Consider the following 57,474-nt stretch of genomic DNA (forward strand, 5'->3'; position numbering starts at 1 on the left):
CCTCAGATCGACCGGTCCAGGACACACGCGGCCAAGGCCGCGCTGCGCATCGTGGAGACGCGCGAGGACGGCATCGTGGTCAATGGCGTCAAGGCCGTGAGCACCGGTACGCCGTTCGCCGACTACATCCACATCGGCGTCTTCTACCGCCCGGGAATCGAGGCCGAACAGGTCCTCTACGGCGTCTGCCCGGCGAACGCCCCGGGCGTCGCGATGGTCTCGCGCGAGGCGACGGTCACCGACGACCCCGCGAACCACCCGATCTCCTCGACCGGTGACGAGCTCGAATGCACCGTCATCTTCGACAACGTGTTCATCCCGTGGGAGCACGTCTTCCACATGGGCAACACCGAGCACGCCTCCCTGTATCCGCAGCGCATCTTCGACTGGCTGCACTACGAGGCGCTGATCCGGACGATGGTCCGGGCCGAGCTCATGGCCGGCCTCGCGATGCTGATCACCGAGCACCTCGGCACCTATCAGCTGCCGCCGGTCCAGGCGCGCCTGGCGCGTCTCATCGAGTTCTACACGACGATCCGCGCACACGTGATCGCGTCCGAGGCGGAGGGATTCATCTCGCCGTCGGGCCTCTACAAGCCGAACGTCCTGCTCTTCGACTTCGGCCGGTCCTACTACCTGGAGCGGTACCACGAGATGCGGCACGAGGTCATCGACCTCGCCGGACGTGCCTCGCTGCTGTTCCCCACCGAGGAGCAGTGGAACGACCCCGAGCTCCACAAGTGGCTCGCACCGCTGCAGGCCGGCGCGACCGGCGAGCCCTACGACCGCCTGCGCATCTCGCGCGTCATCCGTGACCTGTTCCTCACCGACTTCGGTGACCGGGTGAGCACCTTCGAGCAGTTCAACGGGACCCCGATGCTCGCCACCCGGATGCTCACGATGAAGCGCTCGGAGCTGTCGCCCTCCGGACCGATCACACAGCTGGCCCGCAAGGTCTGTGGCCTTCAGCCCGCCGACGCCCCCGAGGTCACGGCCTACACCGAGCAGGCCGAGTACGCCCGGCGCCTCGACGGCGCACGGGCCGAGGGCTCAGTGGTCCGCTGACCCGGCCACTGTGCGGAGGGTGGTTCGTGGCCGACGGCGGCCACGAACCACCCGTCCCCCGCGCCCCCCGGGCCGAGTCCCGACAGCCATCAGCATCAACCAGGGCGAGGGATGCCCGCGGGCACCCTCGCGCGTGGACGGAGAGGTCGACATGGCTTACTACATCTCGCGGGCGTCGGAGCGGAAGTTCTCCGACGTCGAAGGCGTCCCAGGCCTTCAGCAGGCACTCCTGGTCGGGCACGAGCACGGCGCGTCCCACCTGGAGGTGAGCCTGTACGAACTGGCTCCCGGAGCGACCACGGGCTGGACCCGCTGCCCGTTCGAGGAGTCGTTCTTCATCACCGGCGGATCCGGCGAGGCCGCCTATGCCGGACTGCGCTACGAGCTCGGCTCCGGGGACTACGGAGTGGCGCCGGTCGGCGTCGCCCACTCGCTGTCGGCCGGCGAGGAGGGACTGACGTGGATCGGGGTGCGCGCCCCGAAGCCGCCCACCTTCGACGGCGCCCGCAGCCGCATCGCCGCCAAGGCCTCGCCCGGAGAGAACCTGGGCCGTCCGTCCGAGACGGACCCCCGGCACCGCTACGTCGGCCACTTCGACGACTCCGACATGGCCCCCTACGCGCAGCTGTCGATGCCCGGCTACCACGGCCCCAACATCAAGAACATCAGTCTTCGGATGATGGTGGACCAACTTCTGGGGGCACAGCATCACACCGTCTTCGTGTGCGAGATCGCGCCGAAGTCCGGGCCGGGACGGGCGGCCAAGGTCCACTACCACCCGTTCGAGGAGATCTACTACTTCACTTCCGGCGGGATGCGAGGCACCCTGGACGGCAAGGACGAGGTGATCGAGACCGGTGACCTCGTGTGGGTGGGGACCGACGGCACCCATGGCTTCGTCAACGAACGTGCGGAACCAGCTCGTTGGGTCGAGGTGCAGTCGCCGATCCCGCCCACCTCCGATGCGTTCTTCTTCCCTGACGACTGGCGAAAGCTCCCGGAGGAGCACTGAGGATCGCGGAGGCGCGACGTTCGATGGGCGGCGACTCCACTCCTGGTCGGCCGAGCGGCTCCACCGCGCCGGGTCGACAGCATCGCGCGATCATCCGGCGGAAGCTGGCCGTTCCGGCGCCGGCCAAGGACATCGTCGAGCGCGACAGGCTCAGCCGGCGGCTGCGGACCCTGCTCGACCGGCACACCGTGGTGAATGTGTTCGCGACGGCCGGGGCCGGCAAGACCACGGCGGTGGCACTCGCCGTCCGTGACCTCGACAGGCCGGTCGCCTGGCTGTCGCTCGACGGTACCGAGCAGGCGGCGGGCCGCCTGCTCGTCTACCTCGAAGCGGCCGTCGAGGGTGCCGTACCGAGCGCGGCCGATGTGGCCTCCGACGCCCTCAGCAGCAGTCTCCACATCGGTGAGGCGGCCGGACTGCTGGCCGAGAGCCTTCAGGGAAGCCGGCTCATCCTCGTGTGCGACAACGTGGAACGCGTCGCCCCGGACGAGACCTGTACGGCGGTGCTGTCCTCGTTCGCCCGTTATCTGCCGTCCGGCGTGAACCTCGTGCTGATCTCGCGCGTCGACGTCCGGCTCGACCCGGGTTCGACGAGCGAGCGTGACCGGGTCGGTGAGCTGGTCGAGAGCGACCTCTCCTTCGACGCCCAGGAAGCCGCCGAGGCGCTGCGCAACATCGGTCGCGCCGACGTGCACCCGGCGCAGGCGGTGGCGGCGACGGGAGGCTGGGTCACCGGGGTCCTGTTCGAGGGCTGGCGTCATGGACGCTCCCGCCAGCCCGATCCCGAGATGCTGCGGTCCTATGTCGCGGCGAACGTCTTCAACTCGCTCACCCAGGCGGAGAGGACGTTCCTCCTCCATACGAGTCTGCTGGCCGAGGTGTCGGCCGAGGGCGCCCGGGCGCTGGGCCAGGAGAACGCGGCGCAGCTCATGGCGGGCCTGCGCGCCCGGCACCTGCCGGTGACGTGGTCCTCGGACGGTTCCCGTATGACGCCGCACCCCGTGTTCCGCGACTTTCTCGTCGAGACCCTGGGCCGGGAGGACGTGAGGACGCGCGACGCGGTTCGCCGCAGGCATGCCGACGTCCTGATCGCCGGGGGCGCGCACGAGGAGGCGGTCGACGAGTTGCTCCGGCTCGGGGACCTGGAGGCGGCCGGGAGACTGGCCGCCGTGGCCCTCCCCGACCTGGTGGCGCGGATGGACTTCGCGCCGGCGGCACGGTGGCTGGACGCGCTCGGAGCCTCGGTGCGGACGCCGACCCCGGAGATCGGCTCTGTCATCCTGCGTGTCGCCTTCGCGCTCGAACAGTGTGATCGCGGAGTGGAGCTCGTCGACCGCCACGGATACGACTGGCTTCCGGAGCCGGGGTCCCCCGACTTCGAGGAGGCGCACGTCCTGGCCTGCTGGTGCCTGTGGCACCGTGGGCGGCTGGAGGAGGCGCGCTCGCTGGCGGACCGGCTGCCACCGGGCCGCAACCAGCGCATCGCCCAGACCCTGATCGCGCTGGCCACGGGCGAGGAACCGCCACCCTTCCCGGAGTACTCGACCACGCCGTCCGGGCCGCTCGACGGTCTGCTGATGCGGCTGGCCTTCCTGCGCGGCCGCCTCGAAGGGCTCGACGAACCGGGGTCGTTCGATCCCTGGCGCACGATACTCGGCGGTCCGTGGGTCGTCGCCGCGCTGCGCGTCACCGGGCGACTCGACGCCGCGATGTCGATGTTCGAGCCGCGCCGTGCCTCCTCGCAGCCGGTCTGGCTGCACGCCGTCGACGCCGTCGACCTGATGCTCGACCTCGGCCGTGGGGAGGAGGCCTGCGCGTCCATCGCGCGAGGAAGGGACCTCATCGCGGCCACCGGCTCGACCGTGTACAAGAACCTGAGCCTGGTCGGCGAGGCCAAGCTGTGGCTGCGCCTCGGGGGTGACACCAGGCGCGCCGACCGTGTGCTGGCGGAGGCGGCCGCGTGCGGCGCGTCGGAGTACCGCCTCACCCGGGACATGTGGCAGTTGTGGTCGGGCCTGTCGATGCTCCTGCAGAACCGGGACGCCGAGGGCCACGAGCACCTCGCGGCATGTCTGCGGAGCATGCGCGACGGAGACCGGCACCTCGAACTCCCCACGGCCGCCGTGTACCTGGCCGAGGCGCAGTGGCGGCTGGGCATGGAGAACGAGTCCGACGCCACCGCCGACCTCGCGATGGACTCCGCCTCGACGCACGGCACCCAGCACCTGCTGCTGACGGCGCTCTCGGACGTGCCGCAGGTCGCGGCGAGGGCCGCGGACACCAGGTCGAGCCGCATGTCGCCCTGGCACGAGATCCTCGCCGCCCTCTCCGGCCAGCATCCGATACGCGTCAACGTGAGCAGGCCCCGGCTGGTGCTGGAGGAGTTCGGCGAGCCCGTCCTCACGGTCGACGGACACGTGACCCAGCCCCGGCTGACCAAGAGCCTGGAACTCCTCAGCTACCTGCTCTGGGCACCCGATCGCAGGGCGACGCGCGAGGAACTGCTCGGGGCGCTCTTCGGGGGCCGTAACGACGCCGCCGGCCGCAGCTATCTGCGGCAGGCGCTCTATCGGCTGCGCGAGGCGCTGCCCGAAGGCCTCGGCCCGGCGCAGGACGGCGACGTCTTCCACCTGGTCGGCCCCGCCCTCGCCACGGGGTCGGCGCAACGGGCGGTCGATCTCGTCGCCCAGGCGGCGCGACAGGACGGCGAGATCCGGCTGCGGACGCTCTCGCGCGCCCTCGACAGCGCCGAGCGGGGTCCCTACCTGGCGACGATCTCCGGTGAGTGGGTCGCCGAGCGCCGGCTGGTGCTGGGGGAGACCTTCCTGGCGGCCCGCATCGACACGGCCAAGCTCGCCTACCGCATGAACCGCTACCGCGAGGCCAGGGGACTGGTCGACGCCGTGCTGCGCGAAGACCCGTACCGCGAGCAGGCATGGCAGCTCGCCATCAGGCTCGCGCACGCCAGCGGCACCGACGACGGCGTGCTGGCGCTCTACCAGCGCTACGTCGCGCGGATGCGGGACCTCGGAGTGCCACCGTCGGACGAGGTCCGACGCCTCGTCATGCAGCTCCGCCGCTGACGCCCCCCGATTTCGCATCGGTAAACGGGGCGTCGGCCACACTCGGGCCATCGGCTCACAGGCAACGCTCAGCCATCTCGTTAACGGCAACGGAGGGCATCATGGGTGCATCCACCGCGCAGGACATGCGCGACACCTTTCGCGGAGCGATGGCGCGGTTCACGACCGGCGTCACGATCGTGACCACCGAAACTCCGCAAGGGCCGGCGGGAATGACCGCCAGTGCCGTCGCCTCGGTCTCGCTGGACCCGCTCATGCTGCTGGTGTGCGTGGGCAACACCCTCGCGACGAGGGACGCGATCTCCGACTCCGGGGTCTTCGCGGTGAGCGTCCTCGCCCAGGGCCAGGAGCGCCACGCCCTGCGGTTCGCGAGCCGGTGCGACGACAAGTTCGCCGGTGTCGGGCTGCGAAGCGACCACGATCTGCCCGTCGTCGAGGGCGCGGTCGCCCACTTCGCCTGCCGTGTGCGGGAGGAGTTCGCCGGGGGCGACCACACCATCTTCGTCGGTGAGGTCCTCAGCTGCGGCTACGCCGTCGACACCGACCCCCTCGTGTACTTCGGTGGGAAGTTCGGCAGCCTCTGCGACCTCGGTTCCCACGCGCAGCTCGCCTTCGACTGGCAGCTCGCCGCGTCGATGTAGCGCCGCCTCGCCGCCGTCACCAATCCCTTTGCGCATGCCGCGCACCGCATCCCCAGGAGATGAACGTGGACGTATCCGTGCTGGGTCTCGGTCAGATGGGATCCGCGATCGCCGGACGACTCATCGGCGCGGGCCACAAGGTCGGCGTCTGGAACCGGTCGAAGGGCAAGGCCGACGAGCTGTTGGAGAAGGGCGCCTTCGAACTGGACTCTCCCCGCGAGGCCTGGGACCGGTCGGACGTCTGCATCACGATGCTCGCCGACTCCCGGGCCCTGGCCGACGTCGCACTCGCACCCCACGGAGGGCTCGTGCACGCCGCGGCGGCCCGGGGGAAGACGCTCATCGACATGAGCACGGTCTCGGCGGAGGTCTCCGCCCACGTGGCCGCCGCGGCCGCCGCCGGCGGCGTCGGGTACCTGCGCGCTCCGGTGAGCGGAAACCCGGGAGTCGTGAAGGCCGGGAACCTCACGATCATCGCCTCCGGCGACGAGGACGTCTTCACGTCCGTCGACTCCCTCCTGCGCGACATCGGCCCCCACCTGTTCCACGTCGGCGAGGGGGAGGCCGCCCGCGTCATCAAGCTGGCCCTCAACCTCATGGTCGCCGGGACGGCCGAACTGCTCGCCGAGTGCGTCGCACTGGCGGAGGCCCATGCCGTACGACGGGACAAGCTGCTGGAGGTCGTCGGCGCGTCGGCGATCGCGTCGCCGCTGGTGAAGTACAAGATCGGGCCCCTCCTGGCGGACGACTACACCCCGACGTTCAGCTCGCGGCTCATGCGCAAGGACCTGGACCTCGCCCTCGACGCGGCAGCGGCCGGCGGAGTCCCGCTGCCGGTGACCGGTGTCGTGCAGCAGTTGCTCCAGGCGTGCATGTCGACCGGCCTGGGCGAGCTGGACTTCATGGCCCTGCTGGTCCGGCTGCAGCGCGAGGCCGGTCAGACCGCGCACGCCTGACAGGCCCGGCCGCCGGCCCGCCCCGGGCCGGCGGCTGCCTCGCGCACGCGGTGAGCAGGGGGCGAAGGAGCGGGCGGTGGGACGGTGACGGTACGGACGTACGAGCTCACCGAGGGCCGTCACCAGCACGTACGCGAACGCGACGGCCCCGCGCGAGGCGGCCTGCCGGGCGGGCGCCGCGACCCTCCGATTTGCCCACGGGGCACACGGGGGCGAACCTGCTGTCAGAGGCGGGCCACGAACAGCCTCACCTGTCTCGACCACCGATGACGCCGATCCGGAAGGCACAACGGTGACACAGCGGACGACACCCACGCGCGAAGCCTGGCCGCGGCTCCCGGTGGCCGACTGGGCCGACACCCGCGACACCCTGCACATGTGGACCCAGATCGTCGGCAAGGTGCGTCTGGCGCACGCACCGCTGATCAACCACTGGTGGCAGGTCACGCTGTACGTGAGCCCCCGAGGACTGACCACGTCCGCCGTCCCGTACGGGTCCGGGGCCTTCGACATCGAGTTCGACTTCGTCGACCACCGGCTGTGCATCCGCAGCAGCGAGGGCGCCGTGCGCACGGTGGCACTGGCACCCAAGCCGGTGGCCCAGTTCTACGACGAGACGATGGGCGCGCTCGACGAGCTCGGGATCCAGGTGCCGATCCAGGACCAGCCCAACGAGGTCGAGCATGCGATCCCGTTCTCCGAGGACCACCACCACTCGTCCTACGACGCCGACGCGGCGCACCTCTTCTGGCGTCAACTGCTGCAGGCGCAGCGGGTCATGGGCGCCTTCCGCGCACGGTTCGCCGGCAAGGTCAGTCCGGTGCACTACTTCTGGGGAGCCATGGACCTGGCCTGCACGAGGTTCTCCGGCCGCGGCGCCCCGCAGCACCCGGGCGGCGCACCCAACTGCGGTGACTGGGTCATGGTGGAGGGCTACTCCCGCGAGCTGAGCAGCTGCGGTTTCTGGCCCGGCGGCGGGCGGGAGGGCGCCTTCTACGCCTACGCCTACCCGGAGCCCGACGGCTTCGCCGACCACCCGGTCACCCCGGCAGAGGCCTTCTACAGCAGGGAGAACGGCCAGTTCCTGTTGCCGTACGAGGACGTGCGCACCGCGAGCGACCCGGACGCCGCGCTCCTCGGATTCCTTCAGACCACCTACGAGGCGGCGGCGGAACGCGGACGGTGGGACCGCTCCGCGCTCGAATGCGACCCTGAGCGCTGGCAACACTTCCAGTGACGCCGCAAAAACCCCCGGTACGCGTGCTGATGAGATGGCTCACAGAAAAAGTGTGGCCCGCGGGGGCAACTGTCTGAGTTCATGCCCTTTGTTCGTACGATGTGGCAGCTGTTCCGTAAGGAGCGCGCCAAGCGGTCCGCGGCCTTGGTCGGGCGGGTCGTACGATCTCGTGGGCGTCGCGCCGCGTGAGTACTCCGCCGGCGCGACCCCGCTCCACTTTCCCGCAGTCCGACCAGGGGTTTCTTCGTGAACTTTCGCTGTGTCCTCGCGACCGCCGTCGCCGCTGCCGTGACCACCCCGGTGGTCGTCCTCGCCGCCACGCCCGCCGTGGCCGACGACGGGCCGGCCGCGCAGACGCAGCGGGCGCAGCGGACCGTCGAGGAACTCGAGCAGGCGGTCGCCGTCGCGCAGAAGGAGTACGACGCGGCCGTCGTCGCGGCGGACAATGCCGTCAAGTTCCTCACCGAGGACATGCAGGCGGACACCTACCCCGCCAAGGCCGCGATGATCGAGGCCGACAGCGCCGCGGCAGCCGCCGCCCAGGTCGAGGCCACCGCCGACCAGGCCGTCGTGGACGCCCAGGCCGTGCTGGACGCCGCGAGCACCGACGAGGACAGGGCCGCGGCGCGGGCGGCGCTGGACGAGGCCGAGAAGGCGGCGCAGGAGGCCGCAGCGGCCAAGACGGCCGCCGACACCAGGGCCACCGAGGCGCGCACCGCCTACGACGACGCCCGTGTCGCCCAGGCCCGGAAGATCTATCTCCTCCAGAAGGCCAGGGACGAAGCCGGAGCGAAGCTGGACGCCGCGAAGAAGGCGCTGGCGGACGCCGAGGCCGAGCAGGGCGAAGAGTGCGTCGCCGAGCCCCGGCTCACGGCGGTCGTGGCGGGGCTGCCGGACAAGGTCGTGGGCGGCAGCACGGCGCACTTCACCCTCCGCGTCACCAACGGCACCGACAGGACGATGGACGAGGTGTTCCCGTACGCCGCCGTCCACGCCTTCGACGCCAAGGGCATCAAGCCGCTCGACTCCCACCTCGACCTGGAGTGGTCGACCGCCGCCAACCCCACGTGGCGTGACACCGACGCGACGGAGGGGCTGTCGGTCGGCACCCTCAAGGCCAGGGCCTCGGTCGACGTGAAGCTGCGGCTGAAGGTCGACGCCGGTGTTCCGGCGGGCCAGGGCGCCGCGTTCGTCTCGGCCGACTACGTCAACGAGGACGAGTCCTGCGGCGGGTTCCCGGGCGTCGACGACCACGAGTTCCGGATCCTGCCCAAGGGCAGCGACCCGGGCAAGGCCGACGACGCGGACGGCAAGCCCGGCGACACCCACGACACCACCCCGCAGGGCGGCGCCTCCACCACCCCGGTGAGCGGGTCCGGCGGAAGCGGCGGCAACGGCTCGCTCGCCGCGACGGGTTCCCACGACGCGCTCGCGCAGGTCGCCCTCGCCGCCGGTGCGGCGCTGGTGCTCGGCGCCGGCACGACGGTCGTCGCCCGCCGCCGCGGGGCCGGCTCCGACGCCTGACTCCCAGGAAGCGCCGCCCCGCATGCGGCCGTCTCGCGCACGCCGGAGAATGGGCGTGGCGGAAGGCGGGAGGCGGCCATGGGGCGGCTCGACGGCAGGACCGCGGTGGTGACCGGCGCGACCAGCGGGATCGGGCGCGCCGCCGCCGTGCGCCTCGCCGCGGAGGGTGCCCATGTGTTCGTCACCGGCCGCCGCGAGCCCGAGCTGCGGGACCTCGTGGCGGAGATCGGTGAGGCGCGCGCGACCGGGGTGGTCGGCGACGTCGCCGTGCCGGCCGACCTGGATCGCCTCTACGGCGTCGTGAGCGAGCGGCGTCGTCGTCTCGACGTGCTGTTCGCCAATGCCGGGGGCGGTGAGGTCAAGCGTCTGGAGGACGTGACCGAGCGGCATGTCGACTTCACGTTCGGTGTGAACGTGAAGGGGCTGCTGTTCACCGTGCAGAAGGCGCTGCCCCTGCTGAACGACGGTGCCTCGGTGATCCTCACCGGCTCCACGGCGGGCAGCGGCGGAAACGAGGGCTTCGGTGTCTACAGCGCGTCGAAGGCCGCGGTGCGCTCCCTGTCCCGCACCTGGGCCAATGAACTCAAGGCGCGGAACATCCGCGTGAACACCCTGAGCCCGGGCCCGGTCGACACCCCGGGTCTCACCGGGCTCGCCCCGGACGCGGAGCGGGCGCGGGCCCTGAAGGACGCGCTGGTGGCCGGGGTGCCGCTCGGACGGATGGGGCGGACGGAGGAGGTCGCGGACGTGGTGGTCTTCCTCGCCTCCGACCAGAGCTCCTTCGTCACCGGCATCGAACTGTTCGTGGACGGCGGTCAGATGCAGGTCTGACGACCGCACCGGGCGTCCGACCCCCTCGGGCCCGTGGCCGGCAGGCCCCGGGCCCGAGGGCACCCCCGGCTACCGGTACCGGATGTGCAGATGGTTGTCGTGGTTCGGGTAGCTCGTCGTCAGGCCCTCCGAGATGAGCTGCGGGTCGTTGAAGAAGATCAGCTCGACATGGCCGGGGGCCTTGGCCCGGATCTCCTGGACGAGCTGCCGGGTGGCCGCGCGGTCGTACGTCGACGACTGCCAGGTGATGCGTCCGGCGGTGCACTGTCCCGAGTCCGTACGGATCGGCCACACGTCGATGTCCATGCCGACCTCATGGCTGGCGTGGCCGGGGATGTCCCCGCCGTGCTCGAACCCCGCGTCACCGACCGGGAGTCGGCCGTTGCCGGTGCCGGCGAACGCGGCGGCCGCGGCTTCGAGCTGGCCTACGGCACCCGCGGTCGCCCAGTGGGCGCCGGCGTTGCCGTCCGGGCTCTGTGCGCACATCGTGCCCGGACCGAAGTCGATGTTCTCGTAGTGCCAGAGCAGGTTCTTCCACGTGGTCGGTCCGACCACGCCGTCCACGCCGATGCCCGCGTGGGACTGGAAGGTGCGCACCGCCGTCTGGGTGGCGGGCCCGAAGGCTCCGTCCGTCGCGAGTCCGGCCCCCCGCTTGGCGTTGAGCAGGGACTGGACCGCCTTCACGGCCGGCCCGTCGTCGCCCTGCCGCACGGTGACGGCCAGCGCGCCCCAGGTGGCGGCCCCGACGATGCCGTCCGCCGCCAGGCCCTTGGACTGCTGGAAGCCGACGACGGCGCTGCGCGTGCCGGAGCCGAAGACGCCGTCCGCGGCCACCGTCCGGCCGTGCGCGGTCAGCAGGTGCTGAAGCGCGACGACATCGGTGCCCCGGCTGCCGTTGCTCGTCAGCGGGAACGCGGCCTGGGGGAAGGCCTGCGCGGGGACGCCCGCTCCGAGGAGCAGGCCTGCCACCGCGGCGAACAGCGCGATGATGCGTCCGAGTTGTCTCATGACCCCTGTGTCACCTTCCTGACTGGAGTGCGCCCCAGGTGCCGGGGCCGACGATGCCGTCGACGCCCAGTCCCCGCGAGGACTGGTAGTCGCGTACGGCCTGTGCGGTGCCCGAGCCGAAGATGCCGTCGATGCCGACGGTCCGGCCGAGCGCGGCGGTCAGGGCGCGCTGCAGACGGGAGACGGCCTCGCCCGTCGAGCCGTTCTGGACGGTCGGGGTGGATCCCCGGGACAGCAGCGCGGTCCAGGTCCTCGGCCCGACCACGCCGTCGGCCGTGAGCCCCTTGGCGGCCTGGAATCCGGCGACGGCGGAGGCGGTGTCGGGTCCGAAGATCCCGTCCGGGGTGCCCGGGTCGTGACCGGCGGCCTGGAGCAGGCACTGGGCGGCCTTGACCAGGTCTCCGGTCGAACCGCTGCGGACGGTCGGGTACGCGGTGAAGTCGAGGTTCGCTCCCGTGCAGCCCGGCTGGGGCGGGGTGCCGCTGCCCACGTCCAGGTAGTCGCGGTCGATGTTGATCGAGTAGCCGCCGTAGGACTCGGTGACCTCGCCCGCGTACTGGTGGATGCGCTGGTGGCCGGACCAGTAGGTGGACGGCACGTAGGAGCCGGTGTTGGTGTCGGCGGCGCCGTTCCACCACGCGTAGAAGATGTGGTCGACGCGCGTGTAGGCGCCGTTGTTGTACTCGCTCGCCGCGTCCCTGATGCCGGAGGCGGCGCTGGAGTAGAAGCCCGACAGGTAGCCGCTGCTGTGCAGCCGCTCGGTCCAGCCGGACAGGTACGACAGCACGGCCGCCTTGCACGAGGCCGTCGAGGTGTACGCCTCGATGTCGCTGTAGAGGGCGCTGCCCGCCGGGATGCCGAGGCCGGCCGCGGCGGAGACGGCGCCCGCGGCGGCGGTGACGCCCTGGGACTTTGCCGTGGCCGGGTCGGAGGACATCCGCAGCGAGTAGCTGGTGCACGGCGCCTGCCGGCCGACGTCGATGGGGATCAGACGCCAGCCGTTGCCGGTCTGGTTGGTCACCCAGCTCGCGGTGAGGTTCGGCTGGGCGCAGCCGCGGAAGGAGCCGCTGATGTAGACGCCGACCGCGCTGTAGGGCGAACTGGACTGCCAGGCGTTCATGGCGGCCTGCGAGGGTGCCGTGCAGGCATCGAAGCCCTTGCCGAGGTACGAGCCCGGCTGTGGGCCGGCGGCGGCCAGGGGAGCGGCGTCGGACCGCCCGCCCGCGCGCGGCAGTTCGGTGCGCTCGGCACCCGCGGTGAGCTCGGCCGAGCCGAGGACGTCACGCACCAGGCTCTCGGTGGCGGGGGTGTGGGCGGCGGTGACGAGGACTCCGGCGTCCTCGACGGCGACCTGGATGGTGCCGTTGCTGGAGGCGGCGGCCGGGGCGGTGGCCTTGCCCCGTGAGGTCCGCGCGGTGGCGGCCGTCGACTGGCCGGCGGAGCGGGCGGTGATGGGCTGGACGACGATGCCCGCCGTCCGGCCGACGACCCGGGCGGGGCAGTCGTTCTGCTCGGCGGGCTCGCCCACGTAGACGGCGGGCCTGTCGAAGCGGAGGCAGGCGCGGGGGTTCTCGGTCAGGTCGACCACCTGCCAGTCGGCGGGCACCTCGATGCGGTAGCCCTGGTAGGTGACGGTCTGCGGGGTGTCGGGCGGGGAGTCGGCGAGGGCGGGGCCGGGGACCGAGAACGCTCCGACACCGGCGAGCAGCGCCAGTACGGCCGTTCCGGCGCGGACCCGCCAGAGCTTGCGGGACGACATCAGGGCACTCCAACTCGGTGCGGGGGAGAGTGGGGGAGTACGGCACGGGCGGGCCCGTGCCGTGCCGGGACGAGTGGAGTGCGTCCCGGCACGGCGGCCGGCTCGGTGCCGGGTCGGGCGGTGCGTCGTGATGCGCCCCTCAGATGCCGCAACTGGGCGCGGACCAGGAGCGGCTGGTGCGTCCGTCCAGGTGGGTGTGGTCGTCGTGACCGGGGTAGCCGGGGCCGAAGATGCCGCCGAAGCCGTGGTAGCGGCCGCGCTGCGCGAGCTGGCAGAAGGACGGGTTGCCGACCACGTCGGCGGCGTCGCCGTACAGGTGCCGGCTGTTGGCGGCACCGCCCACCGCGTTGTTGCAGGCGTGCGAACGGAAGCCGCTGGTCACGACGATCGGGACGTCACCCATCGCGCGCCGCATGGCCTCCAGCTTCCACATCGTGCGCAGCCCGTTGGACTTGGCCGTCGCCGCGCTGACCGCTCCGCCGGACCAGTCGGAGTTGCACTTGTTCAGCTCGGCGTAGGTGAAGTGGATCGGCGTGCAGTCCGGGTCCTGGAGGGCGTAGATCTTGCTGAAGGTCTGGGAACCCGCTACCCCGTCCGCCCCCAGCCCGTACGCCTGCTGGAACTTGACGACCGCGGCCTTGGTGCGGGGCCCGAAGTTGCCGTCGACGGACAGGATCTCGCCGAAGTCGACATGTCCGGCCACCCGGATCTGCAACTGGGTGACGTCGGCGCCCGTCATGCCCTCCGACAGGGTGCGATTCCAGGTGTAGCACTCGTCGGCCTGGGCCGGGCCGGCCGTGACCAGCATGCCACCCGTGAGGGCAGCCATGGTCATGACAACCGAGAGAAGCAGTCGGACCGTACGTCTCAGCATCGTGCCTCCGTCTGAGTCCTGATGAGCCACAGGGAACTGAGCCCCGAGTCTGGCGCCGGGAGCCCGGGCGTGTCCACACTGTCACCAGCTGCCACAGGACCAGACCTTCGGCACAACTCGACGACGTCCAGGGGCTGTTGTGCCCTCCGGGCAAGGGTCCTCGGGTCAAGGGGCGCCGCCACCTCCGCCCCTTGGGGCGCGGGCCTTGCGCGCCGCTAGCCGAGCACCGCGAAAGCGGCGGTGGCGATCAGCGCGGAGCTGAGCACGGTCATGCCGGTCAGCCGTCGCGCGAGCCGGTCGTCCCAGTGCTCCCCGTCGCCGGAGAGCCGGCGCAGGGCCGGGGTGAGGGCCCGGCCCGCGCCGAAGCCGGCTCCCGCGGCCAGCGCGGGCGCGGCGGAGCCACCGGACAGCAGCACCGCGACCGCGATCGCGTACGGCGCGCTCGCCGAGACGTAGGTACGCACACCCGTACCGAGTTCGAAGCCGAACTGCAGGGCCCCGCGCGCCAGATGACGGCGCAGCACGTCCTGCGGTATCTGCCGGGCGTTCTGCGGCAGCCGGAGCCGCAGCCGGCCCGCGTCGCGCAGCGCGGCCAGCACGGCGGCGGTCACGACCAGTCCCTGCCGCACGCCGGCCGGCAGCGGGGTGAACAGGCCGGACAGCAGCCACAGCACACCGGCCGTCAGCACCCCGCCGGTGAGCAGCCCGAGGGTGAACACGCCGAGGACGACTGCCTGGCGGTACGTCGCTCGCCAACCTGGCGAGGCCAGCGCGAACGCGCTGTTACGCGTTCAAACGGAGCCGGACAGCGAGTAGCCGGCCAGCCCGCCGGTGATCGCCCAGGTCAGCAAGGGGGCGTGCAGGACCGCGGCGACGGCCGCGATCCCCAGGACCGCGACGGGCACGGCGGGGTCGGTGAGCCACACCCGTACGGCGGCGACGCCGTGCGGCCGGGCCGCGCGAGCGCCCGTCCCGCTCATCTAGACCGTTCCTCTCATCTAGACCGTCCCGGTCAGCGTGCGCCAGGTGTTCTGGCCGACCACGCCGTCGGCACTCAGGCCGTGCAGGGACTGGAAGGCGACGACGGCCTGCCGGGTGAGCGTGCCGAAGTTGCCGTCGACGTTCAGCGCGTACCCGTGCTTGTTGAGCTGCCGCTGGGCGCCCCGGACGGCGTCGTTGACGTCACCCTGACGCACGGTGGCGACGAGCAGGGGCCAGGTGGCCGGGCCGACGCTGCCCGTGGGGCTCAGCCCGTTCGCCGTCTGGAACTCCTCCACCCGGGCCTCGGTGTCCGGCCCGAACACGCCGTCCACGCCGGTCGGGTGGCCCCGGAAGGTGAGCAGGTGCTGGACGGCGTGAACGTCGGGTCCGGTGGCGCCGCGACTCGTGGTGGGCCAGTTGACGGAGCCGGGGCAGCCGCACTCGGTGGTCCAGCGGCAGATGGACTTCACCCAGCCGGAGCCGGTGTTGCGGTACCCGTCGTGGCAGCGCCGCTCGATGCCGCAGCCGCAGTTGCCGCAGGCCGCGCTGTACGCCCACAGCCAGCCGTCGTAGGTTCCGGCGTAGCACTGGTTGGGCCGCAGCGTCCAGGTCACGCCGTCCGACCGGTGGAAGCCGGTGTTCGTCCCCGACGTCACGCAGGCGTCGGCGTAGACGGTGCTGGGCCCGCAGCCCGGCGAGCAGTTGTGGTCCGCCGCGTAGCTCGGGCACGCCCCCGTCCAGATGTCGTAGCCGTCGGCGTACGCCTGCCGGGCGGCGGAGAACACCCCGAGCGCGGCGAAGCCCACGGCGGTGGCCGCCTGCAGGACCGTGCGCCGGCGCGGCGCGAAGGACGGCACGTCCGCGCGCCAGGCCCGGGAACGGCCGGCGCTCGCCGACCGGCGCAGTGTGGGTACGTCGTCCAGGGACGTCATGGCAGGCTCCTCGGCGTCGCGGGGTGGAGGTCGTCGAGCAGTCGCAGCAGGGCGGTGGCCGAACCGAGCGGCTCCGCACGCGTGACGCGGCCCGCCGTGTCCACGGCCACCGCGTACGGGGTCGCGGGGATGTCGTACGCCGTGAACAGCTCCGGGCGGTCGCCCAGGACCGTGACGGCGTTCCCGGCGTCGCCCGGCACGGGGCCCGCGTACAGTCCGAGCACCTGGGGGGCCGCGTCGCCCTGGTGCACGGTCCAGGCGCGGGCCTCGGCGAGCACCTCGCCGCACGTGCCGCAGTCCGCGTCGAGGAACAGCAGCAGCGAGGCGCGGTCCGTCCGCAGCAGGCCGTCGAGACCCGGGGCGGTGAGCCCGGGCGCCGCCGCGCCGGGCGCGAGCCCGGTGCGCCCGGGAAGGTGCGGCTGTGCGCGCGACAGTTGGTGCACCTGTCTGACCAGACCCGAGACGACCAGCGCGAGCAGCGCGATCGCCGCCCACGAGACGATCACCGCGCTGGTGGTGAAGTCCATCGCGTCGACACTCCTTCGGCAGTTCGGTGCACGGTGGCTTCGGTCGGCGGGTGAGCGGGGCTGGTGTCCCTCCGGGGCGCGAGGGCCGCGGTCGTCCCGAGCGGGGTGGTCGTGTCCAGGCCGTGTGCGGAGATCGTGCCCGGCGGGTGTGTGGTGGTCGTTGTCGGCCCGTGTGTGGTGGTCGTGTCGGGCCGGTGTGTGGTGGTCGTTGTCAGCTTGTGAGTGGTGGTCGTGTCGGGCCGGTGTGTAGTGGTCGTTGTCGGCCCGTGAGTGGTCGTCGTCGTCGGCCCGTGAGCCGTGGTCGTCGTCGGCCCGTGTGTGGTCGTCGTCGGCCCGTGAGCCGTGGTCGTGTCCGGCCGGTGTGCTGCGGGCGTGCCCAGCTGGTGTGCTGTGGGCGTCGTCGACCCATCCGCGGTGGGCCGGTCGGGCCGGTGTGCGGCGGTCATGGTCGCTGGGTGCGTGCTGGTCCCGGCCCGGCCCTGTGCGGCGGGCTCGTGCATCGCGGCCGGCAGGGACCACAGCAGGACGGTGCAGGCGAGGGCGGCGAGCAGGAGCGTGACCAGCTCCGCCGCCGACAGCCGCAGCGGCCCTGCCCCCGCGAGCACCGCGCCGGCCGTCGCGAGACAGGCGAGGGCGGCGGCCCGCCGCGTCACCCAGCGGCTCAGGGGCACGTCCCGGCGTGAACAACCGCACGGGCCCCCACGGCCGAGGGCGAGAACGTGCCGGGTGTAGCCGGCGTAGACCCCGAAGAGCGCGGCCGCCGCGGCGAGCACGGCCTGCAGTGCCCGTACCTGCCCCCCGAGCAGCGCGGCCGCGCCGGCCGCCCCGAGGACGCCCTCCGCGAGCGGCAGGGCGACGGAGGCGGCCCGCCGAAGCCGCGCCCCCAGCACCCCGTGGACCCGCAGCGCCTCGCCCAGGGCAGCAGGACCGGCGGCATGGGAGCCGGCGCCCACGAGAAGGGTCAGCGTCACGATCATGGCGGTCAGCCCGCCCCAGAAGGAGGTCACCGCCGGATCACCCGGTGCGCCGCAACGCGAGCCGCCCGACGAGCTCGGGCACCCGCTCGACGGAGGTCGACGCCAACGGCACCACGGTGGCCCAGAGTTCGCTGGAGGCGATCACGAAGAACGGGCTGCCGTCCGAGAGCGTGTCGCGGAACAGCTCACCGGAGGCCACCGACACCCCTTTCCAGGGCGGAAGCTGGGCGGTGTGCTCCTTCGTCCGCCGGGACAGCTCCAGCAGCCCGAGGCCGGGCACTTCCTTGATCACCGTCGCGGGCCGCGCGAAGGCACTTCCCGCCGACGGATCGGGCCCGAGGCTCAGTCCGTGCTCGTTCTCGGTGATGCGCACCGACCTGAGCAGCCCGAGCACTTCGGCCGTGCCGAGGCCGTAGAGCCGGGTCACGAGCGAGTGGCGCTCCCCGCGCCACACGACGAGCGACGGGCGCTCCACGAGCCCGGAGCGCGCTTCCCGCTCGACCGACTCATGGATGCGCAACGTGCCCTTCTGGAAGGTGAGTTCGGAGTCGGGCGCGCCGATGCCGAGCGAGTCGGCGACGTCGGCTCCCAACGCGGCGGGCCCCGCGGTGAACTCGACCAGCCGGCCGCCGGCCACCACCTCGACGGCGGAGGTGCAGGGCGCCCGGAGGTCGAGTTCGCCCTCCAGACGATATGTCGCGCCGTCGAGGGCGCGGTGAGTGACGAACGGTGCGACCATGTTCATCCTCCCGGGGGTGCGGGCCTGAGCGACGCCGCGACCGCAGAGGAAACTAGGCAAGAGACATGAACCTGTCAATCTCTTCCGTCAGGTCGTAGGGAAAGGTCGACGGGGCAACAGGACAGGGAGCCGCCGTACGACAAGGAGCGTCCATGGGAACCGCCGTCCACGTCCCGCAGACCAGGGACATGATCGGGGAGGAGCTCTCGGGAGACGAGGCCTTCGCCGCCCTGCGCCACTACGGAGGGCTGCGGCTGCTGACCGACTCCTTCGCGCGCTTCCGCTACGCGGACGGCTTCACCAACGCGCGGGCCCTCGCCTTCCAGGTGGTGCTCGGGCTGGTCCCCTGCGTCGTGGCGCTCGTCGGGCTGGCCACCTCGGTGCACACCGAGGCCCTGGGCCGGATCATCGAGCTCACGCTCGGCCGGATCGTGCCGGGTGCGAGCGCCGCGATCGTCGAGGACGCCTTCGAAGGGACGCGGCGCACCGCGCACGGCGACGTCTGGAGCACGCTCGCCCTGTGGCTCGGCCTGGGTTTCGCGCTGCTGAACCTCGCCTCGGCCATGGGCCAGATCGAGCGCGGCGCCAACCGCATCTACGGCATCGAACGGGACCGCCCCTTCCCGCGCAAGTACGGGCGGGGCATCGTCCTCGCGCTGGCCGCCGGTCTGCCGCTGGTCCTGGGGTTCGTCGCCCTCGTCGCCGGCGAGGCCGTGGGCGATGCGGTCGCGGACACCGCCGGCTGGGAGGACGGCGGGCCCCAGTGGTGGGGCGTGCTCGACATCCCCGTCGGGCTCGCGCTGGCCTGGGTGGCCTCGGCCGTGATCTTCCGCTGGTCGCCCCGCCGGGACCAGCCCGGTTACACCTGGCTGGCCTTCGGCTCGGCGGTTCACCTCCTGCTGTGGGTCGCCGCCACCTGGCTGCTCGCGCTGTACGTCGAGGAGAGCGGCGCCTTCGGCGCGGTGTACGGGCCGCTCACCGCCTTCATCGCGCTGCTGCTGTGGGCCAACCTCACCGCGATCGCGCTCTTTCTCGGCATCGCGTTCGCGGCCCAGCTGGAGGCGGCCCGCGCCGGCATCGTGTCCCCGGTCCGGCCGGATCCCGGCCCGGGTGCGTGAAGCGCACGGCGCCCGCCGACGACAGGCGAGGCCGCCGCGTCGTCAGCGGGCCGCCGCCCCGGCCACCGTCGTTGGGTCGACCCCGGTGAGCTCCACGATGCGGTGCGCTGGCACACCGGCGGCCAGCGCGCGGCCGATCAGGCCGTCCCGGCCGTCCGCGTAGTCGCGGTAGGTGAGCAGTTCCTCCTCGATCGCGGCGAGGGACTGCGGCGCCATCCGGTGGCGGACCAGGTTCAGTTCCTCCTCGCTCAGCCGAAGAGGCAGCCGTTCCGCACCCTCGGGCACGGCCCCCCTCTCCTCCGGCGGCAGCAGCCGAAGGTGCGGGGAGGTCACCGAGCTGTCCTGCGCGGCCAGCCAGGCGCGGACCGCGGGGGTGTCCAGCGACGGGAGGTCTCCGACGGCCGCGGGCGCCACGCCGAGCGGCGTGGTCGCGTCGTCGAGCAGGAACAGGTAGGCGTCGTCGGTCATCCTCGGCTCCACTTCAACGGGGGTGGTCGACGTCCCTTTACCCCGCCGCGCCCGCCTCAGCGCCGAACTCACCCGACCGAGCGCCGCCGTCCGACCGCTGTCCGTCCCGCACCAGGACGCCCAGCCGGTCGGCCAGCGTGGTGAGGGCCGCTCCGAGGGGGAGCGCGGCCCGGACGAGGGCGTGCCGGTCACCGCGGGTCGGGTCCCGGTTGATGATCAGTACCGGCTTCCCGGCGTCCGCCGCCTGGCGGACGAACCGGAGCCCGGACATCACCGTCAACGAGGAGCCCAGGACCAGCAGCGAGGCGGCCTCACGGACCAGCCGGCGGCACTCCTCGACGCGCGCCGGCGGAACGTTCTCGCCGAAGAACACCACGTCCGGTTTGAGGATGCCGCCGCAGTTCGTGCACGGGACCACGTGGAAGTCCCCGACCTGCTCGTCGTCGAGGTCGGCGTCACCGTCCGGGTTGATTCCGGCCGCCACCGGCGCGAAGCCCGCGTTGGCCTCCTCCAGCCGCCGCGCCAGTTCGTGGCGCGAGCTGAACGCGCCGCAGCCGAGACAGACGACCCGGGCGAGGCTCCCGTGCAGCTCCACGACGTCCTCGCTGCCGGCGGACTGGTGGAGCCGGTCGACGTTCTGGGTGATCACCCCCGACAGCAGACCGTGCCGCCCGAACGCGGCCACGGCCCGGTGCCCGGCGTTGGGGCGGGCGCGGCCGAAGGTCCGCCAGCCGAGGTGGCTGCGCGCCCAGTACCGGCGCCGGGCCCGCTCGCTGCCGGTGAAGTCCTGGTAGGTCATCGGGGTGTGCCGGCTCAGGCTCCCGCCCTCGCCCCGGTAGTCGGGGATGCCCGACTCCGTGGAGATCCCCGCCCCGCTCAGCACCAGCACACCACCGGCGCGCAGCGCGTCGGCGACCGGCTCCAGGTCCGTGGTGCCCGGCGGCAGGTCACCGGGAGGGGTCCAGCTCAAGGTGGGGCGCATGCGCATGCCGCAAGGGTACGGAACGGACCGCCCGTGGGCGCTGCCCGCTGCGCTCCACCCGGGTGTGCGCGCCACTCAACCACCGTCACCGGTCGCCGCCGGCCCCGAGGGCAACAGGAGTTCCGCCCACACGCACTTGCCCGTCGGCGTCCCACGGGAGCCGTGGCGCGAGGCCAGCGCGCTGATGATCGCCAGGCCGCGTCCCTCCTCGTCGTCCGGCCCGGCGCTGACCGTCCGCACCGCGTTGAGGCTGTTGTCGAAGACCTCGCACACCAGCACCTGGTCGCGGATCAGCCGCAGCCGCAACGGCCCCGCCGCATGGCGCACGGCGTTCGCCAGCAACTCGCCGACGATCTGCTCCGCGGCGGGCACCAGCCGTTCCAGCCCCCACGCCAGCAGGGCCCGCACGGCGGCCGCGCGTATCTCCCCGACGGCGGACGCGTCGGCGTCCAGTTCCCACTCCATGACCTGGTCGGGACCTAGGGAGCGGGTCCGTGCCAGGAGCACCACGACGTCGTCCGCCTGCTCGCCGGGCGGGATGGTGCCGACGACCGCCGAGCGCAGGTCCTGCAGCGGCGCTCCCGGCCGCTGGGTCAGGGCGGCGCGCAGCCGGTCCAGCCCGAAGTCGATGTCACGGTCCCGGGTCTCCACGAGGCCGTCGGTGTACAGGACGAGCGTGCTGCCCTCGCTCAGCTCCATCTCCAGGTCCTCGTACGTCTGCCCGCCGACACCGAGGGGTGCCCCGGCGGGGATGCCGAGGAGCGTGACGTCCCCGGAGGGGTCGACCAGCGCGGGCGGGGGGTGGCCGGCCCGTGCGGCCCAGCACCGCCGACTGACCGGGTCGTAGACGATGTAGAGGCAGGTGGCGCCGGTGATGGTGGGCATCGCCTTCGAGTCGAAGTCCTCGGCCGCCAGGCGGGCCAGCAGGTCGTCGAGGTGGGCCAGCACCTCCGCGGGGGACAGGTCCAGGGCGGCGAGGGTGAGCATCGCGGCGCGGATCCGTCCCATGCCCGCCGCGGCGCTGATGCCGTGGCCGACGACGTCGCCGACCACCAGCGCGATCCGGGCGCCGGACAGCTCGATCACGTCGAACCAGTCGCCGCCGACCCCGCCGCGCCGGTCGGACGGCAGATAGCGCCACATCACGTCCAACGCGCTGCCGCCGCTCGGATTGCGCGGCAGCAGGTCGCGTTGCAGGGCCAGGGCCGCCGTGTGCTCCCGGGTGTAGCGACGGGCGTTGTCCAGGCTCAGCGCCGCCCGGCTCACCACCTCCTCGGAGACCATGCGGTCGTTCTCGTCGAACGGGACGGGGGTCTCCGTGCGCACGAGCACGGCGACGCCCAAAATCTCGCCACGGGCGTGCATGGGTATCACCAGCATGCTGTGCATACCGAGCGAGATGATCTTCTCCAGCCGTCCCGCGTCGTGGTTCAGCCACGAGCCCGGCGAGACGTCGAGGACGGGCTCCAGATAGGACCGTCCGGTGGCCAGGACCTGGAGGAACGGCGAGCGCGGGGGGACGTACACCGCTTCGCCGCGCGCCCAGAGGGATTCCGGGACGCCGGGGCGGATCGAGGCCATGCCCCCGCGGTGGAAGGCCGGGACGGCGCCGGAGCCGGTCGTGCCCAGCCGCGCGAGGGGCTCGTAGCTGAGTTCGGCCGCGTCCGCGAGGTCCACGGTCACGTAGTCCGCCATCGCCGGCACCAGGACGTCGGCCAGGTCCTGGGCGGTCTGCATGACGTCCAGCGTGGTGCCGATGCGGGTGCCCGCCCGGCTCAGCAGCGTCACCCGCTCCCGCGCCCGCCGTGAGGCGGTGACGTCGACGTTCGTCGAACACACGCCGGGCTCGCCGTCCCGTGCGTTCTCCACCGGGAAGACCGACAGCGCGTAGGTGCGGCGCCAGCGATGGTCGCGCTGGTCCAGCTCGCGGTCGATCACCGGGACGCCGGTCTCCAGGACCTGCCGGAACAACGCCCTGACCTGTGCGGTGTCCGCGTACAGCGGCGACTCCTGCAAGGGCAGGCCGAGCCGCCGCGGCCAGGTGGGCCCGTAGGCGCGTGCCAGGGCCGCGTTCAGCCACACCATGCGCAGTTCGGAGTCCCAGACCGCGGTGGGGAACGGACTGTTCTCGGCGACCGACACCGCGGGCGTCGCCTCCGCCGCTCCCAGTACCGAGATCAGCCAGTCCACCGCCCCGTCCGCCCCCGGAAGCGCGGACACCCGCAGACCCACCTGCACGGACCGCCCGTCACGGCGGCGCAGGACCGTCCGTCCCGCCCACTCCTGGCCGAACCAGCTCGCACCCTCGCCGGGGGCGGCCGCCAGCCGCTCGGCGGGTCGACCCAGGACCTCCTCGGCCCGATGGCCGAGGAGGTGTTCGGCGGCGTCCGTCCACCGGATGACCGTGCCATCGCGACCGACGACCGCCAGCGGCGCACCGGCGTCGCCGTACGCCGTACCGGCACCGGACGCGGCGTCGAATTGGGGCACTTTCCTAAGCTAGGTCTGCCGTCTTGCGCCTGCAAAGCGGCACTCGCGGGGCCATGTCAAGGCAGGCAACGGTCCACGCTACGGCGCGTTGCGGTGGGGAAGACGACGAGTAGTCGCTCGGCGTGCGGCGGCAGTTGTCGCGGCATCCCGGGCGCCGGCGGGTGACAATGGGATTTTCTGCGCCCGAAGAGGTGGTGGTGATGCCCGCTTGGCATCTTCGCGACTATCACGACGAGGACCTGGACCAGGCGATCCAGGTCTGGGACCAGAGCCGCCAGGCGGGTCAGGACGCCCGTGATCCGGTGTTCCCGGTCTCGGAGGTGATCGCCGCCGCGAAGGCGGGACAGCCCGCGGTGGTCGCCGTCGTCGGAGACGAACTGGTCGGCATGGCGATGGCGCAGGCGTACGGCAGACGAGGGTGGGTCCTGCTGATCGCGCTGGCGCCCCGGTGGCGTGAGCGCGGGATCGGCAGCGCCCTCCTGGCCGAGTTGGAGCGACGCCTGCGGGCCGTGGGCGTACGGCATGTCAGCGCCCTGCTGCCCGCGGGTGCCGCCGGGACCAAGGCACTGGAGAACTCCGGGTACCGGTTCCGCGAGGACCTGACCTACTACGAGAAGGTCGATCCGCCCGGATCCGCCAACGCCGACGTCCTGGCCGCGCTGGGCGGGCGGGTACTGCCCGACGGGCTCTGGGACGCCATGGCCGGCATGAACCGGGAGAAGCAGGTGGTCGAACGCCGGGTCGTGCTGCCGCTGCAGGAGCCGGCGCTGGCCGACCGCTACGGTGTCGTCCCGCCCAAGGCGACCATCCTGTTCGGCCCGCCCGGCACCGGCAAGACGAGCTTCGCCAAGGCGGTGGCCTCCCGGCTCGGCTGGCCGTTCGTGGAGCTGTTCCCGTCGCGGCTGGCAGCCGACACGAACGAGGGACTGGCGACGGCGCTGCGCGAGGTCTTCGCGGAACTGGCCGAGCTCGACTCGGTGCTGCTCTTCATCGACGAGGTGGAGGAGATCGCCGGCGCACGTTCGGGCAAGGCGGTCGACCCCGGGCACGGGGTGACCAACGAACTGCTCAAACTCATCCCCGTCTTCCGCGAGCAGGACGCGCGGCTGCTGGTCTGCGCCACCAACTCGGTACGCTCCCTCGACGCGGCCTTCCTGCGTCCGGGCCGGTTCGACTACGTCATTCCCATCGGGCCCCCGGACCCGACCGCCCGGTCGGCCATCTGGGCCCGCTACCTCACGGCCGCGACCGACGTCATCGACGTCGCCCAACTGGTCGCGGCCACCGAGTTGTTCACCCCCGCCGACATCGAGTTCGCGGCCCGCAAGGGCGCGCAGGCGGCCTTCGAGCGCGAGGTCACCGACCGTCGGGGCCTGCCGGCGACCACCGACGACTACATGGCCGCCGTCGCCGACACCCGGTCCACGCTCACGCCACGGCTCATCGAGGAGTTCACGCAGGACATAGAGAAGTACAGCCGCCTCTGAGACCACGCGTCGTACCCTCCCGTCGCGGCGGGTATTGGTCGGTGCCTTTACCTAGCGCGACCGGCGCAGCGTGAGGACGTACGTCGCGGTCAGGGCCACGGCACGGTCCTCGTCGTGCGCCAGGTCCGCGAGGGCACGGGAGGCCGTGTCCCCCGGGATGTCCGCGAGGGCCTGCGTCAGTCGTCGGCGTGCGGGCGCGTGGACGGTGCCCCGGTCGAGGCAGGCCACCAGCCCGGTGGCGATATCGTCTGCCGACCCGGGATCACTCGCCAGCGTGCTCAGCGCGTCGGCGGCGTCCACGTCGTTCACCTCCTCGACGATCATCTCGATCAGCGTCGGGACCGCGGCCGCCACCCCCCGCGCCCCGAGCGCGAGTGCCGCACCGCGGCGGACGACGACGTCGCCGTGGCTGAGGGCGTCGTACAGCACCGCGGTCGTGGCCGCGTGGTCGGGCATCTCGGTCAGGGTCCGGACGGCACGCTCGCGCACCGCGGCGACCGGTGAGTCCAGGCCTCGCGCCAGCAGCCCGAGCCCGCCCTCGCCCGATCGGGCAAGCGCCCAGCGAAGGGCCCCCGCCACGTTCGGGTCCGACTCGCTCAGTGCCGCCTCGGCCAGGACCTCCACCGGCGCCCCCTCGACCGCCGACAGCGCGGCGCGCTGGCGCTTCCCGGCGCTCTCCGACCCGAGGCCCTGAAGGAGCGCCACGGTCTGCAGGACGTCCTCCCAGCCGGCGGGGTCCGCGGCTCCGATCCTGCCCAGCCGTGTGAGCAACTCCTCCTCGCTCGCGATGCGTTCGCGCGTCCGGCGCATCAGGTCGTCGACGAGCGCCGACGGCTTGAACCCAGGATCGTCCAGCGCCCGACCCACCTCGCGCAGCGACAGTCCCAAGGACCGCAGGCTCTCGATGTGGAAGATGCGCCGGACGTCCTCGCCGGAGTACTCCCGGTAGCCGGCCGCGGTGCGCCCGGTCGGCCGCAGCAGCCCGAGCGACTCGTAATGCCGGAGCATGCGGGCGCTGACCCCCGACCGCCGTGCCACCTCACCGATCAGCACTTCCTGTCATCCCTCCTCGCCGTCCGTCCCCAGGACCACGATGCGCTTGGCCTCCTCGACGGCGAACGCGAACCCGGCATCAGGGTCGCGCAACAGTCGCTCCGTCGCGACGGCGTGCCGCCGCACCTGGGGGACCGCGTCCGTCGTCGCGGCGCGCAGGGCCGGTACGACCACCTCTCCGAGCCCGATCAGCGCCCGGCTGAGGCTCAGCCGCGTCTCACGCCCACCGCGCCCGAGCTGCGTCGCCAGCACGCCGGCCAGTGCGGGCTTCTCGCCCTCGGGCACCAGCGCCACCGCCGCTCGCCAGGCGCTCCGCGCCACCTCGTCGTCGGCATCGGTCAGGAGCGCGCGGGTGATCGCCGGCCAGGCCCGCCGCTCCCCGACCTTGGACAACGTGTGCAACGCCTGGCTGCGTGCCTGCGCGCGCTCCGAGCGGAGTTCCTCGACGAGCTTCGGGACGGTCAGTGCGGACGGGTGGCGGGTCAGTGCCCAGGTGAGCATGTCGCGCACGAGGAAGTCGGGCTCGACCGCGCATCGTCCGACGAGCGGGTCGACGTACCCGGGGTCCGGACTCGTGCCGAGCGCCAGCGCCGCCTGCAGCCGCACCGACGAGCTGCCGTGTTCCAGCGCCCCGAGCGCCCGGTTCGTTCCTGTGTCCTCTTGCCGCATGGTCATCGGGACCACCTCCTGGCCCGCAGTGAAGGCCTTGTCACCGTGTCAAGGTCAACCCGGAGCCACGACGCCCGGCGCCCCGGTCTCTCGGGATCGCCGGGCGGTCGTCGGCGTCGCCGACCGGAGGTGCGTCCCCCGCCCCACCCCCGGCCCGTCCGGCCCGCCTGGCACCCTTGCCCCCTGACCTGCGCACCCCTAGCATGAATGCGCTTTCATCCGACCGTGCGCGCATGACCTACAGGGGTTCGCCCAATGAGTTCCGCCCCCACGGTGTACGACGTGGCCGAACGCTCCGGTGTCTCGGACCCGGGAGCGGGTCCTCGCCGCGCGCGACGGCACCGCACGAGGCACCCGACAGCCGGCCCCGCCTGCCTCCGGCACCGCGCAATGCCCCTGCGGCCGGCTTGCCTCACGGCGCCGCGCGACACCCGGTCAGCCCCTGCCCGCCCACCCACCGCCGACACACAGACCTCCGCCCGCCCCACCCACCTCCCGGGAGTTGGAGCCGCATGAACCGTCGCACCTTCCTCACCACCGCCACCGCGGCCGCCGCCTCGGCGGCGGCCCTGGGCGCCTCGTACCCGGCGGCAGCCGCGACCCCGGCCGGGCACGCGCCCGCCGACGGGGCCCCGCTCCGTGCCTGGTTCGCGGCGACGTACCGCTCTCTCCAGGCGATGACCACGGACTTCGGACTGACCGCCGACAAGATCGACGTCAGCGGCACGGGCACCCCCGTCCCCTCGGCCCAGACCTCACCCACCAACATCGGCTGCGGCCTGTGGTCCACCGTGGCGGCGGCGGGCCTCGGAGTGATCTCGCCGGACGTCATGCACCGGCGCCTGTCCCACACCCTCGCCGCGGTCGAGCGGCTGGAACGCGCGCACGGATTCTGGTTCAACTGGTACGACGCCCACGACGGTTCACTCCTGACGACCTGGCCCGAGACCGGCGACCCGGTACGGCCCTTCCTCTCCAGCGTCGACAACGCCTGGCTGGTCACGGGCCTGCTCATCGCCGCCGACGCCGCCCCCGCGCTCCGCCCGCGCATCGCACGCCTGCTCTCCGGCGCCGACTGGTCCTACTACTACACCCCCTACGACCCGGCCGACCCCGTGGCGGGCCCGGGCCAGCTGCGCGGCGGCTACTGGCCGGACAAGCCGGGCAAGGGCGAACCGACAGGCCACCACTACGGCGCCCTCAACACGGAGCCCCGCATGGCGAGTTACCTCGGCATCGCCGACGGCTCGCTCCCCACGGAGCACTACTGGCACCTGTTCCGCACCCTCCTGCCGGGCATGGGGCAGGAACAGGAGCCGCAGGGCGCGTACGTCACCCTGGACGGCGTGCGGGTCTGGCAGGGCCACTACACCCACCGGGGCCGCAAGGTCGTCCCCACCTGGGGCGGTTCCATGTTCGAGGCGCTGATGGTGCCGCTGTTCGTCCCCGAGCCCGCATGGTCCCCGCGCTCCTGGGGCACCACGCACCAGCGCTATGTGCGCGGCCAGATCGACCACGGCCTGCTGGAGTCGGGGTACGGGTACTGGGGGTTCTCGCCCGCCAACATCCCCGAGGGCGGCTACCGCGAGTACGGCGTGGACACGCTGGGGATGCAGGAGGACGGCTACCACTCCCTCGGCGTGGTCACCCCGCACGCCTCCTTCCTCGCCCTGCCCTTCGCCCGTGACGCGGCCCTCGCCAACCTCGGCGCCCTCGACCGTGACTTCGGCGCGTACGACGCGCGATACGGCTTCCGCGACTCCGTGAACACCGCGACGGGCCGGGTGAGCGACTTCGTCCTCGCCCTGGACCAGGGCATGATCGCCGCGGCCCTCGCCCAGCATCTGCGTCCGGGGCTGCTCCAACGCCCCTTCCGCACCGGTGGCTTCCGCTCACGCGTCGGCCCCCTGCTGGCCAAGGAGCGCTTCAGCATCTGAGCGCGGTGCCCGTCCGCTCGCTCCGGACGCCGCCTGACCTGTGCATACGTCCCCAGCCGAGACCCCGGTCCGGGGCACCTCGGCTGGGGACTTATGTGCGGGATGCGTAATATGTCGGTAAGTATGTGTCGCCTGTGCTGAGTACCGGACGGACGCGTTGCCGTGCGCCAGGAAGGGTGACGTGGCATGAGGGTCTATGGGGGCATGACGGCCGAGCAGCGCATCGTCGTGCGGCGTCAGCGCCTCATCGAGAGCGCGGTCGAACTGTTCTCGACCCAGGGCTACGCCCGGACGTCGGTGCGGGCGCTGCTGCGGCACGCGGGACTGCAGGATCGGTACTTCGCGGAGAGCTTCTCGTCCCTGGACGACGTCATGGCGGCGATCGTCGGGGACATCTGGGAAGAGCAGCTGACGGCATGCGCCGCATGCGTCGAGACGGGGCTCGGGCGCCCACCTCGCGAGCGTGCCAGGGAGATGATCGAGGCCCTCGTCGGCACCACGACGGCCGATCCACGAAGAAGCAGGGTGAAGTTCGTCGAGGCGCTGAGCGCGGGCCCCCTGGCGGCCGAGGTGAGACGAAGAGGGCTGCGACGGATGAGCGCGCTGGTGGAAGCCCTCCTGCGAGAAAGCGACGTGGATCCTCGGTTCAACACGACGGCGATGTCGGTGGCGATCGTCGGCGGAGTCGGCCAGTTGCTGATGAACTGGGTCGACGGCACCCTGCGGGTGTCCGGTGAGCAGCTGGTGGACCAGGGCTTCCTGCTCTTCGAGGCCGTGGCCGGGTGGGGCGCGCCCGAGTGAGGGCGGCGGCGGGACGGTGGCGCAACGAGCCCCGGAGAACGCTGTATTACCAGCCTGTAAACGGCTTTTGTCCCATTCTGCGAGATTCCGTAGCCATCTGGTGACGTATGTCATCAGATGGGTAGTATGAAAAAGTCGGCTGCGCGGTCGGCGCGCCGCCGGGAGGCATACCGGCGGTCAGTCGCTTCGGGAGACGCTGGATCTCCCCAATTCCCCCAGCCGGAACCACTGTTCACAAAGTCACCGGAACCTGCGGAATCAGCTATGTATTGCTTCGACTGCGCCCAGGAAGGGCGCGACAGCATCGGCGGCATCGGCGTCTGCACGGCATGCGGACTGATCACCTGCGGCGAGCACGCCCACATCACGGAGACCGACATCCGCCGGCCCGTCGACCTGGGCCCGCACACCAGCCCGCACGCGACGCGCCGGCTCATCTGCCTCACCTGCCGCGCGGCCGAGACCGCGCACTGACCGAGGGATCGAAGAGGTGCCAGATGTCTTCGCCGGATGAGTACGACTACCTCGTCGTGGGCGCCGGGACGGCGGGGTGTGTGCTGGCTGCGCGCCTGTCGCAGGATCCCGATGTCCGTGTGTGCCTCCTGGAGGCCGGCGGCCGCGAACAGCCCCGGGCGGTCGCCGTACCGCCTGCCTGGCCCACGTTGCAGCGCACCGAGGCCGACTGGGCGGACACGACGGTGCCGCAGCAGGCGGCCGGGGGCCGGCAGGTGCCATGGCCGCGTGGACGCGGGCTCGGAGGCAGCTCGGCCATCAACGCCATGAACTTCCTGCGCGGGCACCGCTCGGTCTACGACGCCTGGGACAAGGGCGACGCGCCGGGCTGGGGATACGACGACCTGCTGCCGTACTTCATGCGCAGCGAGAACGTCACGGGTGTCGTCGGCCGGGACCCCGCCGTGCGCGGCACGGACGGCCCCCTGCGCGTCGGCCCCGCACAGCGACGGCATCCGGTCGCCGAGGCGTTCCTGAGATCCGCGCTCGCCGCCGGACACCGGGAGGCGCGGGACCTCACCGCCGGCCTCGACGAGGGCTTCGGGTGGGGTGACCTGAGCATCGCCGAGGGGAGACGGCAGGACGCCGTGCGCGGATACCTGGAGCCCGCCGTCGATCGGCCCCGTCTGGACATCGTGACCGACGCGCTCGTGCTCCGGGTCCTCCTGGACCGACGGGGGCGATGCGAGGGCGTGGAGTACGCACGCGCGGGCGACACCGTCGTCGCCCGCGCGGCCAGGGACGTGGTGCTCTGCGCGGGAGCGGTCGGTTCCCCGCAGATCCTGCTGCTGTCCGGCGTGGGACCCGCGCGGCACCTGCGGGAGTCCGGTGTCACGGTCGCCGTGGATCTGCCCGGCGTCGGCGCCAATCTCCAGGAGCACCCCCTCTCCGGCGTCGTGTACGAGTCCGCGCGCGCCGTGCCGCCAGGCGTGAACAACCACGCTGAGGTACAGGGCTTCCTGCGCAGCGCCCCGCACCTGGGCGGCCCGGACCTGCAACTGCAGCTCGTCGACGTGCCCCTGCGCGCCGAAGGCCTGCCGGGACCCGAGGCCGGGGAGGGGTACACCATCCTGTGCGCGCTGATGACCCCGCACAGCCGGGGGAGCGTGCGACTGGCCGGGCCGGCACCCGGGACGCCTCCGCTCATCGACCCCGGCTTCTACGACGACGACCGGGATCTGGACGTCATGGTCAGCGGGCTGCGGGCGGCGCGCGAGGTGGGGGACTCCGAGGCGCTGCGGGAGTGGCGTTCCCGCGAGGTCCTGCCGGGCCCCGCGCTGACGGGGGAGGACGAGCTGCGCGCCTGTCTGCGCAGCAACTTGAAGACGTACAGCCACAGCGCGGGCACCTGCCGCATCGGCGGTGACGGCGACGCCGTCGTGGACACCGATCTGCGCGTGCACGGCGTGGCCGGACTGCGCGTGGCGGACGCCTCCGTCATGCCCCTGATCCCCTCCGCGAACACCAACGCGGCCGTCTACGCGATCGCGGAGCGGGCGGCCGAGCTGATGGCCGCCGGCCACCGCGATCAGGGCGGCGAGTGATCATGCCCGACCGGACGGGTCGGCCTGCCGGACGTCCGGTCGGCCCGACGGGACCGTGAAGCGGTACTGCCGCAGGATCGGAGCCGACGTGGCACTGCTCACGCCACCCCACCACGGGGAGATCGCTCAGCGGGCCGCGCTGGAGCTGGACGAGCGCGGCGTCGTCCGCTGGTGCAACACGCCCATGGCGGGCCGCCTGGGTGCCTCGGCGGCCGCGGTGGAGGGTGCCGCGTTCAGCGACTTCCTGGAGTGCGAAGCCGCCTCGGACATCGACTGGCGTCTGGTCGCCTCCCTCACGGTGCCGTACCCGGCCGTGATCGGCCTGCGCGCTTCGGGTGCGCGCGCCCCCTCGGCCGAGAGACTGCTGGTGGAGGTCCGGGCCGTCGGCCGGCACACCCTTCGGCTCACCGAAGTGGAGTTCCGCGGCGAGTCGACCCGCTTCGCCGAGACCCTGAGCGCCATCGGCCGTCTCAGCGGCACGGGCCTGTGGGCCTACTCGCCGTCCCGGCAGCGGCTCGCCTACGTGAGTCCCACGCCGTCAGGTGCAAGGCGAGGTCGACCCGCACTCCTTCACGCCCGGTGCACCAGAAGGTACCGCCACCACAGCAGCCGGCGCAGGGTGGATCCGGGCAGCAGCCGGGTGGACGCGGCGCGCGTCTCGTCGTACGTCAGCGGCGGCGGCCACACGATCGGCGCCTGCACGGACGGACCGGATCGGCCCCGGCCCGCCACCCGATGCGCCTGGAGGAGGGACAACGCCGGTAACGCCCAGACGAAATCGGTCACCGTTCTGACGGGATACAGGCCGAGCACCGCCAGCACGCCCCCCGGAGCCAGGGACTTGCTCAAGGTCAGCACCGTGTCGAACGGCATGTGGTGGAGGCTGGCGACGCAGGAGACGAAGTCGTAGCGCGACTCGGGCACGTGCTCCTCACGCACGTCGGCCCGGCGGTACCGAGGACCGCCGCCGGCCGCCCGTGCCGCCTCGACGACATGCGCGTCGCGGTCGACCGCGTCGACCACCAGCCCCTGCCGGGAGAGCAGCCGGGCGAACCGCCCCGTGCCGCACCCGACGTCCAGCGCCGTGCGCGCCCCGTCCGGCACCTGTTGCAGCAACAGCGGATGGTAGTGATCGTTGAAGTTGAGGACCATGGGGAGCGACCCTAGGGTCGGCTTCCCGCACGCACCAGGGTCAGGCGCGCAGCGGCCCGCACATCAGGTTGCCGGGGTCGGCGGGGTCGGTGCTGAGCCAGAACTGGGTCCACAGCACGGCGAACTGCTCACGCTCCAGATAGCCGTCACCGTCGGCGTCGAGACGGTCGAAGACGTCCGCGGTGTCGATGCTCCGGCCGTGCCACGTGTCGATGAGCTGTCGGTGCTCGCTCCGGGAGATGTGTCCGTCGCCGTTCTCGTCCACGGCGTCGAAGATGGTGTCGGCGGTGGCCATGACGGCCTCGGGCATGGACGGCAGCCGGTCCACCACGGTCATCAACTTGTCCATGTCGACCTGGGCGTTCTCCGGAGTGTCCGAGGTGGCCGCCAGGTTGTCCCACCACCCCATCATGACGCTCTCGACCCGCTCGGCCAGGTCGCCGTCCGACCGCACCGCGGGCAGTCCACGCCAGCGGGCGGCGAGGGCCCGGAAATCGCTCTCCTCCAGGTAGCCGTTGCCGTCCGCGTCGAAGGCGTCGAACATCGCCTGGACTTTGCTGCGTTGGAACTCGGTGGCCACAAGCGCACCTCTCTCTGTTCTCGTCGCGCCGAGAACAGCCTGTCCGCGCGGACCACGCGACGAACGGCGCCCGGAGGCACGCCGGCTCACACACCGGCGCACCTCTTCGCCCGAACGCACCGAGCGCCGGTTTGCCGCGACGAAAAGCAATGCCATGAGTTCCAGGAGGCGGCGGCCGGGGCCGCCTGGGTCACTTCGCGTTCCGCTCCGGCATGGGTGAGTACCGGGTGGGTCCGGGTGTGCGCCCCTCCGGGGGATATTCGCAGTCCAGGCTGGCGACCTCGTAGTCGTCGCCCTGGTTCTGCTCCTGGTCGACCACCACCGCAGCGGTGCATGCCCGGCCGTGCTCGTCGGTGAACGTGACGATCTCGCTGTAGTCGGTCGGGGCGGCGCATCCGGAGAGCAGCAGCAGCGCCGCCGCGCCGGTGCCCGCCGCCACGCCAAGTCTGTAGTGCCGTTTCATCTCTCCCCCAAAATCGTCGAGTCGTGCCCCTCCATGGTCGTGCCGGAACGTAGCCGCCCCGCGACGGCGAAGTCACCGTAACGTCGCAGTGGAACGGTTCGACATCCAGCGGCGTCGTCCCTCTCCGGGGTATGGCGGCCGCCGTGCCCCGGAGAGGGGACACCGGGTGCGTACCGCAGACTTCGCCAAGTGGACACGGCGGTTCGAGGACGAGCGCGAGCGCAGACGGGAACAGGGCGACCCGGACTGGGGGCGAGGAGCGGCCCTGCATCCGGCGGTGTGGGCCGGCGTCCAGCGTTTCCAGGTCGGTGAGGACGGTGACGGCGACAACCTCGTCGCCAAGGCGGACGAGGCCGGCGACCGCGACTACGCCGAGGCGGTCCGGCTCTTCGTGGCCGAGGAGCAGAACCACGCGCGCCTGCTCGCCGGGCTGCTGGCCGCGGGCGGTGTGCCGACGTTGAGCGGTCACTGGAGCGACACGGTCTTCGTCAAGCTGCGACGTCTGATGGGCCTGCGCATGGAACTGCTGGTGCTGATGATCGCGGAAGTGGTGGCACTGCGCTACTACCGAGCGCTGCGCGACGGCACCGACGACCCGCTCACCTCGGATGTCGCGGGGCGGATCCTCGGCGACGAACAGCGCCATGTCCCGTTCCACTGCGAGCGCCTGCACGCCTGCGTGGCGGAGCTGCCGCGCCCCACGCGCCGCCCGGTGATGTCGCTGTGGCGGCTCCTGCTGCTCGCGGTCTCCCTTGTCGTCGCCGCCGACCACGGTCCCGCGCTGCGCCGACTCGGCGTCGGACGCCTGCGGTTCGTGGCCGATGTCCTCACCTCGTCCCGCGCCGTCGTCTCCGCCGTGCTGGCCCCGCGCCCGGACGCCTGGGCGAGCGCCGACTGAGGGCGGGCGGCGCAGCCGGCGACCCGCGTCGGACGACCGGTGCCCCGGGACTCGTGCGGCCGGCCGTGCGGCATTACGATCACGCCCATGCCAAGTCGGGGGACGAGCGGGGAAGCCGGGGGCGGCACCGCCGCCGCATGGAGCGCCGACGTGCTGGAGCACCGGCGCACCGTGGGCGAGTCGCCCCTCGCACCGGCCTGGTGGCCGAAGGACCCGCTGGGGCGCCGGGACGACGTGCGCCTCGTCGGGGCCGTCGGATCGGTCAGCTGCGTCGACTCCTCCGGGCGCACCCGCTGGACGCACCGGTGCGCCGGCCGCCCCAACGCCGCCCACCTGTCCGGCGACCGCGCACTCGTCACCACGGACTCGCTGGAGTACACGCCCTGGGGCAACCTCGGCCCCGCGCTGCTCCTCGACCTCGCGGACGGGCGGCTCGTGGCCGAGTTGCGCGGCCAGAGCGGCGCGGCGCTCGGAGGCGGCCGCTTCGTGCTCGGGCTGGAGGGCTACGACTTCTTCGACACCTGGGCGTACGACCGGGAGGGCACCCGGACCGACGCGTGGCGGTCCTACGGCCACTACGTCGTCGGCACCGGTCTGCGCGTCGTCGAGGCCGACCGCCGGCGGCCGACGGACGGCTGCGTCGTACGGCTGCTCCCCGGCGGCGTCGTCGAACGCGGCCCCCGCCTGACGGATCCGCTGCCGCCCGAGCCGCTGGTTCTGCGCGACGGTACGATCCTGGTCCTCGACGGCACCGTGGTCCGCGCGGTGGGCCGCGGGCTGGACAGCGTCGTCCTCGCCGAACTCGCGGGAGCACCCGAGGACTTGGGCGGGCCGACACGGCGCGGGCTGCGCCGGGACGGTGACCGGGTCACCGCGGTCGTCTCCGTGCCGCGGAGCGACGGGCCCAGCCTGTACACGGTGGACACCTGGACGCTCGCCCTCCGCCACCGCACCTGACCGCAGGCCACGACACGTGTCGTCGCTCGGCTCCAGGTGGGGACCGATGACGCCGCTCAGCGTGGCGACCGGGGCGCCGGAGACGGCCAGGACGGTGCCGTCCCGGTGCCTGTTCTCTCAGGGGCGAGGAGGACGGACGGCGTACGTGGTCCGCCCGGGGCGGCTCCACGTGACGTCGGACCGGCGGGAAGCCGCCTGCCGACAGTCCGGATCACTTCTGCGCCACGATCCGGCCGGCCCGGTGTCCCGTGGACCGCTACGTCCCGGGCCGTCCGCCGTCCGACCTGGCCGCGAGCGTGCGGTGGATCTGGGAGATCACGATCGATCCCTCTCCCACCGCGGAAGCCACGCGCTTCACCGAGCCCGCCCGTACGTCGCCGACGGCGAAGATGCCGGGGACGCTGGTCTCCATCCCCGTCGGACCACTCCCCGACGAGTGGCCGGAGGTGTCCGACACCTCGCCGCCCACACGCACGAACCCTTTGGAGTCCGTCTCCAGGCAGTCGTCGAGCCACGCCGTGTTGGGAACGGCTCCGAGCATAAGGAAGACGTTGGAGGTGAGGTTCCTGCGTGCCGTGCCGGTGGCGTCGTCGCGCCAGCGCACCGACTGCACATGCCCCGTGCCCTCCAGCGCGGTGATCTCGGACCGTGGGTGGACCGAGATCTTGGCGGACGCCTCGATCCGGGTGAGGAGGTACTGGGACATCGACTCGGCGAGCCCCGGACCCCGCACCAGCATGTGGACGTGACGGGCGAACTGCGACAGGAAGACCGCGGCCTGACCGGCGGAGTTCGCTCCGCCGACCACGAAGACGTCCTCGCCCGCGCAGAACGACCCCTCCAGTGCCGTCGCGGCGTAGTGGACGCCGTTCCCCTCGAACTCGGCGAGTTCCGGCAGGCTCAGGCGCCTGTAGTGGGCGCCGGTCGCCACCACGACGGTGTGCGCCATGAGTGCCTCGCCGTCGCTCAGGTGCAGCGTGAAGGGGGACGTGCCGCAGTCCAGGTGCTGCACGGCGCGGGGTATGGCGATACGGGCGCCGGATTTGCGCGCCTGTACCTGCGCCCGTGCCGCGAGTTCGTGGCCACTGATGCCGAGAGGGAAGCCGAGATAGTTCTCGATCATCGAGGACGTGCCCGCCTGACCGCCGGGGGCCGTCGCCTCGATCACCACCGTGCTGAGGCCCTCGGACGCCGCGTACACGGCGGCGGCGAGTCCGGACGGCCCGGCTCCGACCACCGCCACGTCGACGGTCCGCAGGTCGCTGATCACCTCGACGATGCCGAGGCACCGGGCGATCTCCGGGATCGAGGGGTTCTCCAGATAGGTGCCCGAGCGGCAGACGACGACCGGCCAGCGAGCGGACGGTCTCACCCCGTAGCTGTCCAGAAGCCCGCCGGCTTCGGGCAGTTCGGTGTCGATGTGGTGCACGGGATAGTCGTTGCGCTCCAGGAACGTGCGGATACGCACGACCTCCCGGGAGGTGCGGGGGCCTGCCAGGACCACGGTTCCCAGCCCCAGGCGGATGTACCGCAGGCGCCGGAGGATGAACGCCTTGAGGATGATGCGCGCGAGGTCGGGCTCGTTCGCGATCACCCGCCGCAACTGCGCCGGTCGTAGCCGTATCACCCGGGTCTTCTCGACAGCCACCGCCTCGACCAGGGATTTCTGCCGGTTGAGCAGCGACAGCTCCCCGGTGAACTGGCCGCCCCCGTAGACGGTGATGATCCGCTCCGCGTCGGAATCCCCCGGGCTGCCCTGCTGGCAGACGTTGACCGTCCCGTCCAGGACCAGGTAGAAGTCGAAATCCTGGGCGCCGCGCGGATACAGCACCTGCCCGGCCTCCAGTCGATCCGGGACGCCGTAACGTCGCAGGCAGTCCACATGATCGTCGGCAAGGTACGGGAAGATGCTCTCGCTTTCGTCCTGGGCATTCGCGATGCCCTGGTGCTGGAGGTAGTTCATGGCGCTGCCTCACGGGTCGTTCCAGCCACCCCGCGCTTCCCTCTTCAGCGTCCTGCGTCCGCCGCGGCCACGCATCCGGAGCGGAGCGGGCGGCCGGCACGACAGGGGCCACCCGGCGAGGACGCGGGCTCCGATGTCGTCGTTCGTCGTCCCGGAGGAGACTGGGGGCGTACCGAGTTCTGAGGCGAGGGAAAGCTGCAGACCATGGGTGCACCTCATGCCACCGGGCGCGGTGGCGACGCCCAGGAGGCCCGGGCGGAGGACCGTGCCCGCCTCCTCCTGGACCGCGCAGGGCTGGTCGTCGGGTGGAGCCCTGGCGCCGAACGGTTGCTGGGCCGGCCCGCCGCAGGGGCGATGGGGTGCCCGGTGGTGGACCTGCTCGGCGACTTCGGGCCCGCACGAGTGGAGGTCCGCCCCGCACACTTCAGTGACACGGAGCCGCGGTGGGAGGTGACGCTCGCCCCCGCGACACCGGCGATCCCGGCGCGACCCGTGGACGGAGATCATTCGGTCGCGGAACTGGACGACGCCCTCCTGGAGACACTCTTCACCGTCTCGCCCGTCGGTCTGTACCTCCTGGACACCGACCTGCGGATCATCCGCTTCAACCCCGCGGCGGAGGGCATGGAGGACACGGAGCTCGCCGAGGCCGTGGGCAAGCGCCCCAGCGAGGCGTGGCCCAGCGCGGCGGTGGACATGATGGAGCGCGTGATGCAACGGGTGCTCGCCACCCGCCGGCCGGAGGTCGGGGTGGAGAAGCGGCTGCGCCCGCCGGGGGACCCCGACCATGAGCACGTCTACTCGGCCTCCGTCTTCCCCCTGGTGAGCAAGCAGGGCGAACTGCTCGGCGTCGCCGACGCCACCGTCGACGTGACCGACCGCCAACTGGCCCGGGACCGACTCAACGTGCTGGCCCTGGCCGGCACGCGGATCGGCGCCACCCTCGACGTGCGCGACACCGCGCACGGCCTGGCCGAGGTGTCCGTACCGGGGTTGGCCGACTGCATCGCGGTCGAGGTGCTGGAGCCGGTGCTGGCGGGGGAGGAGCTCGACCCCGGCCCCGTGCGACCGGACACGGTGCTGCGTCGCGCGGCGTCAAGGTTCCGCGACGAGCCGGTGCGCACGCGGGCCGACCCCGCCCCCGGAGCCGCGCTTCCGGCGATCGACGTCGCCGCCGACGTCCTCACCGATCTCGAACCCCGCATCCTCGATCCGCTCGGCCCGGTCGGACGCGAGGCCGTGACCGCACTGCCGGCCGGCCAGAACGAGGTCCGCTCGATGATGCTCGTCCCGCTGGTCACCCAGAACCGGGCCCTCGGTCTCGCCCTGTTCGGCCGCGGCGGCGAGCGCCGGCCGTTCGAACCGGACGATCTGACCCTGGCCGCGGAACTCGCCCTGCGCACCGCCGCCTGCCTCGACAACACGCGCAGATATCTACGGGAACGCAACGCGCTCGCCGCCCTGCAGCACGCGCTCCGCCCGGACCGCATGCCGCCCGCGCACACGCTGGACGTCGCGCACCGGTACGTGCAGGCGGGCTCCGGCGGTGACTGGGTCGACGTCGTGCCCCTCTCCGGCGCGCGCGTGGCCATGGTCGCCGGGCGCGCGCCGGGCAGAGGCCTGAAGACGGCCGCGGCGGCGGGGCGGCTGCGCGCCGCGGTGCACACGCTGTCGGACCTCGACCTGGAACCCGACGAACTTCTCGCCCGCCTCGACGACCTCGCCCGTCGGCTCAGCACCGATGAGGGCCCCGGCACGGAGCGGGGCCGGGCGGCGGAGCACCCGGTGCGGCCCGACGGCGGGAACGAGACCGGCGCGACCTGCCTCTACCTCGTCTACGACCCCGTGTCGGGGCGTTGCTCGGCGTCCAGCGCCGGTCACCCCTGGCCGGTCGTCCTGCACGCGGACGGGACCGTCGCCGTCCACGACCGTCCCGCCGGTGCCGCGCTGGGCTGCTCCGGCGGCCCCTTCGAGAACGTCGACCTGGACCTTCCGGAGAACTCGACGCTGGCCCTGTTCACCCAGGGTCTGTGCCAGGGGTGGCCGCGGGAGCAGGCAGGCGAGCGGGTCGCGGCCCTCCTGGACGGCTTCTGCGGACCCGTACGCCAGGCGTGCGCGATGCTGACCGACGCCCTGGTCCCGGCACGCCCGCGCGAGGACGCCGTCGTCCAGGTCGCGCGCACGCACCTGCTCGGTCCGGCACGGGTGGCGTCATGGGATCTGCCGAGCGAGACGTCCGTGGTCGCCACGGCCCGGTCGCTCGTCGCCGGACAGCTCACGACGTGGGGGATGGACGAGGCGACGTTCACCACGGAACTGATCGCCAGCGAACTCGTCACCAATGCCATTCGGTACGCCAAGCCGCCCGTGACCCTGCGCCTGATCCGTGACCACGCCCTGACCTGCGAGGTCACGGACGGCAGCAGTACCTCCCCCCGGCTGCGGCACGCCCGCACCACCGACGAAGGGGGCCGGGGCCTGCTCCTGGCCGCCGAGCTCTCCGACCGGTGGGGCACGCGGTTCGCCGACGGGGGCAAGACGGTCTGGGTCGAGCAGAACCTTCCCGAGCCCGTCGGGTCCTAGGTGCCGCGCCCGCGTCAGGGGTTGGCGGGGCCCGTGGTGTCCACGTCGTCGGCGTAGACGAGCGCGGTGCGGTGGTTGTACTGGATCGTGTACATGGACTTCGCGCCGAGCACGACCGTGCCGCTCGACTTGAAGTAGTCGTCCGTGGGCGCTGCGGGTGCGGTGGCGACGTAGGCCTGACCCGCGGGAATGGTGTACATGCTCAGCGGCGCCTGGGTGGACGGCGAGAGGCCTGCCGGGTACTCGCCCGCGTCGGGGTAGCTGGAGCCGTAGACCCGTACGGGCTCGGTGGCCACGCCGCTCCCGACGACGGTCACGTCACCCCGCGTGGGGACGGTGTTGCTCCCCTTGGGGTTGTGGAACCAGACCTTGCTGCCGCTGTACCAGATCGCGGTCCACGCGCCCTTCCTGCCTGCGACCACGAACTGCTGGCCGGCCTGGACGGTGCTGCCCCAGTCGTTGACGCGGTCGGTGCCGGCGGCACCGGGGTGGATGGCCTGGTCCCCGAAGAGCGGCGCGCTGCTGCTGGGCGCGGTGCGCACGTACAGGAAGTTCGACGCCTGCGTCACGTCGGTGCAGGCGGTGGTGGCGCCGGTGGGGTCGTCGGAGGGGCAGACCTCGACGGTCTGCCGGTTGTCGTCGAAACCGGGAGCGATCGTGACCACACTGCCGACGCCGCCGATCCCGTGCCTGCCGGTGACGGGGGCGCCGATCAGGGCCATGAAACGCTCCCAGTCCCACGACGGTCCCGGGTCCCAGTGCATGCCCGAGACGGTCGCCGACGTCGGGCCCGCGTAAGTGTCGTGCCCCAGGATGTGCTGCCGGTCGAGCGGTATGTCGAACCGCGCGGCCAGGTACTTCACCAGCTCCGCGTTCGCCTCGTACTGCGCCTGCGTGTACCAGGTGGCCCCGTGGGCCGCGAAGCCCTCGTTCTCGATGCCGAGGGAGTGCATGTTCGTGGAGTAGTTGCCCGCGTGGAACGCCAGGTCCTTGGTGGGCACCATCTGCGTGACCGCGCCGTCCGAGGAGCGCACGACGTAGTGCGCGGAACTGCCGCCCGGGGTCTGGAAGGTGGTGATGGCAGACTCGTACGACGACTCGGTGTCGTGGATGACGATCGAGTCGAGCCGGATGCCGTTGGCCGGGCGGTCGGAGACCTGCCCGTTGGCGGCGGCGGCCGGCACGAAGGTGCAGTCCACCGTGGCCGGGCACTCGGTGTCGGCCGTCTCGGTCCGCGCCAGGCGCAGCTCGGACACCTGCCCGGTGGCCGGGGCGACCTCGGGGTCACCGGCCAGCGCCACCCGCTGTCCGGCGGAGGTGGTGCGCGCGGCACCCTTCCTCAGCGTGGCGAAGACCCGGTCGGCGAACGCCCGCGCGCCCTGGGTGCGGTCGGCCTGGCTGTAGCGTGCGACCGCCCCGTACCAGTCGCCCGGATCCGGGGACGTTCCGCCGGTGAGTTCCCTCTGGTACGACGCCAGCAGCGCCGCGCCTCCACGGATGTTGGCCGCCGCGTCGGTGCGCAACCGCTCCTGCGGCAGCCCCGTCAGCCGTGCGGCGGCCCGCAGGGTGTGCAGCGCGGGGTCGGCGGCCGCCTCGGCGGCGTCCGCGCGCCCCGCCATGCCCGCGTCGCCGCCGCTCAGCATCTCCGGTGTGACGTCCGTGAGATGGAGAGGCCCGTAGCCACCGGCGGTGCTGTGCTCCCCGGCAGGCGCGTCCCAAGCGGACTCCTGGTAGGCCAGCGCCAGCAGCAGCGCCTCGGGCACCTCGAACTCCTGCGCCGCGTCGGCGAAGTCCCTCTGCAACGCCGCGGCGTCCGGGCGGTTGTCGCCCGACGCCTGGGCCACCAGAGGGACGGCGACGGCGCCGGCCAGGGCGAGCGCCGCCGCGGCGAGCACGACCGGCCGCCGCCGCAGGGCATGCCGGCGCCGTGCCGCTGTTTCTGTCGTCATCGAAAAACCCCGAGTTTCTTCACTTGCCGGACGCATTGCCGCGGGCGGCGGTACGAGAATTCGTGCTGGCGACACCTGCGCGGCAGGAAGATGCAATCCTGCTTCGTGAAGCACGAGTTGGCAGGTCGGGGCAGCGCTCAGCAAACTACCCGCACGCCTTCGAACGAGGCAAGTTGAATGTACAACGATCGAGTCTCGACCGAATTGGCATTTCCGTTCGATCCCGTTCGATCGTGGCGCGGGAATTCAATTCTCCACGTCACCGACACCGAATCCGCACAACCCTGCGCATCGGTGCGGGACTCGATTCGCCGTGCTCGACCGTGGCGAGCGCGGCGGACAGGGGATCTGCCTGCCGGACCATGGGACACGGGCGCCAGTTCAAGGGCGCAAAGGCGGTGGTGACCCCGCCGGCGCATATGTCCGCCTGAGCCCGGAACCGATCAAGGCAGGGAGGACGGCCACCCCGATGCTGAGCAGGGCGTATGGAGAGCGCGTGAACCGGGAGCACGACGCGCCTCGACCGGAGCCGCGAGCGGGCGACGATCACCTCGGACGGTGCCCCGCGTGCGGGGACGCCCGCATCCGCAGGGCGCCCAGTGCCCACCCCGCCCTCTTGTACGTGAGGTGCGTGAACGCGGCGTGCGGTTGGCGGTCAGGGCTGTTGTCCCCAGGAGGTGTCCTCGGACCGCAGTTCGCGCTCGCCCGCGGAGGTGGTGACGGAGCCGGGCCTGCTCTTGTGGTGCGCCAGGTGGGCCAGCCGCTTGCCGGGGTCGGGAAAGACGGGGACGAGATGCCGGCCCCAGGTGCCGTTGATCAGGCCGGCGAACGACGCGTACCAGGCGATCGCGGCGGTGACGAAGCCGAAACCGCCGGCGACCTGGAAGAGTCCCTCGGACTGCGCGAAGTTCGCGGCGGTGAACAACGTGAAGGTGATGGTCGCGCTCGTGAAGGCCGCCAGCAGTACACCCGTGATGCGGAGCGTGGCGATCGTCAAGTAGAAGGTGAGGACGGCCCACGGCAGATTGAACAGACCGTTCGCTATGTGGATCTGGTCGGGCGGCAGGTCCGGAAGGACGGCCATTCCGTATACCGCGAAGGCGATCCAGAAGGCACCGTACGAACTGAATGCCGTGGCACCGAACGTGCTGCCCTGCCGGAACTCGACCAGGCCGGCGATGAGCTGGATCACGCCGCCGAAGAAGAGCGCGACCGGGAATATCGCCGGAGTCAGCGAAGGGTCGACCCCGACGTAGAAGAAGCTCAGCATGAACGTGGTGGTCCCGAATCCGGCCAGACCCAACGGGGCGGCATCCGGCGTCGGTGCGGGACGGGTGGGCCCAGGCATGACAGCCTCCCGCCGTGTGTCCTGCCTGTCGGACAGATCCGAGCCACGGCGTCGCTCCGCGTGAGGCGCAAAAGACACCGCCCTCGACATCGAGCATGCGTCCGCGCGGTGCCACCGGCAACCGGGAGGGCCGGGGGAACGCCCCGGCTCCGGCCTGATCCGCCGGAACCGGGGCGAGGCGTCACGCGTGCAGCGTGACGGCCCTGCTGTTGTAGGCCTCCACCCGCAGCGCCGGACGCCGCGAGTCCAGTGCCCGGGACGGCCAGGAAAGCTGCACGGTCCTCGACTCGCCGGGCAGCAGCCACAGGTAGTTGTCGCTGTACAGCGTCGGCAGCACCCGGCCCCCGTCCCGCTCGTCGTCCAGCAGGGACAGCCGCACCATGGCCGCCACGGCCGACCCCTGGTTGCGCACGGTCGCCGTCAGCTCATGCCGGCTCCCCGACCGGGACACCCGCGTGATCGCTCCGGACACCTTCACCTGACGTACCTCGTTCAGGGCACGCATCGCCGCCGGTTCCCGGTAGCGCCAGTAGGTGTTGCGGGACAGCTCCCTGCCCTTCGCGTCCCGCAGCGTCAGACGCATGAGGTGCAGGTCGGGCAGGTCGTCGGTCCAGCCGGCCCGGAAGGCGCCGGTCGTGGTGGCCCGTGCCACGTCCACCCGTGCGGTGCGGCTCCTGCCGAGCTCCCGGCCGGACAGGTCGTACAGGTGCGCGCTGACGGTGGCGCCGCGCAGATCCGCCGCGGTGTGGTTGACGGCGATGACCTGCCAGTCCAGCGGATCGGCCTGGACATGGAGCGGCTCGCAGGCCGAACGGGCCCCGTAGTAGGTGCCGTTGACGTCGAAGTCGTAGTCATAGGTCTGCCATACGGTGCTGTGCCAGGCCGGGTGGGACATCCACAGCATCAGGCCGGTCGCGTTGTCCCAGAGGTTCGCGTTCCACGCCTCGAACATGGCCCGCGTGTTCTCGTAGTTGACGAACTGGGCCTTGCGGGCGAAGTCGTCGAGGTCCTCGACCTCGCCGAGGCGGCTCTCCACGGCGGCCTGGTAGTTGCGCGGCGCCTGGTTCCCGCGTTCGCTCCAGTCGTGGTAGTACCACGCCCCGCGAATGGGCCACTCCGGCTCGTCTCCCACCAGGTTGCGCATGCTGGCCGCCGTGGAGACGACCGGCATACCGATCTCGGTGTGGAAACCGAAGTCCTTGCTGCCGTAGGTCATCGGGTCGAAGTACTTCTCGGGCTCCACCCAGCCGTAGGGGCCGCCGCCGGTGACGATCCCGCCGGCCGAGTTGTTCTGGTAGAGCAGGCCCGGAACCTGGTCCTCGACGGCCTCGCGCATCCCCTTGTCGATCTCGGCCGGGGGGTTGCCCTCGTTCGCTCCGCACCAGACCGCCACGCACGGGTGGATCCGGTAGCGCAGTACGGTGTCGCGCGCGAGGGAGTTGAAGGCCGCACGGTCCGGCGGGTCCATGGCCCACGCGTTGGGGAAGTCGTTCCACACCAGGATGCCGTGCCGGTCGCAGGCCGCGAAGAACTCCTCCCGGTCGCTGCTGCCGACCCAGTTGCGGATCATGGTGAAGTTCATGTCGCGGTGCATCCGCACCGCCGCGTCCATGCGCTCGGGCGGCATCCTGCGCAGCAGTTCGTCCCAGCCCCAGTTGCCGCCCCGGGCCAGCACCCGCACGCCGTTCACACTGATCTTCAGCGGGTCGGGGGTGTTGGAGACCGACTTGACGTCCGTCCACGTGTCGCCGTCCTCGGACACCTGGATCACATAGGTCTTCGGGTAGGCGGCCTCCCAGACGATCGCCACCCGGTCGACGTCGTGCACGGCTCCCAGGTCCACCTGGATCCACTGGTGGTCCTCGTACTGCGAGGACCACCGGGTGCCGGGGTCGCCGTCCGTGGCGTGGGTGGCGGGGTGGTCGGACTCCTGGGTGGACGCCGTGGCCGTCCGGTGCAGGGCGAGGTCGGTGCCGGGGTCGGAGCGGTCGACGACCGCCAGGGACCACAGCGAGTTGCCCCAACTGGTGTTGCGCAGCCCGCAACTGAGACGGACGTAGCGGGCCCGGCGCCGGTCGAAGTCCTCGACCTGGAGGCTGGCGTTGCCGTTGTTGAACGGCAGCGGCACCGCGCCGTTGTCGACGGCCGCCACATCGCTCCACTCGGAGCCGTCGGCGGACACCTGCACCACGAACGACTTCGCGTAGGCCCGCTCCCACGCGAGGTCGACCCGGTCGAAGGACTGCGGGGACCCCAGGTCGACGCTGATCCACTGGTCGTCCTCGAAGGCGGAGGCCCATCGGGTGCCCGGGTCGCCGTCGGTGACGTTGGTCGGCCCGTGGCCGTCCTCGTCGGTGCTGGAGGCGTCGGCCGCGGCGTGCAGGGCGAGGTCGGTGCCGGGCCGGGAGCTGTCGAGCACCGACAGACCCCACAGGGAACTGCCCCAGGAGGTGGCGCGGGTCAGGCACCTGACACGCACGTGCCGCGCCTGCCGGCGCGCGAAGGTCACGGACTGCGTGTACGAGTTCTCGGACGCGGCGAACGGCAGCGGCACGTCGTACTCGTAGCCGAACTGCCGGATGCCGAAGCGGGTGGTGCGGCGGTCGCTCTCCTGTCCGCCGAGCGCGACGGTGAGTGTCAGGTCGTGCAGGTCGGGCTCGCCCAGGCCGTTGGGCCACCACAGCTTGGGGTCGCGCACCCGCAGCTGCCGGAAGGCGTCGGGAGCGAAGACGACGTCGAGGCTCTGGCCGGCGGGGACCGTGACGACCCGCGACACGCGCACCTCGCCGAACACGGCGGTGACCGTGGCCCGGTGGTCGGTGGAGTCGGCGTTGCGGACGGGTACGACCACCGTCAGCTCGGCGACCGACACGTCGGGCAGGTCGGGCAGCAGGGTGTCGACCCGGGGGTCGCCGATGACGACATGCCCCGTGGACCGCAGCCGGACGTGGTTCCAGATGCCCGCCGCGCGGTCGCGGACGGCCGGCATCCAGTCCCAGCCGGAGGAGGCCAGATACGTCGGGGAGTTGAGGTTCATCTGCGGGGCGCCCGCGTCCACCCAGGCCTCACCCAGCGGACCCTTGTCACCAGGGCTGCCGGGCACGGGCATCGGCGAGATCTTCACCGCGAGCGCGTTGGTGCCGTGCCGGGTGATCAGCCCGGTCACGTCGTAGGCGGCGCGGGCGAAGGGATAGGTGAGGTCACCGACACGGCGGCCGTTGAGCCATACGTCCGCCTGGTGGTTGACACCGTCGAACTCCAGCCACACGCGGCGGCCGACTCCGGAGCGCAGGCCCCGCGGCAGCTCGAAGTCCCGCTTGTACCACCAGGAATGACGTGACAGCGTCTCAGGGATGTGCAGGTTGTTGAGCCCCGTCACGGGATCGGGCAGTTTGCCCTGTTCCACGAGCGAGCCGAGGACCGTGCCCGGCACGGTCGCGGGCAGCCAGCCGCTCGTGTCGACGGACGGCTCGGACAGCCCGGCCCCGTCCTTACCGGCCCAGTCGTCGAGGGTGAGCCGCCAGCCCGACTCCACCGGGACCGTGCCGTCGTCGGACACCGTCAGCCGGGGTGCCTTCCCGTGCTGGGTACCCCACTCGGTCCAGCCCGTCACCGAGGGGCGCCTGCCCTGGGCGACGCCGTAGACCTCGAAGCCGTTGAGGCCCAGCGGCAGGGGGCTGGAGCGCTTGAGCGAGGTCATCCGGACCCAGCGTGCCGACACCCGGCGCGGAAGCTGGACGTCCACCTCGCCACCGGTGCCCGCGGTGGTGCGGTACACGCTCGTCCATGACTCGCGGTCCAGCGAGGTCTCCAGCACGAAGTGCAGCGCGTAGGCGGACTGGATCTCCTTGCCGGTGGTGCCGCTGTGCGGGTTTCCGCTGGTGGGCGGGGTGAACACGGGGTCGGAGGCGTCCGCCTCGAAGGTGAGGCGTATCCGGTCGACCTCGCACACGGCCTGGAGGTCGACCGCGATCCACTGCGGGTCGCCGTCCTCGGCCCGCCAGCCGCTGCCGCGGACGCCGCGACTGCTGAGCCGGTCCACCACGAAGGAGGCCGGAGTGGGGGCGTAGGCCGTCGAGGACGCGGACACCGGGCGGTACAGGGCGAGTTCGGCGGGTGCCGCCGGTGCGCCCGGTGCGGCGGTGCCGGTCGCCGCGGCGGGTGTGGTGGTGAACGCGGCTCCTGGGCCCAGCCAGGCCAGCAGAGCGGACCCCGTGGTGACGATGGACCGCCGCGAAGGGTGACGCGGCGTACCCGACTGATCTGTCATGAACTTGAAGTCCCATCGAAAAAAGAACCGCCGGCAGCGCGACCGGACCTGCCCCCCGCGCTCCTGCCCCCAACGGCATGACAACGTTGCCAAAGGTTCTGGCGGGCGACGCCTCCGTGTCAAGGGCCTGGCTGAAGTTGCTGTTGGTGGTCAGGTGACCGGCGAGACGGTTCCGGCCCTGCCGCGCTCCGGCGTGCCGAGCGCGGAGCAGGTACCGCCCGGCACCACGGTGGCAGGTCGGCAACCAGAACGTCGGGGCGGCGGGGGGACGGGGATCGGGGGCGGGTGCTTGCCGAAAAAATGCGTGGGGGCGTCGCGGGGGCGTCAACGTTCCATCGGTCCCCACGGTTTCGAAGCGCTTCGGGGAGAACGACGGATCGCATGACGGTTCTCGCGGCGTCCGTGAAAGCTCTGATCGCGTTTTCCGGGAAATCGGTTCTCGCCGTCGCGGAGATTCCCACGCGACATCAGAGGCGACCTTCCGCGAACTCCGGATTTCCGCGGCCGAATCCATCTCGGTCACGCCGGCGCCCCGTCGGGCCGGGCGGGGCACCCTCCGCTCCAGAGGTACCCCACCCGGCCGGGGCGCGCGCCGACCTCCGTCCCCACGGTGCGGCGCGAGCAGGCCAGGACGTCCCGTCGCTCCTGGGACGGCGCGGCCTGGGTCTTCAGACAGGTCCTGGCAGGTCAGGACCCGTTCTCGGGATCGATGTGCACGGCGGAGATGTCGACGGCCAGCGACATCTCGGCGTCCACGGGTGCGCCCCCGGGCTCGGACGGCGCGCTCCAGACGAGTCCCCGGTCGGACTGTCCGAGGGTGGCCGTGCCCCTGAACCCGACCCGGTGCCTTCCGCGTGCGTCCTGTGCCGCTCCGCCGAATTCCAGGTCGAGGGTGACGGGCAGTTCGACGTCCTTTATCCGAAGGTCTCCGTCGAGGCGGACACCTTCGGCACCGGCACCGGCGATTCCCTCCGACTGGAACGTCATCAGCGGGAACGACGACGAGTGGAAGAAATCGGGACCCTTGAGGTGTCGGTTCTTCTCCCGATCGCGGGTGTCGAGGCTTTCGGTCTGGACGCTCATGTACGCCGCGTTACGGGAAAAGTGCGTGCCGTCGAGTTTGAGGATCCCTTCGAAAGAGGTGAAGCGCCCGCGGACGTCGAGGACGAGAGCATGCCGGACGGAGAACCCGATCACACTGCGCACCGGGTCGATGAGGTAGATACCGTTCGGCACGTCGAACGGGCTCACCAGGGGCACCCTGTTCCGTCGTCGGTCCTTGAGCATGTCTGCAACCTTTGAGCCGTCGAGCATCCTTCTGCACTCTCTTCACCAGGAGAGACAGGGCAGCGACCTCGGTTGTGACAGGCGGTCGGGTGGAATCCCGGGCCGACCCTCCGGCGGCATGGGCGACCTCGCGCGCCGGGGGAGGGCTCACGGGCGGAGAATCCAGGCGGGGGAACGCAGTCGAGCGCTGGGGAACGGAATGAACAGAGGTGATCGACCATGACTGAGGAAAGCGTGCTGCATCCGGGCCTGATCGTCCCGGCCGGGCACGTCGAGCCGGTACCGCGGCGTGTTCGAGGGGTGATCGACGGCCGTGTCGTCCTCGACACCCGGCGCGCGCTGTACGTATGGGAGTGGCCGCCCTACCCGCAGTACAGCATCCCTCTCGACGCCCTGGCCGGGTGCGTGCTCACCGACGACGACCACGTCGAGGAGCGCGGCGCCGGGCCCGCGCGGCGGCACTCCCTGCACGTCGGATCCGAGGTGCGCGCGGGTGCTGCCTGGGTCTGGGGGGACGGCGCCCCGGAGTCCGTGCGGGGTACGGTGCGATTCGAGTGGGACGCGCTGGACGCCTGGTTCGAGGAGGACGAGCAGGTCTTCGTGCACCCGAGGAGCCCGTACTCCCGCGTGGACGCCCTGCGTTCCTCCAGCAGTGTCCGCGTGGAGGTGGACGGGGTCGTGCTGGCGGACGCGCCGGGCTGCGTGAAACTGTTCGAGACCGGCCTGCCGACCCGCTACTACCTCGACCCCCTGCACGTCGATCTGACGCGGCTGCGTGCGTCGGAGACGGTGACCAGCTGCCCCTACAAGGGGACGACGAGCGGCTACTGGTCCTTCGACGGCGAGCTCGCCACCCACGAGGACGTCGCCTGGTCCTACGATTTCCCGACGGCGCAGGTCCCTCGGATCGCGGGCCTGATCGCCTTCTACAACGAGCATGTCGACCTGCACGTGGACGGTGTGCCGCTGCCGCGCTCCACCGAACCCCCGTCGACGGCGGCGAGCCGTCGCGGACGGTGACCGCACGACACCACCGAACACCCCAGGAGCGGCCGCGCGCTCCTCGTGTCTCTTGCCGCCCCTTCGTGTCACCGGTGTGTCCGAAAGGGTGAATGTGCCGGTGGCGCGGCGTGTCGCGGGCAGGTCGCCCGCACGCTTCGTTGACGAGAGCGAGCGGGGGGATCGGGGTGCGAGCATCCCCGGGACCGGCACGAGGGTGACAGCGGGGGGCGGATGTGGTGGGGCGGCAGCGGCATGCTTCGTTGCGGGACAGAGCGCGCTATCTCTTCGACAGGACTCTGGCACGCAGCACGGGCACGTTGCTGGGCTGGCTGGCCGCGTGCTGCCTCGCCGTCGTCCTGCCGGTCAGCGCGCTGCTGGTGTGGACCGACCCCGCCGCACCGCGCACCCTGGCCGGACGGCTCACCGCCGTGTGGCGCACCAGCGCCGAGACCCTGCGGCTCGGCGGTGTCACGGGCGCGCCGCTGCGGATGCTGTTGGCGGGGCTGCTCGGGCTCGTCGCGCTGCTCTGCGTCTCGACACTGATCGGCGTGATCACCACCGGCCTCGGCGACCGGCTCACGGAGTTGCGTCGCGGCCGCTCCACGGTGCTGGAGGAGGATCACGCGGTCGTGCTCGGCTGGTCCGACCAGGTGTACACGGTCGTCGCCGAAACGGCCGCGGCGCTCGCAGCGGCCGCGGCGGGCGGAAGGCGCGGGGTGGTCGCGGTGCTCGCCGAGCACGACAGCGCCGAGATGGAGACGGCCCTCACCGCAGCTCTCGGGGACGTCGGCAGGACCCGGCTCGTCTGCCGCACCGGCTCACCGGCCGACCCCCGCGCGCTGGCGCTCGTCACACCCGCCGCGGCCCGTTCGGTGCTGGTGCTGCCGTCCGAGGACGCCGGTGACGGCGCCGACGTCGAGGTCGTCCGCGTCCTGATGGCCCTGCGCGCGCTGCTCGGGGCGCGGCCGGGGCCGCCGGTGGTCGCCGCGGTGCGCGACGACCGGTTCCTGCCGGCCGCGCGGCTGGCGGCCGGGCCACGGGGCACAGTGCTGGAGACGGACGTCACCACCGCGCGGCTCCTGGCGCAGTCGGCACGGCGCCCAGGGCTCTCCGCGGCGCTGCGGGACCTCCTCGACTTCGCCGGGGCCGAGTTCCACGTCGTGGACGTCCCGGACTTGACGGGACGCTCGTACGCTGACATCGCGCTGTGCTTCGAGGCGTGCCGCGTCGTCGGGTTCCTGAAGGCGGACGGTCGGCCCCTCCTCACTCCCGCGCCGGGCACGCTCCTCGAGACCGGTGACCGGCTCGTGGTCGTGGCGCCCGACGAGCGGGCGGAACCGCCGGCCGATCGCCGGGACCTTGTCGAGGGGGCGCTGGTGACGGCGCCCGTACCCCGGCGGGCCGCCCCGGCGCGGGTGCTGCTGCTCGGCTGGAACCGCCGCGCGCCCCTGCTCCTCGGCATCCTGCGCGCCACCTCGCCACCGGGATCCGTCGTGGACGTCGTCACCGACCCGGACCGCGTACCCGGCGCCGTCCCGCAGGGAGACGAGGCGGAGGGGCAGGCGCTCAAGGCCGACCCCGCACGTCTTCTCGTGAACCATCACACGGGCGCCCTCACCCGCCCCGAGTTCCTGCGTGGCCTGGACGTCTTCGGCTACGACAGTGTCGTCGTCCTGGGCCCCGACGAGTGCACGGGCACCGAGCGCCCGGACGACCGCACCCTCCTGACGCTTCTGATGCTCCGGGCGCGGGAGGAGGAAGTGGGCCGTGCCCTTCCCGTGGTGGCCGAGTTGCGCGACCCGCGCAGCCGGGCGCTGGCCCCGCTCGGCCCCGCGTCCGACGCGGTGGTCCGCGGCGAACTGACCGCACTGCTGATGGCGCAGCTCTCCCACAGCCCGGAGCTGGCGACGGTGTTCGACGAGATCTTCGCCGTCCGGGGCGGCGCGCTGGCCCTGCGCCCGGCGGGAGACTACGTACGGCCCGGCGCCGAGACCGCCTTCGCGACGGTCGTCGCGGCAGCCCTGGAGCGTAGGGAATGCGCCCTCGGATACCGGGTCCCCGCACCACCTGGCGCGGCGTCGCACGGCCTGCGCCTGTGTCCGGGCATGTCGCAACGGCGGGAGTGGGGCGCCCAGGACGAGATCCTGGTGCTGACGTCCGGCTCCGTCACGACCTCCGCCACCGGGGCCGGCGGGTGCGGACTGCCCGGCATGCGCGGGGAGTCCACCGGGCCCGTGCCGACCAGGACGCCGGTGCAGCGCGCACAGCGACCCGCCCCACCCGAACGCCGCCCGCCCACACCCCGGGACCAGCGGGGCGCGGGCCACGGTCTGGAGGCGGCGGGCCGCGAGGGTGAGGGGGCGGGCGACGGTCACGAAGGGGCCGAGCCGTGGTCGTGAGGGCACGCCACGAGGGTGCGGAGGCGGGCGGCGGTCGTCAAAGGGGCGGCACGTCGGCCGGTGTCCCGTACCCCTGACAGGCCCCGCTCGGCAGCGCGACCTGCGGACTCCGCGCACCGGAGCGATGAGTTCGGGTGGCCGGTCGGGTCTGTCCTCGCATGACGCGCATCATCGCCGACATCTCGGTCTCCCTCGACGGCTTCGTCACCGGCCCCGACCCCGGCCCCGGCAACGGTCTGGGCACCGGCGGCGAGGCCTTGCACATCTGGGCGTTCTCCGACGACCCCGAGGACCGCCGGGTCCTGCGCGAGGCCACGGCCCGCTCCGGCGCCGTGGTCCTCGGCCGGCGGCTCTTCGACCTGGTCGACGGCCCGGACGGCTGGGACGACACGACGGGCTACGGTGCCGGCGAGGTGGGCCGGCCGGCTTTCGTCGTCGTGACGAGTTCGCCGCCGGAACCGGTGCGGCTCACCGACCTCGACTGGACGTTCGTCACCACCGGTCTGCCTGACGCCGTGACGGCGGCACGCGAGCGCGCCGAAGCCGCGTCGGCGGACAGCGGCAAGGACCTCGACGTGGTCCTCATGGGCGGCGGCGCCACGATCGGCTCGGCGCTGGACGCGGGGCTGGTCGACGCGCTGACACTGCACCTCGCGCCCGTCGTGCTGGGCTCGGGGACGCCCCTGTTCACCGGCCGCGCCCCCCACACGCTGGTGCAGCGGGGCGTGACCGCGACGTCGACCGCGACGCACGTGAGGTACGACGTCCGGTGACGCCCCGGGCGTTCCGTGCGGTGGCGGCGTCCGGTGGGCGCCGAAGGGGCGCGCCGGATCAGGTAGTTTGAATTTCCAACGCACTGTCAAGCGCCCTGCCGCACCGACCGACAAGGAGGTCCGCCATGGTTCGGGCCCGTCCGGAGCCCCAGCGAGCGGATTCCCCGCACATACTGGACAACCCCGTCCTGGCCTCCCTCTCCGGCCCCCGGCACGCCCACCTCGCGCGACGGCGCGGACGTGTCCGGCGGTACCTGGAGGACGTCTCGTCCTTCATGGGCCTGCCCGAGGACCCGACGGAGCGGGACTGGACCGATGCGGCCCACCTGCTGGGGTCCGGCACGAGTGCCTTGGTCGACGGCTCGGTGACCGTCCCGGACAACTGGAACGTCGTAGAGCGCTTCGGCATCCTTCAGATGACCGCCTCCGAGGAGGTCGAAGGCGTACGCGACCACCGCGCCGTGCGCCTCACCGCGGACGACGTGCCGGAGATGCTGGACCTGACCCGTCGTACCGCCCCCGGTCCGTTCCTCCGCCGCACCATCGACATGGGCACCTATCTGGGGATACGCCGCGACGGCGCACTCATCGGCATGGCCGGCGAGCGGATGCGGGCCGAAGGGTGGGTGGAGATCAGCGCCGTGTGCACGGCACCCGAGCACCGGGGCGAGGGCCTGGGCACCAGCCTGCTGAGGACGATGGTGGCCGAGATCGCCGCGCACGGGGACCGGGCCTTCCTCCATGTGGTGTCCACCAACTCCCGGGCGATCCAGCTGTACGAGCACCTCGGCTTCACCGCCCGGCGGGAGTTCACCGTCACCGTGCTCCGAGGCCCGGACCCCGCGGTCCAGGACAGCGCCTGACCCCTCGCGCGAGCCGAGGCCCCCGTGACCACGCCCGGTCACGGGGGCCTCGTGATGTCGGCCAGCCTCCCGTGTCACACATGGCGTGCCTCCCCGGTCTCACTGAAGGGCCGACCCCGCCCCCCCCGCACCACGATGCCGAACAGGGAGCACCGCACGCCGACATGACCCCCACGCCCCGACAAGTCTGGCTGCCCGCGCAGTTCACGCGCCTCGACGGCCTGCCCGCGGGACTGCGTTACGCCCGCTGGGACGGCAGTTCGCCCTTCCCTTCCGATCCGGCCGACGTCGAGTTCTACGTGCCGCCCCTCGTTCAGGACATCGCCACCATCGGCAGCCCGCTGCCCCGCATGACGCGCCTCAGGGCGGTCCAGGCCCTCAGCTCCGGCACCGACGAACTACGGGCCGAACTGCGCCGGCTGCCCGGCCACGTGACCCTGTGCAACGCCCGAGGCGTCCACGCCCGCAGCACGGCCGAACTCGCTCTGACCCTGATCCTCGCCTCACTGCGGGGCCTGCCGGAATTCGGTCGCGCCCAGGACCTCGGGCTGTGGAAACCCCAGGTCTTCCAGTCCCTGTACGAGCGCTCCGTGCTCCTCGTCGGATACGGGGCGGTCGGCTCCGCACTGGAGGACCTTCTCGGCCCCTTCGACTGCACAGTGACCCGTGTCGCGCGCGGCGACCGTGTCTCTCCCAGGGGCCCGGTGCACGCCGTCTCACGCCTGCCCTCGCTCGTCGCGACGGCGGACGTCGTGGTGCTGGCCACCCCCCTGACCCCCGCGACCCGCCACCTGTTCGACGCGGATCTGCTGGCGCGCATGAAGGACGGCGCGCTCCTCGTCAATCTGTCCAGGGGCGCCGTGGTCGACACGACCGCCCTGCTGAGGGAAGCGCACGACGGCCGACTGCTGGCCGCGCTCGACGTCACGGAGCCGGACCCGCTCCCTGCGGGACATCCGCTGTGGGACGCGCCCGGAGTGCTGGTCACCCCGCACGTCGGCACGTTCACGCCGTCGCTGTGGCGCGGACTCGAAGAACTGATCCGACGTCAGCTGAAGCGGTACGCCGCAGGTGAGGAGCTGGACAACGTTGTTTCCCGCTGATGTGGAAGACCCGAGGGAAGCGGCCCGGTCGCTCGTCCCGCTGCTCGCCGACGAGGCCGCGCGGACCGAGGAGGGGGCCACGTGGTCAACCTCGCCTCCCTGGCGGGCCAGCAGGGCGGCACCCTCGGCGGAGCCCACTACTCGGCGGCGAAGGCCGGGGTCCTGGTGCTCACCAAGGTGTTCGCCAGGGAACTGGCGGCGCACGGCGTGACCGTCAACGCCGTCGCGCCTGCCGCCGTCCACACGCCCGTCGGCGGCGGGGCCGACATGCGGTGGTCGGTGGTGGGGCCGACATGCGGTGGTCGGTGGCGGGGCCGACATGCGGTGGTCGGCGGCGGGACGCCCATGCGCTGATCGGCGGCCGGACCCACACGCGGTGATCGGTGTGACGGGATCCGCCGACGTTCTCGGTCGGGCAGCGGCCCTCAGGCCGGTCCGTCCCCGGCCCCCGGTCCCGCGGTCCCCGCCGGGGGCGTGGGCGCCGTCTCGCGTGCGCGGACGACCCCGATCACGGTGTCCGCGGTGCGGTCCAGGTGGCTGCGGTGGTCGGGTAGCAGGGCGTTCGGGCTGATGTAACTCCTCGGTCCGACGTGGGTCGCCGGGTCGAGCCGGTGAACGGTGACCCTCCCGGCGCGCAGCGCCCGGTTCCAGCCGCTGCCGCGCCACAGGCGCCAGCGCTGCGGGAAGATCCAGGTGCCGGCCCGCTCGATCCGGTCGTTCGCGCTGGTGAGCCGGTACAGGTGCTCGGCGCGGCTGATGTCGTTGGCGCCGTTGTGGAATCCGCCGATGGTGAGCAGCAGCAGCGGCGCCCGCAAGGTGGCGTGCAGTTCGTCGACGGCGCCGGTGGCGACCTGGGCCCCGCCGCTGTAGCTGAGCAGCACCACGGGGACACCGCTGTGCGGCCGGTAGCCGGCGAGCCGGAGCTGTGTGGCGATCTGACCGCCGACCGCGCGGTTGTACAGGGGCCGGTAGCGGCGGTCCGCGGCGACGAAGACCTGCATCACGTTGTGCAGGAACAGCAGCAGACCGGCGTGGCGGCGCAGCCACGCCCAGACCGGCCGGTCGGCGAGCGGCGCGGCCAGCGGGGAGTACGGCTGCACCTGGCCGAGGACCCGCAGCTCCGGCGCCTTGGTGAGCAGGGCTCGGACCAGTACACCGCCGTCCCGGCTGTCCCGGACGCGGCGTTTTCCGATGCCGTCCAGATAGACCAGGTAAGCCGCCGGCGGGGCGTCGGGGGCCGCGCCCCGTGCGTAGGGGGTGCCGTCGGGGAGCTCGCTGGCCGGCGCGCGCCAGCCGGCGCCGTACACCAGCACCTCGTAGCGGGCGAGCAGTGCCTCGGCGATCAGGGCGACACCGATGCCCGCGCAGGCCCAGAGCAGCAGGGTGTTCACGCGACCGCCTCCGGTGTTCCGGGCGCGGCGAGCCAGGCGACCAGCCGCCGGACGGCCTCCACGGCGAGTCCGAGCCCGACCCCGGCGACGGCCAGGCACTCGGCGGCCGTCCACCAGTCGAGACCGGTCGCCGCGGCGAAGGGACCCGTCAGGGCCACCCCGACGCCCACGAGGAGCAGCAGGTGGAGGAACGGCCCGAGCAGGGGGAACGCGAGCACGGCGGCGAACAGGAGGGGCGCGACGAGGCCGGGGGTCCACACCGTGCCGCCGACCGGCGTCGACGAGGGCAGCAGGAGTTCGGCGAGGGTCCACGCGGTCAGCGGCCACAGCGCGAACACCACCGCCTCGACGACACCCCCCAGGATCAGCAGGCTGATCACATGCCTGTGCGACACACCGGGGCGGCGTACCGCCAGGGGCACGAGGCGCCCGGCGGCCTCCGAGGCTCCGGCGAGCAGCAGCAGGACGACGACCAGGGGTGACATCGCTCAGCCTCGCTGTGACGGGTCGAGGGGAGCCGGTGCCGGACGGCGCGGCGGGCCGGACTCCCGAAGACAGCGCTCGAGTTCGTCGGCGGCGCGCCGGAAGCCGCCCGCGTCGCGCTGGGCGGTCCGCAAGGTGGCCGCGGCCGCCCGGAAGCGGGGTTCGTCGAGCAGACGCCGGGCGAGCGCGCGTACGGAGTCCTCGGTGACGTCATGGTTGCCCAGCGACAGGCCGGCGCCGAGTTCGCTCACGCGGCGGGCCACCAGCGGCTGGTCGGCGCCCTGAGGCACCACCAGCATGGGCACCCCGGCGTACAGGGCCTCGTTGACGCTGTTCATGCCGCCGTGCGTGACGAACAGGGACGCGCGGTCGAGCACCTGAAGCTGCGGTACGGAGCGGCGGGCGATCACGTGGGCGGGCAACGGGCCGAGCGCGGCGGGATCGGTGTGCCCGGTGGAGACGATCACGGTGCCGCCGAGCGGGGCGAGCGCCAGGGCGAAACTCCGCAGCGTCCGCGGGCCGGCGTCGAACAACGTGCCGAGGGACGCGTACAGCACCGGGTCGCGCAGACGCTCGACGGGGAAGGACGGGTCGGCCGGACGGGCGCCGATGCTGGGTCCCACGAAGCGGAAGGAGGGGTCGATGTCCTCGCTGCCGGGCTGGAACGCCCGCGAGGTGTAGACCAGGTTGAGCGCCTGACGGAGGTTCCCCAGGTCGAGCGGGGGCAGCGTCCGGGTGTCGTAGTGGCGGCGTAGCTCCCGGCGCGCCCGCAGGTAGCCCCGCACGTTGCGGGAGTGGGCCG

The 57,474-nt window shown here is 72.3% G+C and carries 47 protein-coding genes and 1 pseudogene (2 of these 48 cut by a window edge); 23 read left to right on the forward strand and 25 right to left on the reverse strand.

Features of this window, described 5'->3' with window-relative positions; translation table 11 throughout:
• From ACZ7LV_RS02580 to ACZ7LV_RS02615, 8 genes are all read left to right on the forward strand, one after another.
• A protein-coding gene (locus ACZ7LV_RS02580) for a 4-hydroxyphenylacetate 3-hydroxylase N-terminal domain-containing protein (protein WP_471934952.1) crosses the window boundary here: on the forward strand, nt 1–1,065 show its 3' portion. It extends 465 nt beyond the left edge of the window; 1,065 of the gene's 1,530 nt are visible here — the last part of the coding sequence; its start codon lies beyond the left edge, outside the window; it ends in the stop codon at nt 1,063–1,065.
• Nucleotides 1,066–1,216: 151 nt separating this feature from the next.
• Complete coding sequence (locus ACZ7LV_RS02585) at nt 1,217–2,077, forward strand: cupin domain-containing protein (RefSeq protein WP_471934953.1); 861 nt, start codon at nt 1,217–1,219, stop codon at nt 2,075–2,077.
• 23 nt (nt 2,078–2,100) lie between these two features.
• Complete coding sequence (locus ACZ7LV_RS02590; protein ID WP_471934954.1) at nt 2,101–5,160, forward strand: winged helix-turn-helix domain-containing protein; 3,060 nt, start codon at nt 2,101–2,103, stop codon at nt 5,158–5,160.
• 101 nt (nt 5,161–5,261) lie between these two features.
• A complete protein-coding gene (locus tag ACZ7LV_RS02595; RefSeq protein ID WP_471934955.1) occupies nt 5,262–5,801 on the forward strand; it encodes a flavin reductase family protein in 540 nt (179 codons plus the stop codon).
• Between the two features lie 65 nt (nt 5,802–5,866).
• Nucleotides 5,867–6,757 carry an NAD(P)-dependent oxidoreductase gene (locus ACZ7LV_RS02600; RefSeq protein ID WP_471934956.1) on the forward strand — a complete coding sequence of 297 codons (891 nt, stop codon included), beginning with the start codon at nt 5,867–5,869 and terminating at the stop codon, nt 6,755–6,757.
• Between the two features lie 292 nt (nt 6,758–7,049).
• Entirely contained in the window at nt 7,050–7,994 is a 945-nt protein-coding gene (locus ACZ7LV_RS02605) for a DUF5996 family protein (protein WP_471934958.1), read from the forward strand.
• 246 nt (nt 7,995–8,240) lie between these two features.
• Nucleotides 8,241–9,518, forward strand: coding sequence for a peptidase (locus ACZ7LV_RS02610; protein WP_471934959.1), 1,278 nt, complete (start codon nt 8,241–8,243; stop codon nt 9,516–9,518).
• 78 nt (nt 9,519–9,596) lie between these two features.
• Entirely contained in the window at nt 9,597–10,349 is a 753-nt protein-coding gene (locus tag ACZ7LV_RS02615) for an SDR family NAD(P)-dependent oxidoreductase (RefSeq protein ID WP_471934961.1), read from the forward strand.
• Nucleotides 10,350–10,418: 69 nt separating this feature from the next.
• Here the strand turns inward: ACZ7LV_RS02615 and ACZ7LV_RS02620 are convergent, their stop codons facing one another.
• The 9 genes from ACZ7LV_RS02620 to ACZ7LV_RS02660 all read right to left on the reverse strand — a co-directional run bounded on the left by ACZ7LV_RS02620 (nt 10,419) and on the right by ACZ7LV_RS02660 (nt 18,146).
• Nucleotides 10,419–11,357, reverse strand: coding sequence for a peptidoglycan-binding domain-containing protein (locus tag ACZ7LV_RS02620; RefSeq protein WP_471934962.1), 939 nt, complete (start codon nt 11,355–11,357; stop codon nt 10,419–10,421).
• A gap of 10 nt (nt 11,358–11,367) precedes the next feature.
• Entirely contained in the window at nt 11,368–13,116 is a 1,749-nt protein-coding gene (locus ACZ7LV_RS02625) for a glycoside hydrolase domain-containing protein (protein ID WP_471934964.1), read from the reverse strand.
• A 139-nt stretch (nt 13,117–13,255) separates the two neighbouring features.
• Complete coding sequence (locus ACZ7LV_RS02630; RefSeq protein ID WP_471934965.1) at nt 13,256–13,990, reverse strand: D-Ala-D-Ala carboxypeptidase family metallohydrolase; 735 nt, start codon at nt 13,988–13,990, stop codon at nt 13,256–13,258.
• Between the two features lie 215 nt (nt 13,991–14,205).
• Complete coding sequence (locus ACZ7LV_RS02635; RefSeq protein ID WP_471934967.1) at nt 14,206–14,709, reverse strand: hypothetical protein; 504 nt, start codon at nt 14,707–14,709, stop codon at nt 14,206–14,208.
• Between the two features lie 72 nt (nt 14,710–14,781).
• On the reverse strand, nt 14,782–14,970 hold the full coding sequence (locus ACZ7LV_RS02640; protein WP_471934968.1) for a hypothetical protein: 189 nt from the start codon (nt 14,968–14,970) through the stop codon (nt 14,782–14,784).
• 18 nt (nt 14,971–14,988) lie between these two features.
• On the reverse strand, nt 14,989–15,903 hold the full coding sequence (locus ACZ7LV_RS02645) for a peptidoglycan-binding domain-containing protein (RefSeq protein ID WP_471934970.1): 915 nt from the start codon (nt 15,901–15,903) through the stop codon (nt 14,989–14,991).
• Entirely contained in the window at nt 15,900–16,430 is a 531-nt protein-coding gene (locus ACZ7LV_RS02650) for a hypothetical protein (protein WP_471934971.1), read from the reverse strand. Before ACZ7LV_RS02650 ends, ACZ7LV_RS02645 begins: the two co-directional genes overlap by 4 nt.
• Nucleotides 16,406–17,437 carry a MauE/DoxX family redox-associated membrane protein gene (locus ACZ7LV_RS02655; protein WP_471934973.1) on the reverse strand — a complete coding sequence of 344 codons (1,032 nt, stop codon included), beginning with the start codon at nt 17,435–17,437 and terminating at the stop codon, nt 16,406–16,408. Before ACZ7LV_RS02655 ends, ACZ7LV_RS02650 begins: the two co-directional genes overlap by 25 nt.
• Nucleotides 17,438–17,444: 7 nt before the next feature.
• A complete protein-coding gene (locus ACZ7LV_RS02660; RefSeq protein ID WP_471934975.1) occupies nt 17,445–18,146 on the reverse strand; it encodes a hypothetical protein in 702 nt (233 codons plus the stop codon).
• Nucleotides 18,147–18,298: 152 nt separating this feature from the next.
• Here ACZ7LV_RS02660 and ACZ7LV_RS02665 point away from each other — a divergent pair, with 152 nt between their 5' ends.
• The gene (locus ACZ7LV_RS02665) at nt 18,299–19,264 is read left to right on the forward strand and encodes a YihY/virulence factor BrkB family protein (protein ID WP_471934976.1); all 966 of its coding nucleotides are present in this window, start codon (nt 18,299–18,301) and stop codon (nt 19,262–19,264) included.
• A gap of 42 nt (nt 19,265–19,306) precedes the next feature.
• Here ACZ7LV_RS02665 and ACZ7LV_RS02670 read toward each other — a convergent pair whose 3' ends face one another.
• The 3 genes from ACZ7LV_RS02670 to ACZ7LV_RS02680 form a co-directional block, all read right to left on the reverse strand.
• Nucleotides 19,307–19,732, reverse strand: a complete 426-nt coding sequence (locus ACZ7LV_RS02670; protein WP_471934977.1) for a DUF6003 family protein — start codon at nt 19,730–19,732, stop codon at nt 19,307–19,309.
• Between the two features lie 37 nt (nt 19,733–19,769).
• Nucleotides 19,770–20,720 carry an NAD-dependent protein deacetylase gene (locus tag ACZ7LV_RS02675; RefSeq protein ID WP_471934978.1) on the reverse strand — a complete coding sequence of 317 codons (951 nt, stop codon included), beginning with the start codon at nt 20,718–20,720 and terminating at the stop codon, nt 19,770–19,772.
• A 69-nt stretch (nt 20,721–20,789) separates the two neighbouring features.
• Nucleotides 20,790–23,204 (reverse strand): SpoIIE family protein phosphatase, encoded by a 2,415-nt coding sequence (locus ACZ7LV_RS02680; RefSeq protein WP_471934980.1) that lies wholly within the window; start codon nt 23,202–23,204, stop codon nt 20,790–20,792.
• Nucleotides 23,205–23,404: 200 nt separating this feature from the next.
• Between ACZ7LV_RS02680 and ACZ7LV_RS02685 the strand changes: the two genes are divergently transcribed.
• Complete coding sequence (locus tag ACZ7LV_RS02685; RefSeq protein WP_471934982.1) at nt 23,405–24,691, forward strand: ATP-binding protein; 1,287 nt, start codon at nt 23,405–23,407, stop codon at nt 24,689–24,691.
• Between the two features lie 51 nt (nt 24,692–24,742).
• On the opposite strand, the gene ACZ7LV_RS02690 is transcribed toward ACZ7LV_RS02685, so the two are convergent.
• Both ACZ7LV_RS02690 and ACZ7LV_RS02695 read right to left on the reverse strand, forming a co-directional pair.
• Entirely contained in the window at nt 24,743–25,744 is a 1,002-nt protein-coding gene (locus tag ACZ7LV_RS02690) for a MerR family transcriptional regulator (RefSeq protein ID WP_471934983.1), read from the reverse strand.
• Nucleotides 25,745–25,750: 6 nt separating this feature from the next.
• Nucleotides 25,751–26,419, reverse strand: coding sequence for a HEAT repeat domain-containing protein (locus ACZ7LV_RS02695; protein ID WP_471934984.1), 669 nt, complete (start codon nt 26,417–26,419; stop codon nt 25,751–25,753).
• 506 nt (nt 26,420–26,925) lie between these two features.
• On the opposite strand from ACZ7LV_RS02695, the gene ACZ7LV_RS02700 reads away from it, so the two are divergent.
• The 4 genes from ACZ7LV_RS02700 (at nt 26,926) to ACZ7LV_RS02715 (ending at nt 31,208) form a co-directional block, all read left to right on the forward strand.
• Nucleotides 26,926–28,350, forward strand: a complete 1,425-nt coding sequence (locus tag ACZ7LV_RS02700) for a glucoamylase family protein (protein WP_471934985.1) — start codon at nt 26,926–26,928, stop codon at nt 28,348–28,350.
• 186 nt (nt 28,351–28,536) lie between these two features.
• The gene (locus ACZ7LV_RS02705; RefSeq protein ID WP_471934987.1) at nt 28,537–29,151 is read left to right on the forward strand and encodes a TetR/AcrR family transcriptional regulator; all 615 of its coding nucleotides are present in this window, start codon (nt 28,537–28,539) and stop codon (nt 29,149–29,151) included.
• Nucleotides 29,152–29,415: 264 nt separating this feature from the next.
• Nucleotides 29,416–29,625 carry a DUF2180 family protein gene (locus ACZ7LV_RS02710; RefSeq protein WP_401667795.1) on the forward strand — a complete coding sequence of 70 codons (210 nt, stop codon included), beginning with the start codon at nt 29,416–29,418 and terminating at the stop codon, nt 29,623–29,625.
• A gap of 23 nt (nt 29,626–29,648) precedes the next feature.
• Nucleotides 29,649–31,208: a GMC family oxidoreductase gene (locus ACZ7LV_RS02715; protein WP_471934989.1), complete on the forward strand. Its 1,560-nt coding sequence runs from the start codon at nt 29,649–29,651 to the stop codon at nt 31,206–31,208.
• Between the two features lie 570 nt (nt 31,209–31,778).
• Here ACZ7LV_RS02715 and ACZ7LV_RS02720 read toward each other — a convergent pair.
• From ACZ7LV_RS02720 to ACZ7LV_RS02730, 3 genes are all read right to left on the reverse strand, one after another.
• Nucleotides 31,779–32,360: a class I SAM-dependent methyltransferase gene (locus ACZ7LV_RS02720; RefSeq protein ID WP_471934990.1), complete on the reverse strand. Its 582-nt coding sequence runs from the start codon at nt 32,358–32,360 to the stop codon at nt 31,779–31,781.
• A 40-nt stretch (nt 32,361–32,400) separates the two neighbouring features.
• On the reverse strand, nt 32,401–32,940 hold the full coding sequence (locus ACZ7LV_RS02725) for an EF-hand domain-containing protein (RefSeq protein ID WP_471934992.1): 540 nt from the start codon (nt 32,938–32,940) through the stop codon (nt 32,401–32,403).
• Nucleotides 32,941–33,130: 190 nt separating this feature from the next.
• Nucleotides 33,131–33,379: a hypothetical protein gene (locus ACZ7LV_RS02730; protein ID WP_471934993.1), complete on the reverse strand. Its 249-nt coding sequence runs from the start codon at nt 33,377–33,379 to the stop codon at nt 33,131–33,133.
• Nucleotides 33,380–33,569: 190 nt separating this feature from the next.
• On the opposite strand from ACZ7LV_RS02730, the gene ACZ7LV_RS02735 reads away from it, so the two are divergent.
• Together ACZ7LV_RS02735 and ACZ7LV_RS02740 are read left to right on the forward strand one after the other, a co-directional pair.
• Nucleotides 33,570–34,301, forward strand: a complete 732-nt coding sequence (locus ACZ7LV_RS02735) for a ferritin-like domain-containing protein (protein ID WP_471934994.1) — start codon at nt 33,570–33,572, stop codon at nt 34,299–34,301.
• An 87-nt stretch (nt 34,302–34,388) separates the two neighbouring features.
• Nucleotides 34,389–35,258, forward strand: coding sequence for a hypothetical protein (locus tag ACZ7LV_RS02740; RefSeq protein ID WP_471934997.1), 870 nt, complete (start codon nt 34,389–34,391; stop codon nt 35,256–35,258).
• Between the two features lie 256 nt (nt 35,259–35,514).
• Here ACZ7LV_RS02740 and ACZ7LV_RS02745 read toward each other — a convergent pair whose 3' ends face one another.
• Complete coding sequence (locus tag ACZ7LV_RS02745; RefSeq protein ID WP_471934998.1) at nt 35,515–37,221, reverse strand: FAD-dependent oxidoreductase; 1,707 nt, start codon at nt 37,219–37,221, stop codon at nt 35,515–35,517.
• A gap of 204 nt (nt 37,222–37,425) precedes the next feature.
• On the opposite strand from ACZ7LV_RS02745, the gene ACZ7LV_RS02750 reads away from it, so the two are divergent.
• Nucleotides 37,426–39,804: a SpoIIE family protein phosphatase gene (locus ACZ7LV_RS02750; RefSeq protein ID WP_471934999.1), complete on the forward strand. Its 2,379-nt coding sequence runs from the start codon at nt 37,426–37,428 to the stop codon at nt 39,802–39,804.
• Between the two features lie 14 nt (nt 39,805–39,818).
• Here ACZ7LV_RS02750 and ACZ7LV_RS02755 read toward each other — a convergent pair whose 3' ends face one another.
• From ACZ7LV_RS02755 to ACZ7LV_RS02770, 4 genes are all read right to left on the reverse strand, one after another.
• Nucleotides 39,819–41,753: an N-acetylmuramoyl-L-alanine amidase gene (locus tag ACZ7LV_RS02755; protein ID WP_471935000.1), complete on the reverse strand. Its 1,935-nt coding sequence runs from the start codon at nt 41,751–41,753 to the stop codon at nt 39,819–39,821.
• 655 nt (nt 41,754–42,408) lie between these two features.
• Nucleotides 42,409–43,101: an acetate uptake transporter gene (locus ACZ7LV_RS02760; protein WP_471935002.1), complete on the reverse strand. Its 693-nt coding sequence runs from the start codon at nt 43,099–43,101 to the stop codon at nt 42,409–42,411.
• A gap of 181 nt (nt 43,102–43,282) precedes the next feature.
• Nucleotides 43,283–47,371 (reverse strand): discoidin domain-containing protein, encoded by a 4,089-nt coding sequence (locus tag ACZ7LV_RS02765; protein ID WP_471935004.1) that lies wholly within the window; start codon nt 47,369–47,371, stop codon nt 43,283–43,285.
• Between the two features lie 687 nt (nt 47,372–48,058).
• Complete coding sequence (locus tag ACZ7LV_RS02770) at nt 48,059–48,622, reverse strand: YceI family protein (RefSeq protein WP_471935006.1); 564 nt, start codon at nt 48,620–48,622, stop codon at nt 48,059–48,061.
• Nucleotides 48,623–48,877: 255 nt separating this feature from the next.
• On the opposite strand from ACZ7LV_RS02770, the gene ACZ7LV_RS02775 reads away from it, so the two are divergent.
• The 6 genes and pseudogenes from ACZ7LV_RS02775 to ACZ7LV_RS02800 form a co-directional block, all read left to right on the forward strand.
• Entirely contained in the window at nt 48,878–49,678 is an 801-nt protein-coding gene (locus tag ACZ7LV_RS02775) for a DUF427 domain-containing protein (RefSeq protein WP_471935007.1), read from the forward strand.
• Nucleotides 49,679–49,920: 242 nt separating this feature from the next.
• Complete coding sequence (locus ACZ7LV_RS02780; RefSeq protein ID WP_471935008.1) at nt 49,921–52,059, forward strand: CASTOR/POLLUX-related putative ion channel; 2,139 nt, start codon at nt 49,921–49,923, stop codon at nt 52,057–52,059.
• 158 nt (nt 52,060–52,217) lie between these two features.
• Entirely contained in the window at nt 52,218–52,832 is a 615-nt protein-coding gene (locus tag ACZ7LV_RS02785) for a dihydrofolate reductase family protein (RefSeq protein ID WP_471935009.1), read from the forward strand.
• Between the two features lie 125 nt (nt 52,833–52,957).
• Nucleotides 52,958–53,695 (forward strand): GNAT family N-acetyltransferase, encoded by a 738-nt coding sequence (locus ACZ7LV_RS02790; protein WP_471935010.1) that lies wholly within the window; start codon nt 52,958–52,960, stop codon nt 53,693–53,695.
• Nucleotides 53,696–53,859: 164 nt separating this feature from the next.
• Nucleotides 53,860–54,798: a 2-hydroxyacid dehydrogenase gene (locus ACZ7LV_RS02795; protein ID WP_471935011.1), complete on the forward strand. Its 939-nt coding sequence runs from the start codon at nt 53,860–53,862 to the stop codon at nt 54,796–54,798.
• 75 nt (nt 54,799–54,873) lie between these two features.
• Nucleotides 54,874–55,152: pseudogene (locus ACZ7LV_RS02800) on the forward strand (SDR family NAD(P)-dependent oxidoreductase); the annotation flags it as partial.
• 71 nt (nt 55,153–55,223) lie between these two features.
• Here ACZ7LV_RS02800 and ACZ7LV_RS02805 read toward each other — a convergent pair.
• The 3 genes in view from ACZ7LV_RS02805 to ACZ7LV_RS02815 are tightly spaced (at most 3 nt apart) and all read right to left on the reverse strand, a layout consistent with a single transcriptional unit that may run on beyond the window.
• Nucleotides 55,224–56,189: a hypothetical protein gene (locus ACZ7LV_RS02805; protein ID WP_471935012.1), complete on the reverse strand. Its 966-nt coding sequence runs from the start codon at nt 56,187–56,189 to the stop codon at nt 55,224–55,226.
• The gene (locus tag ACZ7LV_RS02810) at nt 56,186–56,674 is read right to left on the reverse strand and encodes a hypothetical protein (RefSeq protein ID WP_471935014.1); all 489 of its coding nucleotides are present in this window, start codon (nt 56,672–56,674) and stop codon (nt 56,186–56,188) included. Before ACZ7LV_RS02810 ends, ACZ7LV_RS02805 begins: the two co-directional genes overlap by 4 nt.
• 3 nt (nt 56,675–56,677) lie before the next feature.
• On the reverse strand, nt 56,678–57,474 hold the 3' portion of the coding sequence (locus ACZ7LV_RS02815; protein ID WP_471935016.1) for a macrolide family glycosyltransferase. The gene runs 433 nt beyond the window's last position; only the last 797 of its 1,230 coding nucleotides appear in the window; the start codon falls outside the window, past its right edge; it ends in the stop codon at nt 56,678–56,680.

This window comes from Streptomyces sp. NPDC107562, from assembly GCF_055657325.1.

What these genes read in the sequence shown, in the direction of transcription:
- ACZ7LV_RS02665 (WP_471934976.1), top strand. Translation starts at nt 18,299, where the DNA reads ATGGGAACCGCCGTCCACGTCCCGCAGACCAGGGACATGATCGGGGAG.
- ACZ7LV_RS02630 (WP_471934965.1), bottom strand. Translation starts at nt 13,990, where the DNA reads ATGCTGAGACGTACGGTCCGACTGCTTCTCTCGGTTGTCATGACCATG.
- ACZ7LV_RS02650 (WP_471934971.1), bottom strand. Translation starts at nt 16,430, where the DNA reads ATGGACTTCACCACCAGCGCGGTGATCGTCTCGTGGGCGGCGATCGCG.
- ACZ7LV_RS02755 (WP_471935000.1), bottom strand. Translation starts at nt 41,753, where the DNA reads ATGACGACAGAAACAGCGGCACGGCGCCGGCATGCCCTGCGGCGGCGG.
- ACZ7LV_RS02700 (WP_471934985.1), top strand. Translation starts at nt 26,926, where the DNA reads ATGAACCGTCGCACCTTCCTCACCACCGCCACCGCGGCCGCCGCCTCG.
- ACZ7LV_RS02790 (WP_471935010.1), top strand. Translation starts at nt 52,958, where the DNA reads ATGGTTCGGGCCCGTCCGGAGCCCCAGCGAGCGGATTCCCCGCACATA.
- ACZ7LV_RS02775 (WP_471935007.1), top strand. Translation starts at nt 48,878, where the DNA reads ATGACTGAGGAAAGCGTGCTGCATCCGGGCCTGATCGTCCCGGCCGGG.
- ACZ7LV_RS02710 (WP_401667795.1), top strand. Translation starts at nt 29,416, where the DNA reads ATGTATTGCTTCGACTGCGCCCAGGAAGGGCGCGACAGCATCGGCGGC.
- ACZ7LV_RS02720 (WP_471934990.1), bottom strand. Translation starts at nt 32,360, where the DNA reads ATGGTCCTCAACTTCAACGATCACTACCATCCGCTGTTGCTGCAACAG.
- ACZ7LV_RS02595 (WP_471934955.1), top strand. Translation starts at nt 5,262, where the DNA reads ATGGGTGCATCCACCGCGCAGGACATGCGCGACACCTTTCGCGGAGCG.
- ACZ7LV_RS02795 (WP_471935011.1), top strand. Translation starts at nt 53,860, where the DNA reads ATGACCCCCACGCCCCGACAAGTCTGGCTGCCCGCGCAGTTCACGCGC.
- ACZ7LV_RS02590 (WP_471934954.1), top strand. Translation starts at nt 2,101, where the DNA reads ATGGGCGGCGACTCCACTCCTGGTCGGCCGAGCGGCTCCACCGCGCCG.
- ACZ7LV_RS02785 (WP_471935009.1), top strand. Translation starts at nt 52,218, where the DNA reads ATGACGCGCATCATCGCCGACATCTCGGTCTCCCTCGACGGCTTCGTC.
- ACZ7LV_RS02640 (WP_471934968.1), bottom strand. Translation starts at nt 14,970, where the DNA reads ATGAGCGGGACGGGCGCTCGCGCGGCCCGGCCGCACGGCGTCGCCGCC.
- ACZ7LV_RS02695 (WP_471934984.1), bottom strand. Translation starts at nt 26,419, where the DNA reads ATGACCATGCGGCAAGAGGACACAGGAACGAACCGGGCGCTCGGGGCG.
- ACZ7LV_RS02660 (WP_471934975.1), bottom strand. Translation starts at nt 18,146, where the DNA reads ATGGTCGCACCGTTCGTCACTCACCGCGCCCTCGACGGCGCGACATAT.
- ACZ7LV_RS02675 (WP_471934978.1), bottom strand. Translation starts at nt 20,720, where the DNA reads ATGCGCATGCGCCCCACCTTGAGCTGGACCCCTCCCGGTGACCTGCCG.
- ACZ7LV_RS02625 (WP_471934964.1), bottom strand. Translation starts at nt 13,116, where the DNA reads ATGTCGTCCCGCAAGCTCTGGCGGGTCCGCGCCGGAACGGCCGTACTG.
- ACZ7LV_RS02745 (WP_471934998.1), bottom strand. Translation starts at nt 37,221, where the DNA reads ATGAACTACCTCCAGCACCAGGGCATCGCGAATGCCCAGGACGAAAGC.
- ACZ7LV_RS02615 (WP_471934961.1), top strand. Translation starts at nt 9,597, where the DNA reads ATGGGGCGGCTCGACGGCAGGACCGCGGTGGTGACCGGCGCGACCAGC.
- ACZ7LV_RS02750 (WP_471934999.1), top strand. Translation starts at nt 37,426, where the DNA reads ATGGGTGCACCTCATGCCACCGGGCGCGGTGGCGACGCCCAGGAGGCC.
- ACZ7LV_RS02645 (WP_471934970.1), bottom strand. Translation starts at nt 15,903, where the DNA reads ATGACGTCCCTGGACGACGTACCCACACTGCGCCGGTCGGCGAGCGCC.
- ACZ7LV_RS02620 (WP_471934962.1), bottom strand. Translation starts at nt 11,357, where the DNA reads ATGAGACAACTCGGACGCATCATCGCGCTGTTCGCCGCGGTGGCAGGC.
- ACZ7LV_RS02740 (WP_471934997.1), top strand. Translation starts at nt 34,389, where the DNA reads ATGCCAAGTCGGGGGACGAGCGGGGAAGCCGGGGGCGGCACCGCCGCC.
- ACZ7LV_RS02705 (WP_471934987.1), top strand. Translation starts at nt 28,537, where the DNA reads ATGAGGGTCTATGGGGGCATGACGGCCGAGCAGCGCATCGTCGTGCGG.
- ACZ7LV_RS02670 (WP_471934977.1), bottom strand. Translation starts at nt 19,732, where the DNA reads ATGACCGACGACGCCTACCTGTTCCTGCTCGACGACGCGACCACGCCG.
- ACZ7LV_RS02760 (WP_471935002.1), bottom strand. Translation starts at nt 43,101, where the DNA reads ATGCCTGGGCCCACCCGTCCCGCACCGACGCCGGATGCCGCCCCGTTG.
- ACZ7LV_RS02585 (WP_471934953.1), top strand. Translation starts at nt 1,217, where the DNA reads ATGGCTTACTACATCTCGCGGGCGTCGGAGCGGAAGTTCTCCGACGTC.
- ACZ7LV_RS02715 (WP_471934989.1), top strand. Translation starts at nt 29,649, where the DNA reads ATGTCTTCGCCGGATGAGTACGACTACCTCGTCGTGGGCGCCGGGACG.
- ACZ7LV_RS02765 (WP_471935004.1), bottom strand. Translation starts at nt 47,371, where the DNA reads ATGACAGATCAGTCGGGTACGCCGCGTCACCCTTCGCGGCGGTCCATC.
- ACZ7LV_RS02685 (WP_471934982.1), top strand. Translation starts at nt 23,405, where the DNA reads ATGCCCGCTTGGCATCTTCGCGACTATCACGACGAGGACCTGGACCAG.
- ACZ7LV_RS02810 (WP_471935014.1), bottom strand. Translation starts at nt 56,674, where the DNA reads ATGTCACCCCTGGTCGTCGTCCTGCTGCTGCTCGCCGGAGCCTCGGAG.